At 57.0% G+C, this 56,884-nt stretch carries 58 protein-coding genes, 2 tRNA genes and 1 pseudogene (1 of these 61 cut by a window edge); 40 read left to right on the top strand and 21 right to left on the bottom strand.

Features of this window, described 5'->3' with window-relative positions:
- Positions 1-311, top strand: partial view of a hypothetical protein gene (locus tag DHN10_RS19715; protein WP_159086972.1) — the 3' portion only. The gene continues 103 nt to the left of window position 1, outside the view; only the last 311 of its 414 coding nucleotides appear in the window; its start codon lies off the left edge, out of view; the stop codon is at positions 309-311.
- Positions 312-357: 46 nt separating this feature from the next.
- Here the strand turns inward: DHN10_RS19715 and DHN10_RS10135 are convergent, their stop codons facing one another.
- A complete protein-coding gene (locus tag DHN10_RS10135; protein WP_108815226.1) occupies positions 358-1,413 on the bottom strand; it encodes a M42 family metallopeptidase in 1,056 nt (351 codons plus the stop codon).
- Positions 1,414-1,644: 231 nt separating this feature from the next.
- Between DHN10_RS10135 and DHN10_RS10130 the strand changes: the two genes are divergently transcribed.
- Entirely contained in the window at positions 1,645-2,148 is a 504-nt protein-coding gene (locus DHN10_RS10130) for a YbjN domain-containing protein (RefSeq protein WP_108815675.1), read from the top strand.
- A gap of 128 nt (positions 2,149-2,276) precedes the next feature.
- Here the strand turns inward: DHN10_RS10130 and DHN10_RS10125 are convergent, their stop codons facing one another.
- Positions 2,277-2,690: a hypothetical protein gene (locus DHN10_RS10125; protein ID WP_108815225.1), complete on the bottom strand. Its 414-nt coding sequence runs from the start codon at positions 2,688-2,690 to the stop codon at positions 2,277-2,279.
- 306 nt (positions 2,691-2,996) lie between these two features.
- Here DHN10_RS10125 and proC point away from each other — a divergent pair, with 306 nt between their 5' ends.
- The 5 genes from proC (at position 2,997) to DHN10_RS10100 (ending at position 6,062) form a co-directional block, all read left to right on the top strand.
- Complete coding sequence (gene proC / locus DHN10_RS10120; RefSeq protein WP_108815224.1) at positions 2,997-3,812, top strand: pyrroline-5-carboxylate reductase; 816 nt, start codon at positions 2,997-2,999, stop codon at positions 3,810-3,812.
- Entirely contained in the window at positions 3,805-4,143 is a 339-nt protein-coding gene (locus DHN10_RS10115; RefSeq protein WP_108815223.1) for a tRNA-binding protein, read from the top strand. The genes proC and DHN10_RS10115 overlap by 8 nt, the downstream gene beginning before the upstream one ends.
- Positions 4,140-5,087, top strand: coding sequence for a 2-hydroxyacid dehydrogenase (locus DHN10_RS10110; RefSeq protein ID WP_108815222.1), 948 nt, complete (start codon positions 4,140-4,142; stop codon positions 5,085-5,087). Before DHN10_RS10115 ends, DHN10_RS10110 begins: the two co-directional genes overlap by 4 nt.
- Positions 5,088-5,147: 60 nt before the next feature.
- Positions 5,148-5,507 carry a hypothetical protein gene (locus DHN10_RS10105; protein WP_108815221.1) on the top strand — a complete coding sequence of 120 codons (360 nt, stop codon included), beginning with the start codon at positions 5,148-5,150 and terminating at the stop codon, positions 5,505-5,507.
- A 66-nt stretch (positions 5,508-5,573) separates the two neighbouring features.
- Entirely contained in the window at positions 5,574-6,062 is a 489-nt protein-coding gene (locus tag DHN10_RS10100) for a copper chaperone PCu(A)C (RefSeq protein ID WP_108815220.1), read from the top strand.
- A 43-nt stretch (positions 6,063-6,105) separates the two neighbouring features.
- On the opposite strand, the gene DHN10_RS10095 is transcribed toward DHN10_RS10100, so the two are convergent.
- Positions 6,106-6,507, bottom strand: a complete 402-nt coding sequence (locus DHN10_RS10095) for a hypothetical protein (protein WP_108815219.1) — start codon at positions 6,505-6,507, stop codon at positions 6,106-6,108.
- Entirely contained in the window at positions 6,504-7,706 is a 1,203-nt protein-coding gene (locus tag DHN10_RS10090; RefSeq protein WP_108815218.1) for a pyridoxal phosphate-dependent aminotransferase, read from the bottom strand. Before DHN10_RS10090 ends, DHN10_RS10095 begins: the two co-directional genes overlap by 4 nt.
- Positions 7,707-7,786: 80 nt before the next feature.
- Between DHN10_RS10090 and DHN10_RS10085 the strand changes: the two genes are divergently transcribed.
- The 3 genes from DHN10_RS10085 (at position 7,787) to DHN10_RS10075 (ending at position 9,063) form a co-directional block, all read left to right on the top strand.
- Positions 7,787-8,173 (top strand): helix-turn-helix domain-containing protein, encoded by a 387-nt coding sequence (locus DHN10_RS10085; protein ID WP_108815217.1) that lies wholly within the window; start codon positions 7,787-7,789, stop codon positions 8,171-8,173.
- Position 8,174: 1 nt separating this feature from the next.
- Positions 8,175-8,447: a succinate dehydrogenase assembly factor 2 gene (locus DHN10_RS10080; RefSeq protein WP_108815216.1), complete on the top strand. Its 273-nt coding sequence runs from the start codon at positions 8,175-8,177 to the stop codon at positions 8,445-8,447.
- A gap of 79 nt (positions 8,448-8,526) precedes the next feature.
- Positions 8,527-9,063, top strand: coding sequence for a MarR family winged helix-turn-helix transcriptional regulator (locus tag DHN10_RS10075; RefSeq protein WP_199910660.1), 537 nt, complete (start codon positions 8,527-8,529; stop codon positions 9,061-9,063).
- Between the two features lie 69 nt (positions 9,064-9,132).
- Here the strand turns inward: DHN10_RS10075 and DHN10_RS10070 are convergent, their stop codons facing one another.
- The 5 genes and pseudogenes from DHN10_RS10070 to DHN10_RS10050 all read right to left on the bottom strand — a co-directional run.
- Positions 9,133-9,849 carry a DUF1194 domain-containing protein gene (locus DHN10_RS10070; protein ID WP_108815215.1) on the bottom strand — a complete coding sequence of 239 codons (717 nt, stop codon included), beginning with the start codon at positions 9,847-9,849 and terminating at the stop codon, positions 9,133-9,135.
- Entirely contained in the window at positions 9,846-10,571 is a 726-nt protein-coding gene (locus tag DHN10_RS10065; RefSeq protein ID WP_108815214.1) for a DUF1194 domain-containing protein, read from the bottom strand. Before DHN10_RS10065 ends, DHN10_RS10070 begins: the two co-directional genes overlap by 4 nt.
- Positions 10,568-11,227 (bottom strand): DUF1194 domain-containing protein, encoded by a 660-nt coding sequence (locus DHN10_RS10060; RefSeq protein WP_234417099.1) that lies wholly within the window; start codon positions 11,225-11,227, stop codon positions 10,568-10,570. The genes DHN10_RS10065 and DHN10_RS10060 overlap by 4 nt, the downstream gene beginning before the upstream one ends.
- Before the next feature lie 26 nt (positions 11,228-11,253).
- Positions 11,254-11,682 (bottom strand): VOC family protein, encoded by a 429-nt coding sequence (locus DHN10_RS10055; RefSeq protein WP_108815212.1) that lies wholly within the window; start codon positions 11,680-11,682, stop codon positions 11,254-11,256.
- A gap of 83 nt (positions 11,683-11,765) precedes the next feature.
- Positions 11,766-11,855: pseudogene (locus DHN10_RS10050) on the bottom strand (transposase); the annotation flags it as partial.
- A 139-nt stretch (positions 11,856-11,994) separates the two neighbouring features.
- On the opposite strand from DHN10_RS10050, the gene DHN10_RS10045 reads away from it, so the two are divergent.
- A tRNA-Gly gene (locus DHN10_RS10045) sits at positions 11,995-12,068 on the top strand.
- A 26-nt stretch (positions 12,069-12,094) separates the two neighbouring features.
- On the opposite strand, the gene DHN10_RS10040 is transcribed toward DHN10_RS10045, so the two are convergent.
- The 7 genes from DHN10_RS10040 to DHN10_RS10010 all read right to left on the bottom strand — a co-directional run bounded on the left by DHN10_RS10040 (position 12,095) and on the right by DHN10_RS10010 (position 20,603).
- Positions 12,095-13,495: a TRAP transporter large permease gene (locus DHN10_RS10040; protein ID WP_108815211.1), complete on the bottom strand. Its 1,401-nt coding sequence runs from the start codon at positions 13,493-13,495 to the stop codon at positions 12,095-12,097.
- On the bottom strand, positions 13,495-14,118 hold the full coding sequence (locus DHN10_RS10035; protein ID WP_108815673.1) for a TRAP transporter small permease subunit: 624 nt from the start codon (positions 14,116-14,118) through the stop codon (positions 13,495-13,497). The genes DHN10_RS10040 and DHN10_RS10035 overlap by 1 nt, the downstream gene beginning before the upstream one ends.
- Positions 14,119-14,191: 73 nt before the next feature.
- Positions 14,192-15,202, bottom strand: a complete 1,011-nt coding sequence (gene dctP, locus DHN10_RS10030) for a TRAP transporter substrate-binding protein DctP (RefSeq protein ID WP_108815210.1) — start codon at positions 15,200-15,202, stop codon at positions 14,192-14,194.
- 112 nt (positions 15,203-15,314) lie between these two features.
- On the bottom strand, positions 15,315-16,607 hold the full coding sequence (locus DHN10_RS10025) for a sigma-54-dependent transcriptional regulator (RefSeq protein WP_108815209.1): 1,293 nt from the start codon (positions 16,605-16,607) through the stop codon (positions 15,315-15,317).
- The gene (locus tag DHN10_RS10020) at positions 16,604-18,322 is read right to left on the bottom strand and encodes a sensor histidine kinase (RefSeq protein ID WP_108815208.1); all 1,719 of its coding nucleotides are present in this window, start codon (positions 18,320-18,322) and stop codon (positions 16,604-16,606) included. Before DHN10_RS10020 ends, DHN10_RS10025 begins: the two co-directional genes overlap by 4 nt.
- A 464-nt stretch (positions 18,323-18,786) precedes the next feature.
- Positions 18,787-19,569 (bottom strand): amidohydrolase family protein, encoded by a 783-nt coding sequence (locus tag DHN10_RS10015; RefSeq protein WP_234417098.1) that lies wholly within the window; start codon positions 19,567-19,569, stop codon positions 18,787-18,789.
- Positions 19,566-20,603, bottom strand: coding sequence for an ester cyclase (locus tag DHN10_RS10010; RefSeq protein WP_108815207.1), 1,038 nt, complete (start codon positions 20,601-20,603; stop codon positions 19,566-19,568). The genes DHN10_RS10015 and DHN10_RS10010 overlap by 4 nt, the downstream gene beginning before the upstream one ends.
- Positions 20,604-20,734: 131 nt before the next feature.
- On the opposite strand from DHN10_RS10010, the gene DHN10_RS10005 reads away from it, so the two are divergent.
- The 23 genes from DHN10_RS10005 to DHN10_RS09895 all read left to right on the top strand — a co-directional run bounded on the left by DHN10_RS10005 (position 20,735) and on the right by DHN10_RS09895 (position 48,015).
- Positions 20,735-21,784, top strand: a complete 1,050-nt coding sequence (locus tag DHN10_RS10005) for an ABC transporter ATP-binding protein (protein ID WP_108815206.1) — start codon at positions 20,735-20,737, stop codon at positions 21,782-21,784.
- Between the two features lie 77 nt (positions 21,785-21,861).
- Positions 21,862-23,088: an extracellular solute-binding protein gene (locus tag DHN10_RS10000; RefSeq protein ID WP_108815205.1), complete on the top strand. Its 1,227-nt coding sequence runs from the start codon at positions 21,862-21,864 to the stop codon at positions 23,086-23,088.
- 83 nt (positions 23,089-23,171) lie between these two features.
- On the top strand, positions 23,172-24,194 hold the full coding sequence (locus DHN10_RS09995; RefSeq protein WP_108815204.1) for a carbohydrate ABC transporter permease: 1,023 nt from the start codon (positions 23,172-23,174) through the stop codon (positions 24,192-24,194).
- A 9-nt stretch (positions 24,195-24,203) separates the two neighbouring features.
- Positions 24,204-25,085 (top strand): carbohydrate ABC transporter permease, encoded by an 882-nt coding sequence (locus DHN10_RS09990; RefSeq protein WP_108815203.1) that lies wholly within the window; start codon positions 24,204-24,206, stop codon positions 25,083-25,085.
- A gap of 88 nt (positions 25,086-25,173) precedes the next feature.
- The gene (locus DHN10_RS09985; protein ID WP_108815202.1) at positions 25,174-25,701 is read left to right on the top strand and encodes an ester cyclase; all 528 of its coding nucleotides are present in this window, start codon (positions 25,174-25,176) and stop codon (positions 25,699-25,701) included.
- 13 nt (positions 25,702-25,714) lie between these two features.
- Positions 25,715-27,025, top strand: a complete 1,311-nt coding sequence (gene hisD, locus DHN10_RS09980) for a histidinol dehydrogenase (RefSeq protein WP_108815201.1) — start codon at positions 25,715-25,717, stop codon at positions 27,023-27,025.
- On the top strand, positions 27,025-28,068 hold the full coding sequence (locus DHN10_RS09975) for an ester cyclase (protein ID WP_108815200.1): 1,044 nt from the start codon (positions 27,025-27,027) through the stop codon (positions 28,066-28,068). Before hisD ends, DHN10_RS09975 begins: the two co-directional genes overlap by 1 nt.
- Positions 28,068-28,832, top strand: coding sequence for an SDR family NAD(P)-dependent oxidoreductase (locus DHN10_RS09970; RefSeq protein WP_108815199.1), 765 nt, complete (start codon positions 28,068-28,070; stop codon positions 28,830-28,832). The genes DHN10_RS09975 and DHN10_RS09970 overlap by 1 nt, the downstream gene beginning before the upstream one ends.
- Complete coding sequence (locus DHN10_RS09965) at positions 28,829-29,848, top strand: LacI family DNA-binding transcriptional regulator (RefSeq protein WP_108815198.1); 1,020 nt, start codon at positions 28,829-28,831, stop codon at positions 29,846-29,848. The genes DHN10_RS09970 and DHN10_RS09965 overlap by 4 nt, the downstream gene beginning before the upstream one ends.
- Complete coding sequence (locus tag DHN10_RS09960; protein ID WP_108815672.1) at positions 29,845-30,822, top strand: nuclear transport factor 2 family protein; 978 nt, start codon at positions 29,845-29,847, stop codon at positions 30,820-30,822. The genes DHN10_RS09965 and DHN10_RS09960 overlap by 4 nt, the downstream gene beginning before the upstream one ends.
- A 144-nt stretch (positions 30,823-30,966) precedes the next feature.
- Positions 30,967-31,926, top strand: a complete 960-nt coding sequence (locus tag DHN10_RS09955; protein WP_108815197.1) for a cupin domain-containing protein — start codon at positions 30,967-30,969, stop codon at positions 31,924-31,926.
- 70 nt (positions 31,927-31,996) lie between these two features.
- Positions 31,997-33,121 carry a cobalamin-independent methionine synthase II family protein gene (locus DHN10_RS09950; RefSeq protein WP_108815196.1) on the top strand — a complete coding sequence of 375 codons (1,125 nt, stop codon included), beginning with the start codon at positions 31,997-31,999 and terminating at the stop codon, positions 33,119-33,121.
- Positions 33,118-33,810, top strand: coding sequence for an alpha/beta fold hydrolase (locus DHN10_RS09945; RefSeq protein WP_108815195.1), 693 nt, complete (start codon positions 33,118-33,120; stop codon positions 33,808-33,810). The genes DHN10_RS09950 and DHN10_RS09945 overlap by 4 nt, the downstream gene beginning before the upstream one ends.
- Positions 33,811-34,506, top strand: a complete 696-nt coding sequence (locus tag DHN10_RS09940) for an RraA family protein (RefSeq protein WP_108815194.1) — start codon at positions 33,811-33,813, stop codon at positions 34,504-34,506.
- 149 nt (positions 34,507-34,655) lie between these two features.
- Positions 34,656-36,446, top strand: coding sequence for an ABC transporter transmembrane domain-containing protein (locus DHN10_RS09935; protein WP_108815193.1), 1,791 nt, complete (start codon positions 34,656-34,658; stop codon positions 36,444-36,446).
- A 111-nt stretch (positions 36,447-36,557) separates the two neighbouring features.
- A complete protein-coding gene (locus DHN10_RS09930; RefSeq protein WP_108815192.1) occupies positions 36,558-38,444 on the top strand; it encodes an acyl-CoA synthetase in 1,887 nt (628 codons plus the stop codon).
- Between the two features lie 35 nt (positions 38,445-38,479).
- Positions 38,480-39,352: an NAD(P)-dependent oxidoreductase gene (locus DHN10_RS09925; RefSeq protein ID WP_108815671.1), complete on the top strand. Its 873-nt coding sequence runs from the start codon at positions 38,480-38,482 to the stop codon at positions 39,350-39,352.
- 266 nt (positions 39,353-39,618) lie between these two features.
- Positions 39,619-40,494: a LysR family transcriptional regulator gene (locus tag DHN10_RS09920; protein ID WP_108815191.1), complete on the top strand. Its 876-nt coding sequence runs from the start codon at positions 39,619-39,621 to the stop codon at positions 40,492-40,494.
- A gap of 86 nt (positions 40,495-40,580) precedes the next feature.
- Positions 40,581-41,393, top strand: a complete 813-nt coding sequence (locus DHN10_RS09915; RefSeq protein WP_108815190.1) for a putative hydro-lyase — start codon at positions 40,581-40,583, stop codon at positions 41,391-41,393.
- A gap of 23 nt (positions 41,394-41,416) precedes the next feature.
- Positions 41,417-42,457 (top strand): TRAP transporter substrate-binding protein, encoded by a 1,041-nt coding sequence (locus tag DHN10_RS09910; RefSeq protein WP_108815189.1) that lies wholly within the window; start codon positions 41,417-41,419, stop codon positions 42,455-42,457.
- Between the two features lie 71 nt (positions 42,458-42,528).
- The gene (locus tag DHN10_RS09905; RefSeq protein WP_108815188.1) at positions 42,529-43,092 is read left to right on the top strand and encodes a TRAP transporter small permease subunit; all 564 of its coding nucleotides are present in this window, start codon (positions 42,529-42,531) and stop codon (positions 43,090-43,092) included.
- Positions 43,092-44,375 carry a TRAP transporter large permease gene (locus tag DHN10_RS09900; protein WP_108815187.1) on the top strand — a complete coding sequence of 428 codons (1,284 nt, stop codon included), beginning with the start codon at positions 43,092-43,094 and terminating at the stop codon, positions 44,373-44,375. The genes DHN10_RS09905 and DHN10_RS09900 overlap by 1 nt, the downstream gene beginning before the upstream one ends.
- A gap of 70 nt (positions 44,376-44,445) precedes the next feature.
- Positions 44,446-48,015, top strand: coding sequence for a hydantoinase B/oxoprolinase family protein (locus DHN10_RS09895; RefSeq protein WP_108815186.1), 3,570 nt, complete (start codon positions 44,446-44,448; stop codon positions 48,013-48,015).
- Positions 48,016-48,046: 31 nt separating this feature from the next.
- Here the strand turns inward: DHN10_RS09895 and DHN10_RS09890 are convergent, their stop codons facing one another.
- Positions 48,047-49,063 (bottom strand): sulfotransferase, encoded by a 1,017-nt coding sequence (locus DHN10_RS09890; protein ID WP_108815185.1) that lies wholly within the window; start codon positions 49,061-49,063, stop codon positions 48,047-48,049.
- Between the two features lie 272 nt (positions 49,064-49,335).
- Complete coding sequence (locus DHN10_RS20095) at positions 49,336-49,458, bottom strand: hypothetical protein (RefSeq protein ID WP_267895716.1); 123 nt, start codon at positions 49,456-49,458, stop codon at positions 49,336-49,338.
- Between the two features lie 148 nt (positions 49,459-49,606).
- On the opposite strand from DHN10_RS20095, the gene infA reads away from it, so the two are divergent.
- The 6 genes from infA to DHN10_RS09860 all read left to right on the top strand — a co-directional run bounded on the left by infA (position 49,607) and on the right by DHN10_RS09860 (position 54,222).
- Complete coding sequence (gene infA, locus DHN10_RS09885) at positions 49,607-49,825, top strand: translation initiation factor IF-1 (RefSeq protein WP_007205486.1); 219 nt, start codon at positions 49,607-49,609, stop codon at positions 49,823-49,825.
- Positions 49,826-49,908: 83 nt separating this feature from the next.
- Positions 49,909-50,514, top strand: coding sequence for a Maf family protein (locus tag DHN10_RS09880; protein ID WP_108815184.1), 606 nt, complete (start codon positions 49,909-49,911; stop codon positions 50,512-50,514).
- Positions 50,511-51,545, top strand: coding sequence for a ribonuclease E/G (locus DHN10_RS09875; RefSeq protein WP_108815183.1), 1,035 nt, complete (start codon positions 50,511-50,513; stop codon positions 51,543-51,545). The genes DHN10_RS09880 and DHN10_RS09875 overlap by 4 nt, the downstream gene beginning before the upstream one ends.
- Positions 51,545-51,730, top strand: a complete 186-nt coding sequence (locus DHN10_RS09870) for a DNA gyrase inhibitor YacG (protein WP_108815182.1) — start codon at positions 51,545-51,547, stop codon at positions 51,728-51,730. Before DHN10_RS09875 ends, DHN10_RS09870 begins: the two co-directional genes overlap by 1 nt.
- A gap of 96 nt (positions 51,731-51,826) precedes the next feature.
- Positions 51,827-51,901, top strand: a tRNA-Phe gene (locus DHN10_RS09865).
- Positions 51,902-52,530: 629 nt separating this feature from the next.
- A complete protein-coding gene (locus DHN10_RS09860; RefSeq protein ID WP_159086971.1) occupies positions 52,531-54,222 on the top strand; it encodes a Hint domain-containing protein in 1,692 nt (563 codons plus the stop codon).
- On the opposite strand, the gene DHN10_RS09855 is transcribed toward DHN10_RS09860, so the two are convergent.
- The 3 genes from DHN10_RS09855 to DHN10_RS09840 all read right to left on the bottom strand — a co-directional run.
- A protein-coding gene (locus DHN10_RS09855; RefSeq protein WP_108815104.1) for an IS5 family transposase occupies positions 54,153-54,910 on the bottom strand; the annotation gives its coding sequence in 2 pieces (ribosomal slippage) (positions 54,153-54,592 and positions 54,592-54,910; 759 coding nt in all). The two genes, DHN10_RS09860 and DHN10_RS09855, sit on opposite strands and share 70 nt — an antisense overlap.
- A gap of 155 nt (positions 54,911-55,065) precedes the next feature.
- Positions 55,066-55,823, bottom strand: a protein-coding gene (locus DHN10_RS09850) for an IS5 family transposase (protein WP_108815104.1) whose coding sequence is annotated in 2 segments (ribosomal slippage) — positions 55,066-55,505 and positions 55,505-55,823 — 759 coding nt in all. Because the reading frame shifts where the segments join, the coding sequence is not laid out codon by codon here.
- 517 nt (positions 55,824-56,340) lie between these two features.
- Positions 56,341-56,884, bottom strand: a 544-nt coding sequence (locus DHN10_RS09840; protein ID WP_108815179.1) for an IS3 family transposase, incomplete at its 5' end; no start/stop codon positions are given.

Raw genomic sequence — 56,884 nt, 5'->3', positions numbered from 1 at the left:
TTGTTGGCGTTGATGACGCAGATGAAAGTAATCCAATATTCTTTTCTGGGGGAATCTCATTGCGAAACGGTGAGGTGAGCGGGAATACATTTGATTTCGAATACTCTGGTGAATTAAGCAGCGGCGCTAACATCGTTGCGCTAGAAGGTACAAATGGCTCTGGCCAAATTCGTGGCGACGGTGGCTCTGGGATCGTTGGGGACTTAAGGGTAGGGTCCGGGTTTGACGGAGCAGCGACTTTCAACGGAAATGGAATATCGCAAGGGAATATCAGCATTGTTGCCATTTGTCAGACTACTGGCTGCTCCTAGGATGTTGCACTAGGTCCCATCGACTAGTGGCGAAATACATTGCGCACTAGCTGAGTATTTGATCAGTTTCTTGAAACTCCCCCAAATACGCCACCAGAATATCCAGCGCCGCATGCAAATCATCCTTCTCAATCATCTCGGTCACCGTATGGATATACCGCGTCCCAACGGTGATACCCACTGCCCGCGCACCCGCAGCCGCTTGCTGGGCTGCCGCGCCGTCTTGCCCGCCAGAGGCCAGCATGGTGCGCTGGTAGGGGATCTTCTTCTTGATTGCCAAGGCCTCGATTTCGCCCACCAACCGTTTGTCAGCGATGAACGAACTGTCGCGCACGTGCAGACCGAACCCCTTGCCCTGAATGGTCGTGGCGTCCTTGTCGGGGATGCCCGGCGTGTCGCAGGATAGCGTCACGTCGATGCCCAACCCAATGTCCGGTTTGATCGCATAGGCAGAGGTGCGTGCGCCGCGCAGGCCCACCTCTTCTTGCGTTGTGAAGGCCACGTGGATTTCCGCGCCGCGCCCTTTATCGCCCAAGGCCCGGATCGCCTCGATCCCCAGCCAGCAGGCGATGCGGTTATCCAGTGCTTTGGACACGAATTTGTCCCCCATCTCAAGAAAGGGTTCGTCCATGACCACGTAATCGCCGACTTTGACGATATCATGCGCCGCCTTGCCCATACCAAGGTCGATGAAAAACTCACCAACTTCGGGGATTTTCTTGCGGTCTTCGGGGGATGAGATGTGCACAGGCTTGCCGCCGGGATTCATCACACCTTTGAAGTCACCCTGATCGGTGCAAACCAGAACGCGACGAGAGAAGAGGTTGCGGGGGTCAAAGCCACCAACAGGCAAGACATAGAGAAAACCATTCTTGTCGATATGGCTGACCAGAAAACCGATCTCATCCATATGGCAAAGCAACATGATCTTGGGCGCGTCCTTTTTGGTCGCATCGCGACGGCAAAGCAGCGTGCCCATGGGGTCAGTTTCGACACTTTCAAAGAGACACTCCACCTCTGACGTGATCAGGTCGCGCACGCGCTCTTCATGGCCGGGCACGCCGGGCATTTCGCACAATCGTCTGAGAAGGTCAGTGTTCATATGGGGTGCTCCTTGGTTGCGCTTAGATTGGGCTGCTTGCGGGCGGATGGCAATTATCCACATGAAATTTCTGTAGCTGCGCGGTTATCCCCAAGAAATTGCTTTACAGGTGCGCCTTGGTTGGGCCACGATATCTAGTATGGGGAACGGTGGGCAACACCGCCCCTAGAGCAGGCACCTAGCGCTTGGGCACTGCCATGACCCATGCGCCAACGCAGTGAGGCCGAGCATATGGCATTGTCCGAACATTACCTTGAGGCTGATGATCTTCATCCCATCGATCTTGTGGAACATATCGCAGAACACCATGCGTGGGAGTTCGACCGTATTCACGATGACCAGATCGCAATGGCCGTGGAAGGCCAGTGGCGCACTTATTCCATCACCCTTGCCTGGTCCGCCTATGATGAGACACTCCGCCTGATCTGCACCTACGAGATGGAGCCGCCCGAAGATCGGATGCCGGCCCTTTACGAGACGCTGAACACCATAAACGACCGTTGCTGGGCGGGTGCATTTACATGGTGGAATGAACAAAAACTGATGGTCTATCGCTATGGTCTGATGCTGACCGGTGATCAGGTCGCAGGACCGGATCAGATCGACACGATGATTGGGGCCGCGGTGGCGGCGTGCGAGCAGTATTACCCTGCGATCCAGTTGGTCACATGGGCCGAGAGGACGCCGGAAGAGGCTGTTCAGGTGGCCATTGGCGGGGCATACGGGCGCGCCTGATCTGCGCACCTAGCGGGTTTTGTGCAATGAGCAAGGGATGGAGGCGACGCAGTCCCTTGTCCTGAATGATTTGCACATTGCAGGTTGGGCCTATCACCAATTCCTTCTGCGTGGCGGGCTGATTTGCCCTAAACGGGGCGCGGGCGTCTGCGCCGCGGTGTCAGGCTCGGCCGTTTGGGGATGATGCGGAAGACGTTACCATTTTCATCAAGTTTGATGGGTTTGGCCGTCACAACGCTAGTCATGAATGCGCGGTGATCAAAGTTGCACTGGTCATTCTTGCGCTCAATCGCCTTGCGCAATGCGCGGTTTGAAAGCGTCTCTGTCATGCGATCGATCAGCTCTAGTCGCGCCTTATCTAGTTTTTCATCATAGAACCCGTCAGGGACCCGACTGGGGTTGGCTTGAAAGTCAAAACCCACATTTTCTAAAAACATCCGAATGGGCGCGGGGGCGTTCGCGGCGGCATCTGCCGTTTCCTGATAGCGGAACCGTGCCAGCGGAAGGGATCCCGACCCTTCGTGGCGAAATGGTTCGGACATAGTTTTTTCTGACGCGGGAGCGACCTCCCAAATATCAAAATCGTACAACAACGGGCACCTACTAACGGTCACTTACTAAATACCGATCTTATGTTCTTCAAATGCGGCAGGATATGGATGCCGCAACGTCAATATTGGGAAAGTGGTTAACTTTCTCCTAATGCGGCGCAATTGCCCATTGCGACGCGCCGCGGATTTCTTAACTGCGACTGCGACGCTGCGGGCGCGATCATCCGCTCGCAAATCTGGGTTTCATCCTGCTTCACCTTTGGCTAACCTCTTGAAAACTATTCAAGAGGTGCGTCGATGAACATGACTGATGTGGCAGACCGTGGGCTGGTCTTGTTGGGCTGTGGCAAGATGGGGTCGGCCATGTTGGAAGGATGGTTGCGGACAGGGCTGCCGCCGACCTCTGTATGGGTGATTGATCCTTACCCATCCGATTGGTTGAGTGAGCAAGGTGTCCATATCAACGACAATCTACCGGATGACCCTGCTATTGTTCTCATAGCGGTCAAGCCGCAGATGATGGGAGCCGCACTGCCGCAGATACGCGCCTATGGAAATGGCCGAACTCTTGTCATCTCTATTGCCGCAGGCACAGCGATCGCGACGTTTGAGGAACTGCTGGGCGCGCAGACCCCGATTGTCCGTGCCATGCCGAACACTCCTGCAGCAATTGGGCGGGGAATCACCGCCCTGATTGGCAATGATCATGCGCAAGAGGCGGACATTGATCTGACCGAAGCTCTTTTGACCACCATCGGTCAGGTTGTCCGGCTGGACAGTGAAAGCCAGATGGATGCGGTCACGGCTGTGTCGGGGTCTGGTCCGGCTTATGTGTTCCACTTGATCGAAACACTGGCCGCCGCGGGCGAAGCGGCGGGCCTTGCACCAGAATTAGCGATGCAACTGGCCAAGGCGACCGTCGGCGGTGCTGGTGAATTGGCCGAGGAAGCAGACGAAGATCCTGCACAATTGCGCGTGAATGTGACCTCTCCCAATGGCACCACGCAGGCTGCGTTGGAGGTCTTGATGGACGAAGAGAACGGCTTTCCACCACTGCTGCGCCGTGCTGTTGCTGCAGCAGCGGCCCGTTCAAAGGAGCTGGCAAATGGCTGAAATCACCTTTGATGATTTCCTGAAAGTTGACGTACGCGTGGGCACCGTTCTACGCGCTGAACCTTACCCAGAGGCGCGCAGACCGGCGATCAAGCTCTGGATCGACTTTGGTGCAGAGATCGGCGAGAAAAAGACATCGGCCCAGATCACAGCGCATTACCGGCCAGAGGCGCTGGTGGGTCGTCAGGTGATGGCTGTGGTCAATTTCCCGCCACGCCAGATTGGCAAGTTCATGTCCGAGGTTTTGGTCCTGGGCATGCCTGATGAGCATGGCGAGGTCGTTTTGGTTGGCCCTGACCAATCTGTGCCAACAGGAGGGCGTCTGCATTGAAGAAACTATTGATCACACGCGTGCTGCCTGATGCCAATCTGGATGCGGCCCGCGCACGCTATGATGTGACGGTCCGCGAAAGCGCAGACGGGTTGACCGTGCAAGAGGCCGCTGCGGCCTTGCGCGACTACGACGCGATCCTGCCCACATTGGGTGATCAGTTCACGGCAGAGGCCTTTGCAGGTGAAATCCGCTGCGGTGTGCTTGGCAATTTTGGCGTGGGGTACAATCACATTGATGTGGCAGCCGCAGCGCAGGCGGGTGTTGCTGTGTCCAACACACCTGACGTTGTCACTGATGCCACGGCAGATATTGGCATGACCTTGATACTGTCCACCTGCCGCCGCGCGGGCGAGGGTGAACGCCTCGTGCGTGCGGGCAAATGGGACGGCTGGGGCCCGACCCATATGCTGGGCAGCCATGTGACCGGCAAGACCGTGGGGATCATTGGCATGGGCCGGATCGGTCAAGCGGTGGCCCGGCGCTGTCACTATGGGTTTGATATGCCGGTGATTTACTTCAATCGCTCGCGCAAGGCGGTCGATATGCCAGCGACACAGGTTGAAACTCTGGCAAAGCTAATGGGGGCTGCGGACATCGTTGTGGTCACCGTTCCGGGCGGTGGCGGCAATACGGCGATGATTGATGCGGCAGCTTTGGCAGCGATGAAACCATCGGGAATTTTCGTCAACATTGCGCGCGGCGATGTTGTGGACGAACCGGCGTTGATCGCCGCCTTGCAAAAGGGTCAGATCGCGGGGGCGGGTCTGGATGTCTTTGCCAATGAGCCCAGCGTGCCAGATGCCTTTCGCGCAATGGAGAATGTCACCCTACTGCCCCATCTGGGCACCGCAGCACTAGAAGTGCGCGCGGCCATGGGGCAGATGGCGCTGGATAACATCATCGCTTGGGATGAAGGCCGCCCGCTTCCCCAAGCGGTTTGAAAGAATGTCGCGCCGTTTGGGCTGGCCCATTCTGCGGCACCCAATTATAGCGAAATCAAGATGCGTATTCTGACCACCACATTTGCCAAGCTCTGTCTTGTTGTCGCCTTGCTGGTCGCGCTGGCCAGTACCGGCTTTGCGCATCGGGTCATTCCCGTTGATGTGGACCGTGACCTGCTGGAATACCTCGTCGCCGGTGGCTCGCTGGACGAGGTTTGCGGCGATGCAAGCGGCGACCATGTTGGCCAATCCTGCGATGCCTGCCGCCTTGTGGATAGCGCATCCGTGCCGACGGCAGCTGCGCATGCATCGCGTGTCTCTCTTGGTGGCGCGGCTGCGATGCCTGTGCTTGGTGGCATTTGTCACCTAGGCGGTGCGGCTGACCCGTCGCGCCCCGTGCGGGCACCTCCGGTTGTTTGATCTTTAATAATCCCCTTTAGATCAAACAAATGCGGCCAATCCAACGCCGCCAATCGGAGAAATCCCATGAAAACCTATTCCTATGCCGCAATGGCTCTTCTCGCCTTGTCTGCACCTGCTACAGCCCATGAATTCAAGGTTGGTGCCCTTGTTGTTGACCATCCCATGGCGTTTGAGACGACGGCTACCGCGATGTCAGGTGCAGGCTATCTGACCGTCACAAATACGGGCAGCACCGACGACCGGCTTGTCGCTGTTGAGGCCGCGTTCCCCCGCGTCATGATCCACACAACCACCATGCAAGACGGTGTGGCCTCAATGAGCCATGTTGACGCTGTTGATATCCCCGCAGGAGAGACCGTCAAATTGGCGCCCGGTGGGTTCCATGTGATGTTCATGGGGCTGGACGGCGATCCGTTTGAAGTTGGTGAAGCCGTGCCTGCGACACTGGTTTTTGAACAGGCCGGATCGCTTGAGGTGGTCTTTAACGTTGAGGCGCGCGATGCCGCCGATATGGAACAGATGGACCATAGCACGCACGGCACTGGTAACTGATCCTTGGGATCATTCAGGTGGGGCGGGGAAATCCTGCCCCGACCTAGTCGCCTGAGCTTATCCTGTCGGCCTTCTTGCGCACCAGCACGCTGCGCAGATCATGCATGGCCAAAAGCAGATCATCGGTGACCTCTTCCAACGCGTCATCACTTGCCTTGCTCTGCGCCCAGTGTGACGTCAGGTTGAGGTGGTCAACGACGCGGTGGATATCATCCAACGTGCGCCTGGAAAGCAGTGCCATCCGCTTTTCTGTCCAATCCTCAATCGCCGCCGTTTCTTCGGGGCTGAGCATGTGGTCACCTTGCGCTTTGAAGTCACCCCGGTTGGTGTTCACAACCGCAATCTGGTCCATCTCCAGCCGCCGGTCCCGGTTTTCTGCATCCAGCCGAAACACTGCCGCCCCATTGTCGCGGATGCGGAAATAGAGCTCTGGCAGCGCGCTCATGTCAGGCCTTCGCAGAAGGTTATAACACGCTGGCATGCTTCTTTAAGCGCCTCATCCGAGGTGGCATAGCTGACCCGGAAATTAGGGCTCAGCCCGAATGCGGCGCCAAAAACAACCGCCACGCCGGTTTCTTCAAGCAGTGCCGTTGCAAAAACCTCGTCATCGGTGATTTCCGTGCCCGCCGCTGAGGTCTTGCCAATGCATCCAGCAATCGACGGGTAAACGTAGAATGCGCCCTCAGGTTTGGGGCAGACAATCCCCGGCGCCTGATTAAGCATGGACACAACCAGATCGCGCCGCCCCTCGAACAGCGTGTTGTTGGGTTTGAGGAAGTCCTGCGTGCCGTTCAGCGCCTCGACGGCCGCGTATTGGCTGACAGAGCAGGGGTTGGACGTTGATTGCGATTGTACCTTGCGTATCGCCTTGATCAAATGCTCTGGCCCTGCCGCGTAGCCGATCCGCCAACCTGTCATTGCATAGGCTTTGGAGACTCCGTTGACCGTCAATGTCCGATCATAAAGTCCGGGTTCGACCTGCGCCGGAGTGCAGAACTTGAAATTGCCGTAGGCTAGGTGTTCGTACATGTCATCCGTCATGACCCACACATGGGGATGGCGCATCAGAACGTCAGTCAGCTCTTTCAACTCTGACCAGCTATAGCCTGCGCCTGTTGGGTTGGAGGGAGAGTTGAACAAGAACCATTTGGTTTGCGGGGTGATCGCCGCCTCTAGCTGTGCGGGCGTGATCTTGAAATTCGCCTCCAGTGTCGCCTCTACGGTGACAGGCGTGCCGCCTGCCAGCAGCACCATATCGGGATAGCTGACCCAATAGGGGGCGGGGATGATCACTTCATCGCCGGGATTGAGCGTCGCCATGAACGCGTTATAGAGCACCTGTTTGCCGCCCGTACCCACGGTGACCTGCGCAGGCACGTAGTCCAGATCGTTGTCACGGGTGAATTTGGCGCAAATCGCCTCTTTCAACGTGGGGATACCATCAACAGCAGTATATTTCGTTTTACCTTCGGCAATGGCGGCGACAGCGGCGTCTTTGATATTTTGCGGGGTGTCAAAATCCGGCTCGCCCGCGCCAAGCCCAATGACGTCGCGCCCCGCCGCCTTCAGCTCTGCTGCTTTAGTCGTGACAGCAATTGTCGGAGACGGTTTGACGCGGTCGAGTGTCGCAGAGAGAAATGTCATGTCTTTATCCGGTGGTATTTGTGCACTGTCTTTGACATAGGACGTGGGCACGACCCATAGCAAGCGTGAAGGGAAACGACGTGGCAGAAGATCTCGATTGGTTCAGCGCGGAAACAGCGACTTTCGGTGACAGGCTTGCAGGTGCCCGCGAGGCAGCAGGGCTTGACCAGAAAGGGCTTGCTAGCAAGCTCGGCGTCAAACAGGCCGTGATCGTCAGCTGGGAAAATGACCTTAAAGAGCCGCGGGCGAACCGTTTGCAGATGGTGTCGGGGATCCTTGGCGTGTCGATGAGCTGGCTTTTGACTGGCGCAGGCGAAGGCCCGGAGGCGCCCGAAGATCTGGGTGGTGTCGGCCTTGATGTGCTTGATCTGCTGGCCGAACTTCGCGGCTTGCGCAGCGAAGTGGCCCAATCCGGCGAAAAGCTGGCGCGCCTTGAAAAACGCCTGCGCGCGGCACTCAAGGACTGATATGTCCGAAACACGCGAGACGATGATCAAACGCCTGCGCATGCGCGCGATGCGGCGCGGGATCAAAGAGATGGATTTGATCCTCTCAGCCTTTGCTGATGCCCATCTGGCCGATTTTTCCGATGATGGTTTGCAGCTTTTTGATCGGCTTTTGGCCGAGAATGACCATGATATTTATGGCTGGGTCGGCGGGCAGTTCCCCGTGCCAGAGGTTTATCTTGATCTGATCACGCAGATTGCCGCAGGCGCCCAAGGTGTGACCCGTCCGGCCTAAATCGCCAATTTGACCTTAACTGAATGTTGTTGGTTTCAGCTTAGCTCTGTTTGCAAGACAAAGATGGAGTATGAGCGGCATGAGCATTCACACAGAGATGATTGGCCCTGACAATGGTAATCCCGAAACTGACGGCATGGCGGACGCGCGTAGTGCGGCATTCATGAACACATATCTTGATGCGCTGACCCTTGTGGAACGTTTGCACCGTCTGCTGCTGGACGTCATTAAGGACGAGTTCGAGCGTTTGGGCCTGCTGGAAATCAACGCCGTGCAGGCGCTGTTGCTGTTCAATGTCGGCGATAACGAGGTCACAGCCGGTGAATTGAAATCGCGCGGCTATTATCAAGGTTCAAACGTGTCTTACAACCTCAAGAAATTGGTTGAGGCAGGATATATGCACCACGAACGCAGTGAGATTGACCGTCGCTCCGTGCGTGTGCGCCTGACCGAAAAGGGCAGGGGCGTGCATGCCGTGGTGGGCAAGCTGTTCCGCACCCACTCCGAAGGATTGGTCAAACGTCAGGTCGTGGACCATGACGGGCTTGAGGAAATCACCGCGGCATTGCGCCGGGTCGAGCGGTATTGGACTGACCAGATCCGCTACATCTACTAGCGCGTTTCGAATCGCACTTGGTACATCTTACCACTGGCAATCGCTGGCGCTTGCCAGTGGTAGCTTGTGTCAGCGTGTCGCTGTGGATGCATCGCCTATGGCGATGCTTGCCAGTTCGCGCAGCAACTTGCGTTCCATGGCGGCGGCGTAATTCTCAAACCCAAGGGCAACTTCGACAAAGGCACCCGGTCCGCGCAGGACGTAGCTGCTGTAGTAGGATGACAGTTCTTTGACATCGGCGAAACGTGCGTCGCCTCCGCGCAGATTGCCAGAGCCGATGACCAGACCATTCACGACAACCCCAGTTGGTGTTTGCTCTGGTCCGATGTCCTGCGGGCGCGGCCCGGTGTTGGTTTCCCCATCGCCAGATAGGTCCAATGTTCGTTTCCAACACATGGGCATCTGTTCCAGATATGCAAAACCGGCCCGCATGGCAGAGCCTATGGCCGTGGTTGGCGCTGCGGCACTGCGCGGTTGGCGACGCAGGGTTTGGGTGACAATCGACAGGTCTTGCGGCGTTGAAAGTGCTGTCCATGGCACAATGATCGTTTGATCAAGCGGGCCGCTCCATTCATAGACCAGCACATGCACCGGCGCATCGGGCTGGACGAAAAGCACCTCCTGCACGCGCGCGCTGTTTAGCGCGATGGCCAATCCATCAAGCTGCAACCGATATTCGGCAGCATCAACCGAGCCAGAGACATCAAGCCCCAGTGCCAAAGCCTGCCTGCAGGCTGCCTGCGCCAACCCCGGCAAGATCATCAGCAAGGCAATGAGGCGGATCATCCCTTTGATCCGGCGATGTCGTCGGTCTGGCCAAGGATTTGCGCGGCCAGTTCACGCAGCAATTTCCGTTCCATTGTGGCGGCGTAGTCTTTGTAGTCCAATGCAACTTCGACAAAGGCGCCGGGCCCACGAATGACGTTTTCCAGATAATAGTCGCGCAGGTCTTCGAGTGATTGCAGGCTGACTTGATCCCCAAAAAAGTTGCCTGACCCGACCACAAGACCATTCACGATGACCCCTTCGGGGCGCAGGTCATCGCCAATTTCTTCGGGTAATGGTCCGGTGTTGGTTTCTCCATCGCCAGAGATATCCAAGGTGCGCAGCCAGCAGTCAGGCTGCTGTTCGAGATAGGTAAAGCCCGCCAACATCGCCGATCCCACGGCTGTGTTTGGGGCCTTCACACCCCGTTCATGGGCGCGCAACTGCGCCGTGATGCGGGCAAGATCGGCGGGGCCGGTGATGGGGGTCCATGGGACAACAATGGTGTGATTGACTGGGCCGCTCCACTCGAACACATGCAGGATGATCGGTGTTTCAGGCTGCAAGAACAGGATTTGCTGCACCGTCGGGGCGTTAAGGGCGGCAATCACTCCTTCAATCTGCAATTGGTATTCGGAATCGTCAACCGAGCTTGAAACGTCGAGCGCCAACGATAACGCCTGCCGGCATGCAGCTTGGGTCAGACCCGGTATCAACAGCAGAAAGAGGCAAAGGCGGATCATCCGTTTGCGCCCTTCTGGATATTGAACCGCCCGATGATTTGGGCCGAAAGCTCTCTGACGAGTTTGCGTCGCATTGCATTCTCGAAGTCCGCAAAACCATCAGCGATTTCGACAAAAGCCAGCGGGCCGCGGATCACTTCTGCAAGGTAGTAGCCAGCGACCGCTGTGTCAGGCTCTGAAATCACAAGGCCATTGACCGTTACGCCGTCAAAGGGAAATGCGGCATAAGCCGAGGCCGGGGCGAAACCATCATTGTTGGTGCCATCACCAGCCATATCGATTGTGTGAAAAAGACAGGCAGGTGCGTGTTGCAATTTGATTGACGCATATCCCAGCGCATAGCCCATCGCCGTAGGCATATCGTTCGTTGCGCGTGTACTTCGGGCCAGAGCATTGGCCGCCCGACGCAAATCCGCGGGCGTCTGGATCAGCGTCCAAGCCAATAGATCTGTCTGATTTTGTTGCCCGCTCCATTCGAAAATTTGAATGGCGACCGGATCCGGACCAGAGAAAAATGCTGCTTCGACCTCTGGCGCTAGCAGGGCAGCGGCCATTCCGTGGCGCTGCAACAGGTCCTCCTCGGCGTCCACCGAGGATGAGACATCAAGCGCCAGAACCAATGCCAGGCGGCACGCCTCAACCGGGGCCGCCGCCAAGCAAAGGCATGAAAGAAGCGCGGCCTTTACCAATGACCAGTGTTTTCCATGCTGGCCCAGGGCTCTGCTGCGGGCAGGTCATCGCCTTCTTGCAGCAGTTCGATCGAGATATTATCGGGCGAACGCACAAACGCCATATGCCCATCGCGGGGTGGCCGGTTGATAGTCACACCATTGTCCATCAGATGCTGGCAGGTCTCGTAGATATTGGGCACGCGGTAGGCGAGGTGCCCGAAATGCCGCCCATCTGTCGGCAGTGCGTCGTCGCCATCCCAGTTATACGTCAGCTCGATCGGGCATTCTTCCTGTCCCGGAGGCGCCATGAAGATCAGCGAAAACCGCCCACCTTCGCTATCATGGCGGCGGGTTTCTTTGAGGCCCAGCAGTTCGTAGAAAGCGATTGATTTTTCAAGGTCTTTGACGCGGACCATCGTGTGTAAGTATCTCAGGGACATTCCGTTTCTCCGTTTTGCATCAGGCATTGGTAAGAGGTTAGCCCGCCTTGAGGCACAGTAAAATGCCCAGCTTGGAAATCTTCACGGCAGAAACAGCGATACACCAGGTTCAGATGCACCTCTTCGCAGAGCCTGCGTTCAGAGCGGATGCCAAAGCAATCACCGACAAAAAGCCACGAATGCCCCTCGACCACCCTCGCGTTTTTCAACGAAGTACGCCCATGATGTTACCTTTCACACGCATTTTCCGAGTGGGCCTGATGTGTGCATCTTGACCTCAAATCGCAGGTGGAATAAGTGCCGTCACAGGTCGCGGGCGTTGTGTAATGGTAAGACCTCAGATTTCCAATCTGATGATAGGGGTTCGATTCCCCTCGCCCGCTCCAATCTCTCTGAGAACACGATCTGAACCCTAGGCCAGGCTGGGCAACCAGAGCACGATCCACGGGAATGTCACCAGTAGTGCGATTGTGATCGCATCGGCGATAAAGAACGGTGTGACCCCTTTGAACACATCCTGCACCGACAAATCATCGCGCACTCCGGCCACCACAAAGCAATTCAGCCCGATGGGCGGTGTGATCAGGCAGAACTCGGCCATTTTTACCACCAGAATGCCAAACCAGATCGCACACATTGGCCCTGACATACCAAAGGCGCTGTCGACGGCACTTACCAGCTCTCCTCCGTTCAACGCCATGACCGCAGGGTAGACCACCGGCAGTGTTAACAAGAGCATGCCAATCGCGTCCATGAACATGCCCAGCACGGCATAGGCCAAAAGAATGCATATCAGGATCAACATGGGCGACATGGTCAGGGATGTGATCCAGTCGGAAAACGCGCTGGGCAGATCAGCGAAGCCCAAGAACCGCACGTAGATCAGCACGCCCCAGATGATCGTGAATATCAACACGCTCAGCTTGGCGGTTTCCAGCAATGCGTCGCGTAGCTGTGGCCAGCGCATCCCTTGATACAGCGCCATCAGGAACACGACAAAGGCTCCGATCGCCCCACCTTCGGTGGGCGTGCCCCAAGCATCGCCGCCGAAAGGGTTGTAGACAAAGCAGATGATTGTCACGACCACGAAGACGATCGGCAAGGCAGGCGGCAACGATGCAAAGCGTTCGCGCCATGTGTAGCCGGTAACGGGTGGGCCAAAGCCTTTGATCGTCAGGGCCATCCCGATGATGAGGGCGGCATAGATCAGCGCCGAGAAGGCGCCGGGAATGAACCCCGCCAAAAGCAGTTTGCCCACGTCTTGTTCGACAATGATCGCGTAGATCACGAGAATGGCCGAGGGCGGTATCAGCGAGGCCAGCGTGCCGCCAGCCGCCACAACACCGGCCGCGAATTGTTTGTTGTAACCGATCTTGAGCATCTCTGGGATGGCAATGCGCGCAAAGACAGCTGATGTCGCCACCGATGCCCCGGATACGGCCGCAAAGCCTGCCGTTGCGAATACTGTTGAAACGGCAAGCCCGCCCGGCACCCATGCAATCCAGCGTTTGGCGGCTTCAAAGAGCGCCTTGGTCAGCCCTGCATAATAGGCCAGATATCCGATGAGGATGAAGGTTGGGATCAACGACAGGGCCTGTGACGAGACCTTGGAGTGTGGCACTTGTCCTGCGGTGCGGACGGCGACACTAAGCGCCCAGCCAAAATCTTCGATCCCATAGTCTTTCTTGGCCCAGAAAATCCAGACCAGACCAATCATGCCTGCAAGCCCGGCGGCAAAAGCCACGCGCATTCCCAGAACGACCATCACCAACATACCGCCGGTGACCCAGAGGCCAATTTCAATCGGTTCCATCAGTTCTGTTCTTTCAGTTGATCGGCTTCCATGCGGGCCTGCGTCGCGGCATCTGCCACCAGCGGCACCGCAATGGCCTGACCCGTTATGATGGCCCGTCCATAGGCCCAGACCTGCAGGCAAAGCCGCAGGCACAGCACACCAAAGGCCAGCGGGGCCAGCAGCTTCGCCGGCCAGACGGGCAGGGCGATATCCATGGAACTGTCGCGGCTCCACAGGGGGGCGGCAAAGTCGAAGCTGCGGTCGAAATGCGCCCAACTTCCCCACACCATCAGCAGCATAAGCAAGAGAACGGCGAGCGTCGTGATCAGCTCAACCACATACAGCGTGCGGCCTTTGAGTTGCCCCACCACGATGTCCATGCGGATATGCCCGCCTTCGCGCATCACGAATGAAATGCCCATGAAGGCGATCAGGGGCATGATCTGTTCGATCCAATCGACGTAGCCCGGCAAAGGTGCGTTCATCGCATTGCGCCCGCTGACAGAGACGACCGCCAGCACCATCAAGCCAAACACCGCCAATCCGCTGATCAGAGCAAAACCGCGCTCCAGACGCAGGAATGCTTGATCTAATTTGCTGAGGTGGCTGCCGTCGGTCAGCACAAGTGAAGCAGTGGCCATCAGACCCTCGTTTGGTTGTTTGATGAAGTGAGGTTGACCACGCAGCCCTTGCGACTGCGTGGTCAACTTGGGCTTAGTTGCCCTCTGCGATCATGCCGGTGACAAGGTCATACAGCTCTTGCGCGGGCAGGCCTGCGTCTGCGTTCTGCGCGATCCATGCGGAAGCAGCAGGCGCCGCTGCCGCCTCTTTGAATGCTGTGATGTCATCGTCTGAGAAGCTGACCACTTCGATGCCACGTTCCGCAAGGGCAGGGCCCCAAGCGTCCATCGTGGCACCGTTGTAGTTGGCGATGTAGTGATCCAGCGCTTCGTCAACCGACCCTAGCAATGCATCGCGATGCGCATCCGACAACCCATCCAGCGCGTCGGTGTTCACCACAACGGGGCAGTTCACGGTGCCGGGGTTGAGGTTCTCAGTCCACCAAGTGGCGTTCTCGATGGTTCCGAAAGACATATGGGCGTGGGGGGCAAAGGCCACGGCTTTGACAACGCCCGAATCCATCGCCTGACGTACTTCGCTGGCGGACATTGATGTGGGCACAGCGCCAACCGTTTCCATCGCGGCCCCGATACCACCTGTTGCACGCACGCTGAGCCCATCAAAGTCGTCCAATGAGGATGGGGCGTCACCTACGCCAGCGATGTTGTATTGCGGCAATGGTGAAGGCATCAGCAGCGTTGCATTCCAGCGGGCGAGGTCGGCCACAGTGGCGGGGTGCTGGTAGACGGCCATGGACAATGCGACCTCCTGCTCAAGCGAGCTGACACCAAGGAACGGCAATTCAAGCACAGTAATCGATGGGTTCTTGTCGCGGTGATAACCTGCACAGAACTGCGCCATTTCAAATGCGCCGATGGAAATTCCGTCAAGGTTTTCGCGGTTGTTGGACAGGCCGCCGTAGCTGATGTTGAGGGTAAATGCGCCATCGGTTTTGTCGCTGACCAGCTCGGCCAGTTTTTCCACATGCTCGGTAAAGGCGCGTTGCTTACCCCAGAGCGATACGTTCCACTCTTCAGCGGTAGCTTGGTTCGCCAAAGTTGCCAAAAGCGCGGCAGTGGCCACGCATGTCAGGTGCGTTTTCATTTCGGTTCTCCTCCCAGAAATTTTGTGAGAGCAGCTAAGCCGAAATCGGATGATCGGACGCATGAAGAAAAACGCGCGCGGTTTTGTGGACGCCCTGCGGAATTCCGCAGGGCTACAAAAGCGCGTCTTTGTCCAACCCCAGCTTGACGATTTTTTCGTTCAGGGTGCGCCTGCCGATGCCTAGGGCTTCGGCTGCATCATCCATCCTCCCTGCGTGGGCTTGGATCGCTTTGCTGATCATCTGCCGCTCAAATGCGGCGACAGCTTCGCGTAGTCCGGGCCGGTCGGACGGATCGGCAGAGACACCCGACATCGCATCCTGTATCGACCCAAACCCTTGCCGTGCCATCATCACGCGTCGCTCGGCCACATTGCGCAACTCGCGTACATTGCCGGGCCAGTCATGAGCGATCAGGACCGACAGTTCAGCGTCACCCAAGTCAGGTATAGGCGTTTCATAGAGCGTAGAAAATTCCTGCAGGAACCGGGTGATCAGAATGGCAATATCATCACGTCGCGCGCGCAAAGGCGGCAGATGCAGTTCAAACCCGCTAAGCCGATAGAGTAGATCCTGCCGCAACCGGCCTTCGGCAACGGCGGTTGCAGTGCTTTCGTTCGTGGCGGCGATCACGCGCAGGTCCAACCGTTCGGGCGTGCCTTGTCCCGGCGCCAGTACTTCGCCTGTGTCAATCAGACGAAGCAGCATGGGTTGCAGATCAGGCGGGCAGGCGCAGATTTCATCCAAAAAGAGCGTCCCACCGGCGGCACTCTGCGCCACGTGATGCAGATGATCACTGCTCATCTGTGCTGTGTTCACCGCCGTTAGCGGCTTGTCACAGCGCGGGGACAGGTCATGAACAGCCCGCGCGACAAGGTCTTTTCCGGTCCCGGTTTCGCCTTGCACAAGGACGGAGGCATCACCAATTGCGACCATTGCGATTGTATCGCGCAGGCGGTGCATGTCAGGCGTTTGGCCCAGTAATGTGCGATCTAACCCCGAAAGCTGTTGCAAGCGCTCTTTCAGGCGCTGGTTGCTTTTGCGCATCTGGTGCTGTTCGGCGGCATGCGACAGGATCAACAACAGCCGTTTGGGATCAAACGGTTTTTCAATGAAGCTGTAAGCGCCGTGGTTCATCGCCTCAACCGCTGTTGGAATGTCACCATGGGCCGAGATCAGCACAACAGGTGGTGCGGCTTCGAGGCTTCGCAACAACTCAATCCCTGTCATTTCAGGCATCCGCACGTCTGACAAAATGACATCAGGCGCGAATTGCGTGATCCAACGCGCAGCATCGGTCGCTCGCGCCAATGGTTTGGCTGTCCAACCGGCCGCTTCAACCAGATCAACCAGTGAATTTCGCATCAGCAGGTCGTCGTCGATGATCAACACGCGGTACTGGGTCATGATGCCATGCTTTCATTGCGGGGCAGGGTCACGCGAAACACCGCACCACCCTGTGGGCTGTCTGTGGCGGTGATCGTGCCGCCATGATCGGACACAATCCCCGCCGAGATCGTCAGACCCAGACCCATGCCTTGCCCACTTTCGCGGGTTGTTGCAAAGGGTTCGCGCAGATCGTCAAAGGTCTTGTCGCCCAACCCATGGCCGCTGTCGGACACCTCAAACCAGACATCACGAGCGGTGTTCCCCATCGTGATTTCGATCTGGCGTGTCTGCGCCTCATCAACCGCATCAAGTGCGTTGCGCACAATATTGGTCATGGCCTGTTCGATCCGCAGTTTATTGGCGTTGAGCGTGAGGGGGCTAGCATGAGGTACAAAGCGCACCTGCGCGTCGCGGGCGGTGATGCTGGGTTCCAGCAGATCAAGCGCGTCTTGCATCACTGTGGCCAGATTAAAATCTTCAAAGCTGTCGCGGCCCTTGCGCGAAAAGAACTTCAACTGCCCGGTGATGTTTTCCATCCGCGCGACAAGGCCTTGCATCTTGTCGCTCAGGCTGGTCGGGCCCACGGTCATTTCGGCGGCGACCAGTTGGTTGCGCATCGCCGCAATCGGTTGGCCCAATTCATGGGTCACCGAAGAGGCCAGTTGCCCTAATGCCGCGAGCCGCCCCGCGCGTTCCAGCTCGGCTTGAGTTTTTTGCAGGCTTTGCTCTGCGGCGCGGCGTTCGTCGATCTCAACCGCCAACCGTTCGTTGGCGAGGCGGAGTTCCGTTTCTTCGCGTTCTGACGCGCGCAGGGCGCCGCGAATACGCCGGACGCGGTTCACCTGAAACGCGCTGAAACTCAGCAGGATCAGTGCAAGGAAAGTACCCGTGGTCAACCAGGCCCGCGTTAGCGCCTGATCATTGGGTACAAAGAAATGCAACGACCAGCTATTGGGCAGATCAGCCGTGCTGAGATACAACAACCGTTCATCGCCGATGGTCGCGGTTTCACGGCTTTGGTTGAAAGACCAATCCAGCGGGCCGAGCGGCTCGGTGCCAAACTGACGTGATGCCACGATCCGGTTACGTTGTTCGAGGGTCAACGGGGCGAGCGTCTTGTAACGCCAGCTGGGATCAGAGGCGAGCAGGACAACGCCATCTGCATTGGCAAGAATGATCCGTTCGCCGGATGCCTGCCAACTGTCTTGCAAGGCGGATAGGTCAATCTTGATCGCAATCACGCCTTCCGCGTCAGATTGCGCAGGGCGCACGGCCATGGCGTAGAAATACCCCGGAACGCCCGTTGTGGCGCCGATCCCATAGAATTCACCCAGTTCACCGTTCCGCGCTGCCTGAAAATATGGGCGAAAGGCGTAGTTCTGTCCTTTGAAACTGTTGCTGCCACGCGCGTTGGAGGCGGCAATGGTCAGACCGTCCTTGTTCATCAGATACATGGCCTCAAGCCCCGCACTTTGTGCAAAGCGCGCCAACCTGTAGTCCAGTTCATCCCCCGGTGCTCCGGCCAATGTGCGGGCAACAACCGGATCGAGCGACAGCAGAAACGGTAAATGCGCAAAATGGCGCAATTCAGTCTCGAGTGCGCTGCGATACAACGTAAGCCGCGCCGCCGCTTTCTCGGTCTCTTGCGCCTTGAAGTAGGAAAAAGAGACCGCCTGCAGCCCCGCCGCAAGCGCCAGAACGAGCGCCAGAAAGATGAAATGTATCGCACGCATCGATCTGACTTGACCTGTGCTGCGCCAAAAATCAACCTTCGCGTGGTTTTGTCGGAAACGGACGGTTCTTGCACGACTGTGCCCTCACCATGCCACTCGCAACTGGGCGATAGTTTCATCATCACCGTAGACGGGTGGGAGGCTGTCGCCGATCACCCGAAATCCTTGGATGATGTGATTTTGTAATGGTAAGCAATTTGACTAACTTTTTCGCAATGCAAGTTGGCGCGAACGCTTTGCCTGAATGTCCTTTGTAATCAACACGGCATGCGGCGTTGGCTGCTGTTTGACGTGGATTTCCATGCACTCGTAGACCGCGACTAGCTGGCCTGCGTTCAACATCTGCCCAAAACAGAAAGGTCATGATCAGTCGTCGTGGTTATGGATCCCATAGAATTGCGCCGCCGTTCGTTCGAAAACGGCGGCGTGCATGTCTCGTGGCACAAGGTCGCGGTAGGCGCGGGTCAGTGTGGCATAGTCAGACGTGAGCTTGTCGACCGGGAAATTTGACCCGACATCACACGCGTTGTGCCAAATTGTTCAATGCAGGTCTCTACAATGGGGCGGATGCCCTCGGGCCGCCAATTGTGATCAAACATGCCCAAGCCTGACAATTTGCATGTCACATGGGCAAGGTCCGACAGACGGTGAAGTTGTTTTGCCCACTCGGTCAAACCTTCACTGGACCGGTCATGGGGTGACCCCGCATGGCAAAGCGCCACGGGCGTATTTGGCACCTGCTCCAGCAGCCCCGCTGTTTTTGCCATCAGTTCCGGGATCAGCTGCAAATCAAAGCGCAGGCCCCGCTGGCCTGCCATTTTCAGGCCAGCAACAAACGCTGGATTATCAAGCAGATCGTTTGTTCCGGTCACGGCATCTTCGTCGGGTGCGCGCCCGACGATCTGGCGTACACCAACCACAGAAGGCAGGGTCTGAAACGCGTCCAGCTGCACCGCAAGGTCAGGTGCAGTGAGGTCGCAAAACACCACCTGTCGCAGTGGCCAATCAGGATTGGCATCAGCCACCGATTGCACCCAACGCGCTTCGGCCATGGCGTCCTCTGCGCCGACCTGAATATGGACAGATGCGGTCACGCCCTGAGCGGCAGCTTCAGCGCGGAACTCTGCCATCAAATAGTCGCGCTGGATCGGGGTGGGGTCACCAAAGAACCGCGTCACACCGGGGGCCATCAGCCATGGGTAGTTGACTGCCGACAAATCCCAAAGGTGATGATGGGCATCGATCATTTCACACCTCCCTGCGCACCGCTCTCACCGCCTGCACCAAATCCGGTGGTGCGGGCCAGTACATCGACGCCCTGCATTTTCCAGAAGTGCAGCAGATCAATGAAGACCCAGTTTTCCACCAGTTTGTCGCCATCGCGTCGATAAATGTCGATCACGCGGAACTCTCCGGGGGTGTTGCTGGCCGACATGCCCATGAAGCCGCCCGATGGTGTTGCCGTGAAATTTGGCCATCCGAAGAACCCGCCAAAATTGCCTTCTGCAAGGCGGGCTACGTGTTTGGTTTTGGACCGATCAGTCAAGCTCGCGCGGAATGGCCCGGAGTGCTGTTTGGCATAGCGTTCGATGGTGTAGGTCGCACCAATCCCCTCGGGCCCCCACCAGATCATGTCTTCCGCCCAGGTGCGCCGCAACTCTTCGACAAGGCTAAGGCCGCTGTTCCATTGCCCCAGATCGCCGATCATTTTTTCAATCACATCCAGCGTTTTTTGGCCTTTGGCAGGGTCTTGGGCGGCGAACATCAAACCGTCATGCGTCATCGGTCCGGGTTGGACCAGATGTGCGGCTGTCTGCGAAGGGAAGGGGTGCAGCCCTGCCTGTGTCATGAGATGCGGAATATCAAAATACATCGCGGTTTTTGAAATCTTGCCGTTGTCAACGCAGTGGAATTCGCAATAGCGCAACATGGCCATCTTGCCAGTCGGAGGGATGCCCAGCCATGGCTGGTCGAAAAGACCCATCAGATGCCCCATCGAGACAACCCAGACGCCGCCTTCGTCGGCAATTGTGTTCTGGCCGGCCATGAACACATCCATGCGCCGCTGCAGCGATGTTAGCGCGCCACGCAGAGGCTGCCAGAACGATTCGGCGACGTCATGGGCAGCGGTCATTTCATTGAACGGATGATACCCGCGCCAAATGTAATCGGCGGACGTGAAGGCCTCTAGTACCGATGCAATGGCGCCCGGTGTCGCGCTGTCAAGTTGAGCATAATACTCTGCAACTATCTGCTTTTCCTTGTGAAAATCGGAAGTCATCTATGCGCTTTCTCTCTCTGACGTGCAATTATTGCATGCGATTGCAAAAACAAGTTGCCAAACAAAAAGCCTATTGTCTATGCTCTTTGCAAACGAATGCAAAAATTGCCTGCATTCCGTCAGGGGGAAATATGGCCGAAATTCAGCTGCGCAATTTGTCCAAGCGTTGGGGGTCGTTTGTAGGGGTCGATAACTTTGACCTGACCATTGCCGACAAGGAATTTCTTGTTCTGCTTGGCCCGTCCGGCTGCGGCAAAACAACCACGATGCGCATGATTGCCGGGCTTGAGGACGCAACCGAAGGCGACATTCTGGTCGATGGGGAGCGGGTCAATGACCTTGAACCCAAGGACCGCGATGTGGCCATGGTGTTCCAAAGCTATGCGCTTTACCCCAACATGAACGTCTATGAAAACATCCGCTTTCCGCTCCGGGTGCGCGGGATTGATCAGGCGGTACATGATGAAAAGGTCCGCCGGGCAAGTGCCATGGTGGAACTGGATGATTTCCTGCATCGCAAACCGGCTGAACTATCTGGTGGTCAGCGCCAGCGTGTTGCCTTGGCCCGCGCGATTGTGCGTGAACCCAATGTGTTCTTGATGGATGAGCCGCTGTCGAACCTTGACGCAAAACTGCGCGTGTCGACCCGTGCGCAGATTAAGAACCTTAGCCATGAGCTGTCGGTGACAACGATCTACGTCACCCACGACCAGATCGAGGCCATGACCCTCGCAGACCGGGTTGTGGTGATGAAAAACGGTGTTGTGCAGCAGGTGGGCAGCCCAACAGAGATTTATGACAGACCTGCCAATGCCTTTGTTGCCAGCTTTATCGGCAACCCGGCCATGAACCTGATGGAAGGCGAGATTACTGGCGGCACATTCCGGGCGCCCAATGTCGAGATTACGGGGCTAAGCGCGCCTGACGGACATGTGACTTTGGGCTTCCGCGCGGAAGATGCCTCTGTCGCCGAAGGCAACGGACACATCAACGCCCCGATTTATACGATGGAGCTTTTGGGCGATGCCACCATGGTGTCAGTCCGGATCGGCGGCGCACTTGTCAGCGTGAAGGCTGACAAAGCCTATCGCGCTGAGATCGCCGACACTGTGTCGATTTCAGTGTCAAACGAGCACTGCCATCTGTTCGATTCCGCAACAGGTGCGCGCATCGGGGGGTAACCCCCTATTTTCCCGCGACTGCGGGGGCAATGGGTGCAGACTTCGAAGATGCACCGGACAACAGGGAGAGAGACGATATGTTTCTAAAGAAGGTTGCGCTGACTAGCGCTATGTCAATCATCGCCGGGGCTGCATTCGCGGAATGCGAAATTCCGGGCAATGTCAGCATTGTCGGGAATGAATTTCCCGCCATTCACACAGTTGCCGAAGGTGCTGCTGCTTGCACCGGTGGCGAGGTCAAGGCGAACCTGACCGCCGATCACCAGAAGATCAATCTGGCCGGTATGCAGGGCAACCCTGCCGAGTACAGCAGTGCGATCATTGCAAATTCCTCCATCGTGGCTCTGATGAACGAAGACGTCATTCGCCCGCTGGACGATCTGGTCGCTGAATACGGTCAGGACATCCCCAAGAACCAGCTGATCACCATTGATGGTAACATCATGGCGGTGGCCTTTATGGCGAACGCCCAGACATTGGCCTATCGCAAGGACGTGCTGGAAGAGATCGGCGTCGGCGTGCCAACCACCTATGAGGAAGTGCTGGAAGCGGCTGAAATGATCCGCGAAGCTGACATCAGCGAGTATCCTGTGGGCGGCGCATATGCTGCGGGTTGGAACCTCGCCGAAGAATTCGTGAACATGTATTTGGGTCATGGTGGCGAATTCTATGTGCCCGGCACTGCCGAGGCTTCGATCAACAACGAACAGGGTGTTGCGGCGCTGAATATGATGAAGGCGCTGACGGAATATATGAACCCTGACTTCCTGACCCACGATTCCAACGCAACAAGCGCTGAGATGGAAGCGGGCAACGTGATGTTGATGAACATGTGGGGCTCTCGCATGGGGGTTCTGATGGATGATGAAGGCGCTGAAGAGCAGGTCTACACAAACATCACTGTTGCCGGTCCGCTGACTGTTGGTGGTGGCTCAACCCCTGCGTCAACACTGTGGTGGGACGGCTGGACTGTTGCCAAAAACATCTCGGACGAAGACGCAGCGGCGACATTCTTGGCCCTTAAGCACGGCACAAGCCCTGCGATCCTGAATGACGAAACCATGAGTCAGGCCGTCTGGATGATCGAAGGCTACACACCTGCACCGGTCAATGATGGCGTCTTTGCAGCCATCGCAGCAGGCACACAATCTTACCCGATGCTGCCTTATCAGGGCCTTTTGCACACTGCGCTGGGCGATAACCTGTCCGACTTCTTGTTGGGCAAAGAATCCGCAGAGCAGGCACTGGCCGACACCGAAGCAGCCTACACCGCTGCGGCAACCGAAAAAGGCTTCCTTCAGTAAGGAACCCAACGGATGTGGGGCAGAGATCTCTGCCTCACATCACCTTTCTCACTATCGCGCAATGCCACGGGGGCAATTGAACAATGAAACATAGATCGTTCTTTTGGTTTGTTCTTCCATCGGCCATCGCGATGATGCTGTTTATCTTTTTCCCCATCATCTCGGTCATCATTCAGTCGTTCCATGTTGAGCATGAACAGGTGATCCGTGCGGTTGAAACCTGTGACCTGTTTGGCTGCAAGGAATCCACAACCATTGACCAAGAGGCGACTGCCGAACTGCGTGCAGAACGGCCCTTGGGGCAGTTTGCTGGTCTGAAGACCTATCTGGACCGCAACCACATTGCGGCAACGGAAGTTGCCGAAACGTGGAACGGCACCAATAGCTGGCGCGATTTTGGCGCGCAGATGCTTAACTTGCCATTCTACAAGGCGATGGGTTTTACCCTGACTTACACTTTTGTGGTCACGCCTTTGGTGATCATTCTGGGCTTTATCATTGCCGTGGCTGTAAATAGCGCGACCAAGGCGCTGCGCGGGCCGCTGATCTTTTTCTCGCTGTTGCCGATGATGATCACACCGCTTGTCGGCGCGCTGATCTTGTTCTGGATGGTTGATGCCCGCGGGATAATCGGGACACTGCTGCAACAATTGGCAGGCGATCCTGATCTTTCGGTCAAAGCGTCAACCCCACTGATGTGGATCATGCTGATGGTTTACGGCGTCTGGCACTCTGCGCCTTTTGCCTTCATCGTCTACTATGCCGGTCTTCAGACCGTCAGCCAGGACACATTGGAAGCCGCGCGCGTGGATGGTGCCAACCGCTGGCTGCAAATCCGGCATGTAATCATTCCGCATCTGCTGCCGCTGACGACATTCATTGCGCTGATGCAGTTGATGGATAACTTCCGGGTGTTTGAACCCATCGTCAGCTTTGCCGCCAACGCTCACGCCACGTCGCTCAGTTGGGCCATCTTCAACGACCTTGGCGGAGAGACCCGCCAGCTTTCATCGGCGGCCGCGACCTCGGTGCTGACAATCATCGGTGTGGCGATCCTTCTGTCGCCCGTCCTTGTGCGCACATGGCGCGATTTTGATCGGAAATAGGTGAAAACGATGTCCAGCACACTCAAGCGACAACCCCCAGCCGTCACCTTTCTGGTCGTCTCTATTCTGGCGATCTGGATGCTTCTTGCGGCGTTTCCGTTCCTTTGGACGCTTTGGGGATCGTTCAAGGTTGAAGGTGATTTCTTTTCCAAGGCGGATTGGGCGAATGCGCTGCGGGGAACATTGACGCAGGCCGAGACCGGCGGTCGCATAACCGGTGATGGATATTACGGGGCTTGGGTACAGGAAGAGTTCTGGCGCGCGGCCTGGAACTCGATCATCGTGTGCTTTTTTGTCGTGACGATTTCTCTGACACTGGGCACTTTGGGCGGCTATGCGCTGGCGCGATCTACCTATCGCTATGCGTTCTGGTTCTTGTTGGCGGCGCTGATTTTCCGGGCGATGCCACCGATCACGTTGGTGTCCGGCTATCTGCCCGTGTTCTTCCAGTGGAACCTGTGGGGGCATACGGCGACCACAATCATCGTGCTTGTTGCGATCAATCAGCCTTTCACGCTGTGGATGCTGCATTCATTCTTCAAGAACATCCCGGCGGAACTAGATGAAAGTGCCATGGTCGACGGCTGCACCCGCTTTCAGGCGTTCCGTAATGTGATCATTCCGGTGATGTGGCCGGGTGTGATTACCACCGGGCTGTTCTCATTCCTGCTGGCTTATAACGACTTTGCGGTCACGACGATGCTGCTGTCCAAGGAAAACCAAACGATGATCCCCAAAGTGGCCAGCTTCCTTGGCACCACGCAGACCAAGGGCAACGTGATGTTTGCCGTGTCGTCGGTCGTCTCGGTGACGGCACCACTGTTCCTGATGATCATGTTCTTCCAACGACAGATTGTCGGCGGCCTGACCGCAGGTGCGGTCAAAGGGTGAGGCGGATGCTTCAGCGCAAAGAATGTGGCGTTCAGCTTGCGCAAGGCACCTGCGCCTTGGTCAATAAAGTATTGGAGGAAGACAGCGCATGATAGGTACACGTCCCGAACAGGCGGTTCTGACACGCGACACGGATATGTCAAAGACCGATGATACGCGCGCTGTGATCGAAAGCATGGTTGATGGCCTGAATGATCACAGGATCGCTGATATTGGCGAATTCTTTGCCGAGAATTTCCGCTGGATGGGCAATCAAGGCTGTGGCACCAAAACCGGCCTGCGGGAATTTCAGGACAATTGGCAGCGCCCGTTTCAGGCGGCGTTCTCTGACAAAACCTGTATTGATGAGGCCCGCCTTTACATGGGCGAATGGGCTGCGGCCTTTGGCCGGCAGGAGGCCACGCATTCCGGTGAGTTTCTGGGCATCGCCCCGACAGGTAAGCGTGTCGAAATTCGCTATATGGATTTCTGGAAGGTGGTCGATGGCAAGATTGTCGACAATTGGGTGAATGTCGATTTCGCCCATGTTGCTGCGCAGCTGGGCGTTGATCTGTTCAGGGGTGAAGGCTGGGAAGCATATGATCGAGGCACGCGTGACGCGCCTCGACCGGACTAAGTGAGGAAAAGCAATGACAATCACACACCTCAAAAGCGGAAAAACCGAAGCCGATCGCGCCGAGGATGACGCCAAGACTGCTGCCGTCGTGGCGGCAACGCTCAAGGATATTGAGACGCGTGGCGACGCAGCCGTGCGCGAGCTTGCCAACAAATTCGACGGCTATGATCGCGACAGCTATCGCCTGACCCAAGATGAGATTGACGCGCTCATCGCCAAGGTCAGCCCGCGCGATCTGGAGGATATCAAGTTCGCGCAGACACAAGTCGTCAACTTTGCACAGGCCCAGCGTGACAGCATGTTGGATATCGAGGTTGAGACGATGCCCGGCGTGATCCTTGGGCACAAGAATATCCCTGTGCAATCCGTGGGCTGCTATGTGCCAGGTGGCAAGTTCCCGATGGTTGCCTCTGCTCATATGTCAGTGGCCACCGCCAAGGTCGCAGGCGTGCCCCGCATCATCGCCTGCACCCCGCCTTTCAACGGCGAACCAAACCCCGCCGTGATTGCCGCGATGCATCTGGGCGGCGCGCATGAGATCTATGTATTGGGCGGCATTCAGGCCGTGGGGGCCATGGCCCTTGGCACCGAAACCATCGACCCGGTTCATCTGTTGGTTGGGCCGGGCAATGCCTTTGTAGCCGAAGCCAAACGGCAACTTTTTGGCCGCGTGGGTATCGACCTGTTTGCCGGTCCAACAGAAACGATGGTGATCGCAGATGAAACCGTCGATGCAGAGATGTGCGCGACTGACCTTCTGGGGCAGGCCGAGCATGGCTACAATTCTCCGGCTGTTCTGGTCACCAATTCGCGCAAGCTGGCCGAAGGGACACTATCCGAGATTGACCGTATCCTGGATATCCTGCCCACCGCAGGGACCGCCAAGGTCAGTTGGGACGACTACGGTGAAGTTATCCTGTGTGACACCTATGACGAAATGCTGGCGGTCGCTGATGATATCGCGTCCGAGCATGTGCAGGTGATGACGGACCGCGACGATTGGTTCCTAGAGAACATGACCTGCTATGGCGCGCTGTTCCTAGGTGCACGGACCAACGTGGCCAATGGTGACAAGGTCATAGGGACCAATCATACGCTGCCCACCAAGAAAGCGGGGCGATATACGGGTGGTCTTTGGGTTGGAAAATACCTCAAGACCCACAGCTATCAGAAGGTGACGACGGATGAGGCCGCCGCAAAGATCGGCGCTTATGGGTCTCGGCTGTGCCTGCTTGAAGGCTTCGTCGGTCATGCCGAACAATGTAACCTGCGTGTCCGCCGCTACGGTGGGCAGAACGTTCCCTACGGTGAGGCCGCAGAGTAATGCCAGACGCCCTTGGGATTAAGCGTCATCTGACCCCGCTCCGCCGGGCGATGATGGATTTTTCCGAAATGGGCGTACGCAGTGCATTTGCTGACCTTCTGACACCAGAGGCAGCGGTGCGCCTGTTCCATCCTTTGGGGCAGATATCGGGGCAAGCCTTTTATGACACCGCCTATGCGCCCTTGCTGGCGGCGATGCCTGATCTTGAGCGGCGCGACCTAATCGTCGTTGAAGGCTCCGATAGCGATGGCGCGCAATGGGTGGGGTGCATGGGGCAATATGTAGGCAGCTTCGTTGCACCCTTCATGGATATCCCGCCAACCGGGCATCTGGCTTATATGCGGTTTCACGAATTTTACCGTTTCGAAGACGCTAAAGTTGTTGAGGTTCAGGGGATTTGGGACCTACCCGAATTGATGATGCAGGCAGAGGCCTGGCCGATGGTGCCCAGCCTGGGGCGCGAGTTCTGTGTGCCTGGACCGATGACACAGGATGGTTTGGTAGATCACACCGCAGCCGACAGCCAAGCGAGCCACGATCATGTGATCGCAATGTTGACGCAGCTTTCGCGGCATCCCTCCGAAGGCGGGCCGGAAATCATGCAGGCTGAGGCGTTCTGGCACCCGCGCGTCAACTGGTACGGCCCCGCCGGGATCGGCTCAGCGCGCGGGCTTGCAGGTTTTCGCCACTGGCATCAAATCCCGTTTCTTAACGCTCTGCCAGATCGCAGGGGCGGGACAAGCGGCACGCTGACGTCGCATTTCTTTGCGGATGGGGCCTATGTCGCTGTGACGGGCTGGCCAAATATGCAGATGACTGTCACCGGCGACGGCTGGCTGGGGATCGCACCTGCGGGGCAAGAGATCACAATGCGTAGCCTTGATTTCTGGCGGGTCGAAGACGGTCTGATCCGCGAAAACTGGGTTTTGGTCGATCTGTTGGACGTCTATGCGCAATTGGGCGTAGATGTATTTGCGCGGTTACGCGCGTTCAACAAGGCACGGGTTCCGGGCCGCATTCCTTCACCGATTGGAGCTATCTGATGACCCTGCCGAAAACCCCTTCATTTCGTCTGGATGGCAAGCGCGCATTGGTCGCCGGGGCCGGGTCAGGCATCGGGCTGGCCTGTGCGGCAGCATTGGGCGAGGCGGGAGCAGAAGTGACGCTGGCCGGGCGACGTGCGGACGTATTGGAGGCCGTCGCCAATGACATGCGCGTTGCAGGCATGTCCGCGCAGGTTCTGCCCATCGACGTGGCCGACGTCGCGGCGGCAAAACAGGCAATCACGAAGAGTGGCCCGTTTGATGTGCTTGTGAACTCTGCCGGGATCGCGCGGCATAGTGCTGCTGCAGATACCATCGAAGATGATTTTGACGCGGTCGCCGATCTTAACATCAAAGGCGCATACTTTCTGACACAGGCGGTGGCCAAAGGGCTGCTGGAGGCTGGCAAACCGGGCAGTCTGATCAATATTTCATCGCAGATGGCCCATGTGGGCGGCATCGAACGCGCGGTTTATTGCGCCAGCAAACACGCCGTCGAGGGCTTTACCAAGGCAATGGCGATTGAATGGGGCAAGACGGGCATTCGTGTTAACACGATCTGCCCCACGTTCATCCTGACCGAATTAAGCCGACCAACCTTTGAACAACCCGACAAGCGGGCGTGGATTGAAGACAAAATCAAGCTGGGCCGCGTGGGCGAGGTTGAGGATATCATGGGCGCTGTGGCCTTTTTGGCCTCAGACGCGTCAGCGCTGGTCACAGGCACAGCCCTGATGATCGATGGCGGGTGGACAGCAGAATGAGCAAGAACCGTGTGACATCCGCAGAAGTGGCCGAACGCGCAGGTGTCAGTCAATCTGCCGTGTCGCGAACCTTTACGCCGGGCGCCTCTGCGTCCAAGAAAACAGTCGAGAAAGTACGCAAGGCCGCAGAAGAACTTGGCTATCGGCCGAATGTTCTGGCCCGCGCGATGGTCTCGGGCAAAAGCCGAATTATAGGCTTGGTGGTGGCCTATCTTGAGAACCAGTTCTATCCTGAAGCGCTGGAAAAACTGTCAAACGAGCTGCAAAAGCGCGGCTATCATGTGTTGATCTTTCTGGCGGAACAGACGGCAGACAACATCGATGCCGTGGTCGAAGAAATCCTTGATTATCAGGTGGATGGGATCATCGCCGCATCTGTTTCGATGTCGTCGGATCTGTCGGAACGCTGCCGAGCGGCGGGCGTGCCAATGGTCCTATTCAACCGCTCGCAAGATGATCCGAACATGTCGGCGGTGACCTCGGACAATTATGCTGGCGGGCGCAAAGTGGCAGAGTTTCTGCTAGCTGCTGGGCATCGCAAGATCGGGCATATCGCCGGGTGGGACGGGGCCTCGACCCAGCGCGACCGCGAAGCGGGGTTCATTGCTGCGTTGGCGCAAGCCGGTGTCGCGCTGCATTCGCGTGCTGAAGGTGACTTTAAGATGCAAAAGGCGGCGGAAGCGACCCGCAAGATGTTTGCCTCTGACCCACCTGAGGCAGTCTTTGTCGCCAATGACCACATGGCGCTGGCGGTTATGGACACCCTGCGGTTTGAACTGGGATTGCGGGTGCCTGATGACGTCTCTGTGGTAGGGTTTGACGATGTGCCAGCAGCCAGTTGGCCAGCCTATAACCTGACAACTGTGCGTCAGCCTGCCAACCGTATGATTGCCAATACAGTCGAGATCCTTCTTGACCAGATCGAAAATGATACGCGCGAAACACGGCGCATCGCCATTGACGGACCGCTGATCCTGCGCGGATCGGCCCGCATTCCAAAAGGATGGACCGCATGAAGGGATTTGATCCCAAGTTCACCGATTTTCCGGACTACATCCTGAAAATCACCCGCGAGATATGGGAAGACCGGGGCATAGCCACGCTGAACCACTACTATTCCGAAAACATCCCCATGCGCTTCCCTGAAGGCGTTTCGATGGGCAACCAACGCACGATGAATGGCACACTGGCCACCTTGGCAGAGTTTCCAGACCGCGAGTTGACCGGCGAAGACGTGATCTGGTCGGGCAATGAAGACGAAGGTTTCCTGTCGTCGCACCGCCTGCTGACGATGGGCACGCATACCGGTGATGGCTACTTCGGCCCTGCCACCGGCAAGCGTTTTGTGATCCGTGCCATTGCCGATTGTGCCGCAATCAACGGCCAGATCAACGATGAATGGCTCATCCGTGACACGGCCGGTATCGTCAAGCAACTGGGCATGAAGCCCAAGAAATTCGCACGCAATTTGATCGCGCGCGAAGGCGGACCAGAGGCCTGCGTCAAACCCTTCAGCCCCGCCATAGACGTTGATGGCCCTTACAAGAGCCGTGGCAATGACAATGAATGGGGCCAGCGGTTGGCAGATATCCTGACACGGATGATGGATAAGGATTTCGCTGTAGTTCGCGCCGAATATGACCGCGCCGTCCAGACCGAGCACCCAGCATCAACCACGGTGCATTCCTGGGCGGATACGGAAAAGCTCTGGATGGGTCTGCGTGCGTCTTTCCCCAATGCGAAGTTCAGCATTGAACATCAGATCGGACGCGACGACCCGATGCTGTCACCACGTGCTGCTGTCCGTTGGGGCCTGCATGGTAAACACGGCGGCTGGGGCATGTTTGGACAGCCGACCGGTGCGGACGTCTATGTGATGGGCTTTACCCATGCCGAGTTTGGCCCCGATGGGTTGCGCCGCGAATGGACGCTTTTTGATCATGTCTCGATCTGGAAACAGATCCTGCTCCAAACTGGCGGGCAGTCATGACAACCGGTTTTCCCCATCTTGACGCAAGCCGGGTCACGCAAAGGTTCCACACCTATCGCGCTTCCCTGCGGGCAAAGCGTCTCAACAACCGCCCGCCATGCAGTTGAGTTTTTTGATGCAAATTCAACAGCAAAGGAAAACAAGATGACCAATATCCAAGACCGCATTGTCCGCTACGGCGACCTGAAACCCTGCAAGACCGCCTTTATTGACGCCCACACGCCGGGGTCGGATCAAAAAGAGAACTTTACCATCATTGGTGGCGGTGTCTCTGAATCCCCTGATCAACATGTCCACATCAGCACTCCGCATGGCTTTAACATCGGCGCTGCGGGACAGCCGCCCAAATGCCGCAACTCGCTGCATGACCATCGCACAGCCGAGGCGTTTTTTGTCTTGTCGGGGCGTTGGCGCTTTTTCTGGGGGCGTTGGGGTGATGCGGGCGAGGTTGTGCTGGAAAAGGGCGATATCTTTAACATTCCCACCGGCATCTTCCGCGGGTTTGAAAACATCGGCACCGACTATGGGATGATCATGGCAATCCTTGGTGGTGATGACGCTGGTGGCGGTGTGATGTGGGCCCCGCAGGTGATTGAAGACGCTGCCGATCATGGTCTGATCCTTGCTGAAACCGGCAAGCTTTATGACACCAAGAAGGGTGCGAAACTGCCCGATGGCGTCCAACCAATGCCTGTGATGTCTGATGCCGAACTGGCCCAACGGCCAGAGCCCACCACAGCAGAGGTGCTGCCCAACCACGTCGCCCGCTATTGGGATTTGGTCGCACTGGCCGATCACAAACCGGCCACGGTGATTGGCGAATACGGCGTGCTGCGCGACAAACCGGGGTTCGAGGTGGATTTCATCACCCGCGCCAGCGCCACCGAAGACATGCACAGCCATGACCGCCCTTCGGTCCTGATGCCGGTCACCGGCCATTGGCGCGTCACTTGGGAGGGCGGCAGCACCACGCTGGCTCCGGGTGACACCATGTCAGTGCCTGAAAACATGGCCCATAACGCTGTTCCATCGATGACCGGCGAGGCTGCACTTTATCATATCATCGGCACTGGCGATCCTGCTGGGCTGACCTGGAAGGGCTGACCATCAGCAAATGAACAACACGGCGGCACCTCATGTGATGCCGCCGCTGTCGACACCAAGGAGATACCAAATGTCCAAAGTCTTGACCACGCATGTAGGTTCATTGCCCCGTACCCAAGACGTCGTAGATTTCATCTTTGCCCGCGAAAATGAAAAGCCTTTCGATCAGGCGGCATTTGACGCCTGCATGGCGGCAGCGGTGTCAGACACTGTGCGTAAGCAGGTGGAGGCAGGGGTTGATATCGTGTCGGATGGCGAGACCTCCAAGATTTCTTATGCCACCTACGTCAAGGACCGCTACACCGGCTTTGGGGGTGACAGCCCGCGCAATGCGCCGGCTGACCTCAAGATGTTTCCTGGCTTTCTCAAACGCCTCGCTGATGATGGCGGCACACCGCAATACGCACGGCCCATGTGCGTGGGCGAGGTCCGCTCAAAGGGGCAGGGCGAACTGGAAAAGGATATCGCCAACCTCAAGGCGGCAATGGCGGCACATGGCGCGACACGCGGATTCATGAACGCCGCAAGCCCCGGTGTGATCTCGCTGTTCCTGCAAAATGACTACTATGCATCGCGCGAGGCTTATCTGGCGGCCTTGGCTGACGCGATGAAGACAGAATATGAAACCATCGTTGCCTCAGGGCTGGATTTGCAACTGGATTGCCCCGACCTTGCTCTGTCGCGGCATATGCTTTTCACCGACCTGAGCGATGACGAATTCATCAAAGTGGCGCAGATGCATGTTGAGGCGCTTAACCACGCGCTGTCGGATGTGCCAGCCGAGAAGGTGCGCGTGCATATCTGCTGGGGCAACTATGAAGGGCCGCATTGCTGCGATATCCCAGTGGCCAAGATGTTCGACACGCTGATGGCGACGGATTCGCGCTATGTGCTGTTTGAAACTTCCAACCCACGCCATGGCCACGAATGGACAACCTTCCGGGATCGCAAGGCGGATATTCCAGATGACAAGGTGCTGGTACCCGGCGTCGTGGATACGACCACGAATTTTGTGGAGCATCCCGAGCTGGTTGCCCAGCGGATCGCGCGTTTTGTCGATATCGCGGGCGCAGAGCGTGTCATTGCGGGTTCTGACTGCGGCTTTGGTACCTTTGCCGGGTTTGGGGCTGTTGATCCTGACATCGCCTATGCCAAGCTATCGGCGATGTCGGAGGGTGCAGCGCTGATCACATGACACCGCTTGTCTTGCTTCCCGGCATGATGTGCGATGCGCGTCTGTTCATGCCGCAAATTGCTGCCTTCTCTGGGCGCAGGACGGTGGTCTGCGCGCCGATCTGTGATCGCTCTAGTGTGGCAGAGCTGGCGGCGGATGTCTTGATCAATGCGCCGTCGCGCTTTGCGCTGGCGGGGCTGTCGATGGGCGGGATCGTGGCAATGGAAATCCTGAGACAAGCGCCAGAGCGGGTTGAGCGGATTGCCCTTCTGGATACCAATCCATTGGCCGAGAATGAGGACATCAAAGCACGCAGGTTGCCGCAGATGATGGCCGTTAAAGAGGGCAAGCTGGCCACGATAATGCGAGACGAGATGAAGCCGAACTACCTGAGCGATGGCCCGCAGCGCGATGAAATCCTCGCACTATGCATGACCATGTTACTGGATTTGGGGCCGCATGTGTTTCTGACCCAGTCCCGCGCACTGATGGACCGCCCCGATCAGACAGAAACTCTGCGCCGCGCAAATCTGCCCGCCTTGGTGCTGTGTGGACGCGATGACACGTTGTGCCCCATCCACCGCCATGAACTGATGGCCGATCTGATCCCGCAAGCACGGCTTGAGATCATTGATGGGGCTGGGCATTTGCCCACACTTGAAAAACCAGAACTGACGAACGCGACGCTGGCGCGCTGGCTGGAGGACTAAATGAACGACACGCTTTTGACCCTGTTGCGGCAGGTTGATACACCCACGGTTTGTAACGCGATTGAAGTCGCTCAAGGCAAGCGCGGGTTTGATGCCTTTACCCGTGGCACGATGCTGGCCTCACACCCCGATGCGCCTGCAATGGTGGGCTATGCGCGCACAGCGCGGATTGCTGCGGTTGCCCCACCCAAAGAGCCGCCAGAGGTGATCAAGGCGCGTCGCATGGACTATTACCGGCATATGGCCGAAGGGCCACGCCCGGCGATTGCTGTGGTCGAAGATCGCGATTTTCCGCATTGCATCGGCGCCTATTGGGGCGAGATCAACACCAGTGTTCACAAAGGGTTCGGTCTTTCAGGGGCTTTGACTAATGGGGTGATGCGCGATTTGGGCGATCTGCCCGACGGTTTTCCGGTTGTGGCTGGCTCCATTGGCCCCAGCCACGGTTTTGTGCATGTCAAAGAAGTTGCCACAACTGTTACCGTCTTTGGCCTGCAAATTTTCGACGGTGATCTGGTGCATGCGGATCGGCATGGGGCGCTGGTGATACCACCAGAGGTCATCCCCGATCTGGAAAAGGCCATCACCAAGCTGCTGGAAACTGAAAAACTGGTGCTTGAGCCAGCAAATGCTGAAGGGTTTGACTTTGCTGCATTTGAGGCTGCATGGACGGCCTTTGAAAAAGCGCGCACATGACGCGCTGATCGCAGGGTCGGAACACAACAAAACCGGCATTCCAACAAGTGCCGCGACGATACATTGGCGCATAGCGCCCATGCGGCCATCTGCCTTGTGAAACGGTTGTTTCAGTTTTATGTGCTCTACGACGCAGCAAAGGATCACCCATGGCCGACCCGCAGCTCCAAAGCCCAGAAGATCGCCCCGCCGGAAAAAAGGTCGGGGCACTACGTGCGCTTTGGCCCTTTGTAAGACCCTATAAGCTCAACATCATTGGCGCCGGGGTTGCTTTGGTCTTTACCGCCACGGTGGCACTGACGTTCCCTATTGCTGCGCGCCTTGTGGTGGACAGCTTTGGGTTGAACAGTCAGGAGATAAGCCAGCATTTCGCGACGCTGCTGACGATTGCGGTACTTCTCGCGTTTGGGACGGCAGCGCGCTATTATCTGGTGACACGGCTGGGCGAACGGGTTGTTGCCGACATTCGTAAGGCCGTCTTCAACCGCATGATCAGCATGAGCCCGGCGTTCTATGAACGGATCATGACTGGCGAGGTGCTGAGCCGGATCACCACTGATACAACGCTGATCCTGTCGGTCATCGGCAGCTCTGCTTCGATCGCTTTGCGCAACATCCTGATTTTTGTGGGTGGTGTCATCCTGATGCTGCTCACCTCGGTCAAAATGAGCGCGATGGTGCTTTGGCCGATCCCGGTTGTTCTGTTTCCGATCCTGTTTCTGGGGCGCCGGGTGCGTAGTTTGTCCAAGGAAAATCAGGACCTTATCGCCGAATCGAGCGGTGATGCGTCCGAACAGTTGTTGGCCGCACAGACAGTGCAGGCCTTCACACATGAGGAACTAAGCCGCGCAAAGTTTGATGAAGTCACAGAGCAAAGCTACCGGTCTGCACGCCGCCGGATCCTCACACGGTCCTTGCTGACGGCGATTGTGATTTTCATGGTTTTTGCTGCCATCGTGCTGTTCTTGCAGATGGGTTCGCAAGACGTCAGCCAAGGCGAGATTACCGAAGGCGGGCTAGTGCAATTCATGATCTACACGATCATGGTCGGCGGCGCCGTGGCGGCCCTATCCGAAGTTTGGGGCGAATTGCAGCGTGCGGCAGGCGCGACAGAGCGTTTGGTTGAGCTGCTCACAGTAGAGGACTCAGTGCTTGACCCTGCTCAACCGGGCACCTTGCCGGCCCCTGTGCAAGGTAAACTGAGTTTCGAAAAGGTTGCCTTTCAATATCCATCACGGCCGCAAATCTCGGCTCTTGATGAAATTGATCTGAGCATTGCGCCGGGTGAAACAGTGGCACTTGTTGGTCCATCAGGGGCTGGCAAAAGCACGATCATTCAGATGGTGCAGCGGTTCTACGACCCGCAGGGTGGGTCGGTCAAAATCGACGACATCGATCTGCGTGATCTTGAGAGGTCGGAATTCCGCCAGCACATCGCGCTGGTGCCACAGGACCCGGTCATTTTTGCTGATACAGCGCGCGAGAACATTCGTTTTGGTAGGCCCACCGCAAGTGATGCCGAGGTCGAAGAAGCGGCAAAGGCCGCAGTTGCCCATGATTTCCTGACCGCACTGCCAGACGGCTATGACAGTTATGTCGGTGAACGCGGTGTGATGTTGTCCGGTGGACAAAAGCAGCGGATTGCCATCGCGCGGGCCATTCTGCGCGACGCCCCTATCCTGCTGCTGGATGAGGCGACAAGCGCGTTGGATGCTGAAAGTGAGTTTGCCGTACAGCGCGCGGTAGAAGAACTGGCGCGAACCCGAACTACCTTGATCGTCGCCCACCGCCTTGCGACGGTGAAAAAGGCGGATCGGATCATCGTGTTGGAGGACGGTAAGATCGCGGCACAGGGCACCCATGACAGCCTTGTGGCACAAGGCGGGCTTTATGCTCGGCTGGCCAGATTGCAGTTCACGGAAGGTGTCGCCGCCGCATAACGCGGTTTTTCGTAGCGTCATACTTGTGATTGTGCGCAAACTTCCCCACCTTGCTTTGTCAGGGAGGCCGCTAGTTCAATAGTGGTGATGAAAACATAGGGAGGAGACGGCATGGCTTTTGCAAGTGTCGCAGATCGGGACGCCATCGAAAACGAAATGCTGTGGGACAAGCGGGATGTACCGACGACCACTTACGCGTTGCTCAGCCAGACGGCTGGGAAATTTCCGAACCGCAAAGCCGTCAGCTTTAGTCTGCTCTCTGACCCAAACGCACCTTGCGAAACCCTTGATTGGACGACGCTGCGCGACAAGACCGGCCAAACCGCAAACATGTTCCGCAGCATGGGGGTGGGAGAAACCGACGTTGTCGCTTACCTCATGCCCAATGCCACCGAGACGATCCTGACTTATCTGGGTGGGCAAGTCGCCGGGATCGTCAATCCGATTAACCCGCTGCTTGAGGCAGAACAGATTGCTGCGATCCTGCGTGAAACCAATGCTAAGGTGCTGGTCACGCTCAAGGCATTCCCCAAGACCGATGTGGCCCAGAAAGCGGCCGAGGCTGTGCGTCTGGCCCCCAATGTGACCCATGTGGTTGAGGTTGATCTGTTGCGCTACCTCACGGGGCTCAAGAAATTCATCGTACCCCTGATCCGTCCCAAGAACCCTGTTGCACACAAGGCAACCGTGGTCGATTTCAACACAGAGATGGCAAAACAGCCCAAAGAGTTGACCTTTGAAGACAGCAAGGTGGACCGGGTTGCCGCCTATTTCCACACTGGCGGCACCACGGGCATGCCCAAGGTGGTGCAGCATCGCTATTCCGGCATTGTCTATAATGCCTGGCTGGGCGATCGCCTGCTCTTTACTGAAAACGACGTGCAAATCTGCCCACTGCCGTTGTTCCACGTCTTCGCGACTATCGTGTCGCTGGGTGCTTCGCTTGGCTCTGGGGCGCAGATCGTATTCCCGACCCCGCAAGGGTATCGCGGTGAAGGGGTGTTTGATAACTTCTGGAAGCTGATCGAGAAGCACAAAGTGACCTTCATGATTACCGTGCCCACGGCGATGTCGGCGCTGATGCAGCGCAAGGTGGATGCAGATATCTCATCCCTGCGGCTGGCCTTCTGCGGCTCTGCACCTTTGCCGCTAGAGCTTTACCGCCGGTTTGAAGAGGCGGCAGGCGTCACAATCTGCGAAGGTTACGGCCTGACCGAGGCAACCTGCCTTGTGTCCATCAACCCTCCAACGGGGGAAAAGCGCGTCGGCTCTATCGGTATTCCGTTTCCCTATACGGACGTCAAAATCATGGACCCTGCATCGGGCGAAGAGCGTGGCGTGGACGAAATTGGTGAAATCTGCGTCTCAAACCCCGGCGTGTACGACGGCATGACCTATACGGAAGTCGAGAAGAACGCTGATTTGTTCTACGCGGGTGCTTTGTCGAATGCGCAGTACCTGCGGACGGGCGATCTGGGGCGCAAGGACGGTGACGGCTATCTTTGGATCACAGGGCGCGCCAAAGACCTCATTATTCGGGGCGGACACAACATTGACCCTGCCGAAATCGAAGAAGCGCTTGCCGGGCACGAGGCCGTGGCATTTGCCGGGGCGATCGGCCAGCCGGACGAACACGCAGGCGAAGTGCCTTGCGCATTTGTGGAACTTGTCGAAGGTGCAGAGGTCACAAGCGAAGAGCTGATGACCTACGCCAAGGAGCATATTCACGAGCGGGCTGCACACCCTAAGCATCTGGAAATACTGGCAGAACTTCCCAAAACAGCCGTTGGAAAAATCTTTAAACCTGACCTGCGCAAGCAGGCGATCACGCGGATTTATAATGCTGCGTTGGGTGATCTGGCCGCCGAAGTGCGCGAAGTCAGCGAGGACAAGCGCCGTGGTCTGGTGGCCCATGTCGGCAAGACAGGTGACGTCTCAGCCGAGGATATTGGTGGCGCGCTGAATAACTACACTATCCCTTGGGAAATGGCGGACTAAGTTACCTCCCAAATCGAATCAACGGGAGAGTGATGATGGCGAATCTGGCATTCCTTGGCCTTGGCGTGATGGGCTATCCGATGGCCGGGCACCTACAGGCGGCAGGCCACACGGTGACGGTCTACAACCGGACCAAGGCCAAGGCCGACAAATGGGTCACCGAACACGGTGGCGCGATGGCGACGACACCCGCCGCCGCGGCGGCGGGGGCGGATATGGTTATGGCCTGCGTTGGCAACGACGATGATCTGCGCGCCGTTTGTACCGGGGATGATGGCGCCTTTCGTGCAATGCAGTCTGGTGCCATTTTCGTCGATCACACCACGGTGTCTGCCGCGGTAACCCGCGAATTGCATGATGCGGCGGCAGCGCTGGGATTGGGTTATGTCGATGCCCCAATCTCTGGTGGGCAGGCGGGGGCCGAAAATGCCGCACTGTCGGTGATGTGTGGCGGGGCCGAAGACACCTACGCCAAGGCCGAGGCGATCATTAATGTTTATGCCAAGATGTGCCGCCGGATCGGCGAAAGCGGTGCCGGTCAAATGACAAAGATGTGCAACCAGATTGCCATTGCTGGGCTGGTGCAGGGTTTGTCAGAGGCGCTGCATTTCGCGCAAAAGGCGGGCCTTGACGGGCGCGCTGTGGTCGAGGTGATCAGTCAGGGTGCGGCGGGCAGCTGGCAAATGTCTAACCGTTACGAAACTATGCTGGATGATCACTTTGATCACGGATTTGCCGTCGATTGGATGCGCAAGGATTTGGGGATTTGCCTGAATACCGCCGATGAAAACGGGGCCAGCCTGCCTGTCACCGCGTTGGTGGATCAGTTCTATAAAGACGTGCAGAAACTGGGCGGTGGGCGTTGGGATACCTCATCGCTCCTGAAGCGTTTGCAGGCTCTGGACTAAGCTGTCCGTCAGGCAAGTATCTCTAATACAGTGTAATGGTGCCGGCCGGGGCCGGCACCTTTGGTGTCACGATGACGTCCGGATCTGGGCCTGCGATCCGCGTTTGCCGGGCAGTACCCGTGCCGGGAGGGCGTTCGACGCGACTGGCCAAGGTACAAGCAAAGCTGTGTGATAGCGCCTGAACGCCCGCCAAAACTGTTGGCAAGCCTGCCTGTTGCGGCCTAACCTGACCTAATCGCGCCATTCAAAGGCTCCTGTTTTCCGCTGTGTCACGCCTCAAACTTGAACACCTTCGCACCTTCCTGACCGTCGCGCATTTCAATAGCGTCAGCCGGGCGGCGGACGTGTTGAACCTGACCCAGCCAGCGGTCACCTCACGGATCAAGTCGCTTGAAGATGCGTTGAATACCGCGCTCTTTGATCGCTCTACCGGTGGCATGCGGTTGACTAAACGTGGCGATATGCTGTTGCAATATGCCACGCAGTTTCAGCAACTCTCAGAGTTGGTCGAGCGCAATATCGTCGACAGCAGCGGCGTTGACCGGCTGATGCGGCTGGGCGTGTCAGAGACAATTGCGCAAAGCTGGCTGCCCGATTTCGTCGGCGCGCTGCGCGCGGCCTATCCTGTGCTCAAGATCGAGATTAGCGTCGATATCTCGATCAATCTGCGCGAGCAGTTGTTGGGACGTGAAATTGATCTGGCGATCCTTCTGGGGCCGATCTCGGACTTCACGGTGGATAACGTCATTCTGCCCGATGTGCCGCTGGGCTGGTTCAGTGCGCCGGGCATCGCAGCACCCACCGATCTGGCAAGCATCCCCATCGCGACATATGCCCGAAACACCCGCCCGTTCAGAGAGCTGCGCGCGGCCCTGTTTGAACGCTTCGGGCCGGATATCTCGATGTTTCCGTCTTCTTCGCTGTCATCATGTTTTCGTATGGTCGAGGCCGGATTGGCCGTCGGTGCCTTGCCGGTATCGCTTGGCACGGCCTTGGTGAAAGAGGGTAAACTGGCGCGGTTCGATCCCGGATGGACGCCAGAACCACTCAAGTTTTCAGCATCTTACCTCGGAGAGCCGCGCAGCCAGCTGATCGAACGTGCAGCGAAAATCGCAGAGAGCACGGCGGCGGCAAGGGTATAAAAATGTTTTATTGAATTGGTCAAAATTTTTGGATTTGATTTTATAACCACTTCACCGGATCGTTGGCGCAAGCAAAGGATTCGACCGTGAACCAACAGTTCGACCAACTGAAATTGCAAAGCACTGCCGCAGTGCGCGCCCAGATCAGGGCCTGTGCCTATGCCGGACATACGGCCGGTTTGGGCAAGCATAACCTGCAAGCGAATCTGGCGATTTTGCCTGCATCCCACGCATTGGATTTCATGCGGTTTTGCCAGCGCAATCCCAAACCATGCCCTCTTGTTGGGGTCACTGACACGGGCAATCCGCAGATGGTCACACTGGGGCATGATATCGACATCCGCAGTGATATCCCCGCTTATTATGTCTATCGAAACGGTGAATTGGCCGAAACTGTCACGGATATCACAGCCCTTTGGCAGGATGATTTCGTAGGTTTCGCGCTGGGTTGTTCGTTCACGTTTGAACATGCACTGGCACAAGCAGGCATTCCGGTCTGGCATATAGAGAACAACACCACGGTGCCGATGTTCGCCTCCAGCATCCCAACGGTGCCTGCGGGACCATTTGGAGGGGCAACAGTTGTCAGCATGCGCGCGATCCCGGATCGGCAACTGGACGCGGTCATCGCGATCTCAAAGAGGTTTCCGATGGCCCATGGCGCGCCAGTACATCTGGGCGATCCGGCGGCGATCGGCATTGCGGATATGAACACACCGGACTGGGGTGATCCGGCACCTGTGCCTGCGGGCCATACCCCGGTTTTTTGGGCCTGTGGGGTGACGCCGCAAGTGGCGATCATGCAAGCCAAGCTGCCGATCTGCATTACCCATAAGCCGGGGCATATGCTGATCACTGACGTGGCTGACGACGCAGAAACAACAATTCTACAACCATAATCAATCCCAACAGGAGACGAAAAATGAAGAAATTAGCAACAGCACTTGGGGCGCTCGCCCTCACTGCCTCAACCGCCATGGCGCAGGACACAGTTGTGCTTAACGCCGTGGGCACATGGTCCAGTCTGACCAATTTCCAAAAGCATGAAGAGCCGTTCTTTAACGAACATCTGGCCGAAGCGTCGGGCGGTGAAATCATCGGTAAAATTCAATCTCAGTCCGGCCTTGGTCTGAAAGGTTTTGAAATCATGCGCCTTGTCAAAAACGGTGTCTTCGACTTCGCCTTTGGCCTGCCCGGTTACGTCGCCGCCGAGAACGCGATTTTTGAGGGGGCGGACCTGTCGACGCTGACCCAAGACATCGAAACACAGCGCGAAGTGTCCGAGGCTTACTTTGACACGCTGGAAACGGCGTTTGAAGAAATCTACAACGCCAAATTGCTGATGCTTTACCCGTTCCCCAGCCAGACACTGTGGTGCAATGGCGAAGTAAACGGCATCGGCGATCTGGAAGGCAAGAAGATCCGCGTCTACTCCACTACCCTTGGTGATTTCGTCGAAGGCGTTGGCGGCACATCCGTCACCGTGGCTTTCTCCGAAGTGATCCCGGCGCTGGAAAAGGGCGTTGTCGATTGTGCCATTACCGGCACGATGTCGGCCTACACAGCCAACTGGAACCAAGTGGCCACACATGCCTACACCTTGCGTGTCGGCTGGGGCCTCGCCTTTGGTGCGATGAACCTCGACAAATGGAACAGCCTGACCGCTGCACAGCAGACATTCATGACTGATGAAATCGCGGCCTTGAACGAAGCGATGTGGGCCGAGACAGCAACCGAAGACGAAGTTGCGATTTCCTGCATCACAGGTGGCGCCTGCGAAGTCGGTGAACCGGGTAACATGACGCTTGTGGAACCTTCTGCCGAAGATCTCGCCCTGCGTGACACCATTGCGACGGATGTCGTGCTTGCCCGCTGGGCAGAGCGTTGCGGCGCCGATTGTGCGGCGAACTGGAACGAAACGGTTGGCCCGATCCTTGGCCTGACCGCCGCCGCTGCTGAATAAACGATACCACCCGTGTGGGGCGGCAATTCTCCCGTCGCCCCACCGATCAATTCCACCGATAGGGTTCTCCCATGCTTGACCGTCTGCTCAACTCCACCCGCACCGCAAGCCTTTGGCTGACGTGGCTTGGCGGCACCCTGATCGTGCTTTCGGCCTTACTGGTCACGTTGGAGGTTTTCCTGCGCAAAGTCTTCAACATCTCACTGGGCGGCGCGGATGAAATCTCTGGCTATGCCTTTGGGGTCGCCACGACGTTGGCATTTTCCTACGCCTTGTTTGAACGGTCGCACATCCGGGTTGATGCTTTGCTGGGGACATTCCCCAAAGGACTGCGCCCCATCATTAACTTCTTCGGTCATGTCATGCTGATCGGCTTTGCGCTGGTGGTGGTGTTGATGGTCTGGGGCATGGTGGGTGACACGCTTGAAAACGGGTCACGGTCGATCACGCCGATGCGCGTGCCTTTGGCGATCCCGCAAATTCCCTGGCTGATCGGTTGGATGTTCTTTGTCTTCTCTGGGGTGTTGATCGGTCTGGTCGCCATCCAACGCTATCTGCGTGGAGATGAGGCGGGCGTGCAGGAACTAGTCGGCGTGAAATCCCTTGACGAACAAATCCAAGACGAGACTGTCTGATGCTGATCAAAACTCTCCTTATCCTGTTGGCCCTGATCGGACTGGCGGTCCCTATCGCAGCCTCGCTGGGGTGGCTGGGCCTGATCCTGCAATGGACCGACAGCCCGATGCCACTACACCGCGCCATCTCAGACATGGCATGGCAGACCAGCACAGATTTCCTTCTGGTCGCCATCCCAATGTTCGTGATGATGGGTGAAATCCTGCTGCGGGCCGGGATCACCGAACGCATGTATGACGGTATCGTCAAATGGCTGGGTTGGTTGCCGGGGGGGCTGATGCATTCCAATATCGGCTCTTCGGCACTGTTCGCTGCAACCTCTGGGTCGTCTGTGGCTACGGCTGCCACCATTGGCACGGTCGCCGTGCCACAGATCAAAAAGCGCGGCTACAACGAAAGCCTATTTCTGGGAACGGTCGCTGCGGGTGGCACATTGGGCATCCTGATCCCTCCTTCAATCAACCTCATCCTCTACGGACTTCTCACCAACACTTCCGTGCCAGAGCTATACCTCGCAGGTTTCCTTCCTGGTTTCCTACTGGCCTTGCTTTTTATGGCCACAGTGGTTGTCGCATGCATGATCAAACCCGAATGGGGTGGTGAAAAGCTGCTTTATACATGGGGCGAGCGTTTGCGGGCCTTGCCATCCTTGATCCCACCTTTGGGCATCTTTGTTGTGGTCGTCGGGTCAATCTATGCGGGACTTGCTACCCCAACAGAAGCTGCGGCATTGGGCGTTGTCGCCTCCATGCTGTTGGCCACGCTGAATGGCAAAATGTCCATCGATATGATGCGGCAGGCGATCGAAGGCACGATGCGCACCACCGCGATGATTATGCTGATCATCATCGCGGCCGTATTCCTGAACTTCGTGCTGTCGATCATCGGGCTGACGCAGGCACTGACCGATTTCGTGACCGGGTTGGGCTGGAGCCCGATGCAAACGATGTTGATGATCGTGGCCGTCCTGATCCTGATCGGTTGCTTCATGGAGACGCTGTCGATGCTGCTGACCATGGCGCCGCTGATCACACCGATTGTGGTGGCGCTGGGCTTTGACCCTGTCTGGTTTGGCATCCTGCTGATGGTCTTGCTGGAAACCGCGCTGATCACGCCACCCATCGGGATTAACCTATATGTGGTGCAGGGCATCCGTAAATCCGGGCCGATGATCGATGTGATCAAAGGGGCGCTACCCTTCGTTGTTACGATGTTCGTGATGCTTGGGTTACTGCTCATCTTCCCGCAACTGGCACTTTGGCTGCCGTCGCTGGTTTACTAGACCGCGGCATCGTCTCACTTTTATCTTTCAAATCAATGCAGGCCTGCCTGCAAACAGAGGAACTAAATCCATGTGGCAGTTTTGGGTCGATCGCGGCGGTACTTTCACCGATATCGTGGCGCGCAAACCGGACGGCAGCCTTGAGACGCATAAACTGCTGTCAGAGAACCCCGAACGCTATCCTGATGCCGCCGTGCAAGGGGTGCGCGACCTTATGGGGCTTGGGGGCGATAGTCCGATCCCCGCAGGTTCCATCAAAGCCGTCAAAATGGGCACCACAGTGGCGACAAATGCGCTGCTGGAACGTAAAGGCGAGCGCACGGTGCTGTTCATTACCAAGGGCCTGCGGGATTTGCTGCGCATCGGCTACCAAAACCGTCCGCGACTGTTTGATCTCAACATTGAACTGCCAGAATTGCTTTATGCAGATGCCGTCGAAGTTGACGAGCGTTTGGGTGCGGATGGCAACGTTGTGACGGTGCTGGACAAGTCGCAGGCACGTGCGGCACTACAGGCGGCCTACGACAAAGGCTACCGTTCCGTTGCAATAGCGCTGATGCACAGCTACCGGTTCCCTGACCACGAAGTTGCCGTCGGCAAGATGGCGCAGGATATCGGCTTTACCCAAATCTCACTCAGCCATGAGGTGAGCCCGCTGATCAAACTGGTCGGGCGCGGTGATACTGCGGTCGTCGATGCTTATCTTTCGCCCATCCTGCGGCGATATGTCGATCAGGTGGCCGATGCGCTGGGCGCGGGGCGGGGAGGATGCGAACGTTTGATGTTCATGCAGTCGAATGGCGGGCTGACCGACGCGAGCCTGTTTCATGGGCGCGACGCCATTCTGTCAGGCCCGGCGGGTGGTGTCGTGGGCATGGTGCGCACGGCGGCAGAGCTTGGGTACGACAAGCTGATCGGCTTTGACATGGGGGGGACTTCAACAGATGTCTGCCACTATGCCGGCGAATTTGAGCGATCCTTTGAAACCGAAGTTGCAGGCGTGCGCATGCGCGCCCCCATGATGTCCATCCACACAGTTGCGGCAGGTGGCGGTTCGATCCTGTCCTACCGCGACGGACGGATGCAGGTGGGGCCGGAAAGTGCGGGGGCCAATCCAGGGCCAGCCGCCTACAGGCGTGGTGGACCGCTGACGGTCACTGATTGCAACGTCCTGTTGGGAAAATTGCAACCTGACCAATTCCCGGCGGTTTTTGGGCCGGACGGCGATCTGCCGCTGGATGCGGAAGTGGTGCGCCAAGAATTCAAGACCCTCGCAGCCAAGATCGGCAGCGACAAATCGGTTGAGGAACTGGCCGAAGGTTTTCTGCGTATCGCTGTGGAAAACATGGCCAATGCGATCAAAAAGATCAGTGTGCAACGTGGCTATGACGTGACCCAATACACCATGAACTGTTTTGGCGGGGCAGGGGGGCAGCACGCTTGTCTGGTGGCGGATGCATTGGGGATGAAACGTATCTTTATCCATCCTTATGCCGGCGTATTGTCCGCTTTTGGCATGGGGCTGGCCGATATCAGAGCAATGCGCGAACACCAGTTCCAACGTCAATTGGGGGATGCAGAGATCGGCGCGGTGCTGGGTCGTCTCGTAACGGAAGCCACCCGAGAAGTGGTCGAACAAGGCGTGCCGGAGAGTGACATCAGCACGACCAGAACTGTTCACATTCGCCCTGCGGATGCGCAACGCAGCCTCGAAGTGCCCTTTGGCAGTACAGAGGCCATGCAAGAGGCCTTTCTGACGGCGCATAAACAGCGTTTTGGCTTTCTGCCGCAGACCGACGATTTGCTGATCGACATGCTGGTGGTTGAAGCCGCAGGAAAAACCGGAGAGGCGGTGAGCCTGCCGGACCCTACAGCGGGCATCACAGAAGGCGGCACAGCGACACTCTACACCCAAGGGGCATGGCGCGACGTGCCACTGGTGGATCGGACCAAGATGCAGGTGGGGCAGACCGTGTCAGGGCCAGCCATCCTGACCGAACCAACAGGCACCAATATCCTAGAGGCCGGATGGGAAGCGACCTGCAAAACAGGTGGCAACCTCGTGTTGGCCCGCGTCGAAACATTGCAACGGGCAGAGGCCATCGGGACATCCGTGGATCCGGTCATGCTGGAGGTCTTCAATAACCTGTTCATGTCCATCGCCGAACAGATGGGCGCGACCCTGGCAAACACCGCCTATTCGGTGAACATCAAGGAACGTTACGATTTTTCCTGTGCGATCTTTGATCAGAACGGCGATCTAGTGGCCAACGCGCCGCATGTGCCCGTCCACCTTGGGTCGATGTCGGAAAGCGTGCGGGTAATCCTGCGCCAGAACGCAGGCAAGATCCGCCCCGGCGATGTGTTCATGATGAACAACCCTTTCAACGGCGGCACGCATTTGCCGGATGTGACCGTCATCACTCCGGTATTCGATGCGGCTGGTAAGACCATCATCTACACCGTCGCGTCGCGCGGGCATCACGCCGATATCGGGGGCAAGACGCCCGGCTCTGCCCCGCCCGACAGCAAGACCATCGACGAAGAAGGCGTGCTGATCGAGAACTTCCTGTTGGTGGAACAAGGCACCCTGCGCGATGCCGCCGCCCGCGCTCTTTTGGGGTCCGGGCCTTACCCATGTCGGAACGTCAACCAAAATATGGCCGATCTGGCGGCGCAGATTGCGGCAAATGAAACCGGCGCAAATGAACTGCGCAAGATCACACAGCAATTCGGTGTGGACACGATCCACGCCTACATGGGTCACGTGCAGGACAACGCTGAAGAAAGCGTGCGTCGCGTGCTCGACGTGCTGCACGATTGCGCCTTCACTTATCCGCTGGATGATGGATCGAAAATCAACGTCGCAATCACGGTGGATCACCCATCGCGCAGTGCGACGATTGATTTCACCGGGACGTCTGATCAATCGCCGCTTAACTACAATGCACCTTTGGCGATCTGCCGCGCGGTTGTGCTTTATGTCTTCCGCACGCTGGTGGGCAGCGACATTCCGATGAACGAAGGCTGTATGAAACCGCTCAACCTGATCGTGCCGGATGGATCGATGATTAACCCGGCTGCCCCTGCGGCCGTCATATCGGGCAATACGGAGGTCAGTCAGGCCATTGCCGATACGCTTTATGGCGCATTGGGGGTGATTGCGGGCAGTCAGGGGACGATGAATAACTTTGTCTATGGCAATGACACCTATCAGAACTACGAAACCATCTGTGGCGGCACCGGCGCGGGTGATGGGTTTGACGGCACCAGCGCCGTTCACAGCCACATGACCAATACGCGCATGACAGACCCTGAAGTGCTTGAAACCCGCTTCCCTGTTCGCGTCGAAGAATTTGCAATCCGTCAAGGGTCCGGCGGGGCAGGGCGGCATCAAGGGGGCGATGGCATCCTGCGGCGTTTGCGTTTTGATGAAGCGATGACCGTGACGGTCCTGTCATCGCACCGCGAGGTTCCACCGCATGGTGTCGCAGGTGGTAGAACAGGCGCGACTGGGCAGAACAGTATTGTGCGCACAGATGGCCGCATTGAGGCGCTCAAAGGCAATGATCAGGCTGCACTGCTGCCCGGCGACGTCTTTGTGATGAAAACACCCGGCGGGGGTGGGTATGGTTCATGAGTTGATCGGCGCTTGCATGGTCCCGGATCAATCAAGTTGATGCAGAGAGCTTTCGGACATCAGCCGTCAACGCGCTGAGCCTGTCCTGCTGATCCGTCGGCAGCGACAGGTGGCGCGGCGGAAAGGCACGGGGGATGCCAACGCCGAATGCGAACCAAGCATCGTTTTTGGGCAAATCAAGGAAGGTGGCAAGACGGGCGAGTTCTGCGTGCGGCTGCGCCACGACGTTCTCATAGTGAACGACTAAACGACGGGCTTCGGGCAGGTTCTGGAATTGCCTGATTCCGCTTGTCATCAGGGCCGAACAGCAAGCGGCAGTGTCTTCGATGGCGGGTGGTGTGTTCAGAATGCGCTGTATGGGTAGCAGCGGTGCTGTGATGCGCTCTATCAGGGCGATCCATCTGGCGCTACCGATTTGGGTGCCGGGATCGAATACATCGATGCCCAGCCGCCTTGCGCGCTTCCAGAACCAGACCAGAAACCGGGCGGGTTTGTAGTTTTGCATTGATAAGGTCACATCGCGCGCGTCACGCAGGATGACGGCGAACTTTGCCTGAGGAAATGCCTTTGCCAGCGCTGCGGTGGCCAAAAGGGTGCCGCCCGATCGTTCGACCCAATAACGACGCTGCATTTGGGCGCCTAGAGTTTCGATCAGCGCGCGATAGTGATCTGGCCGCGGTTGCGTGGGAAACTGTGGAACGGTCTGCGCCAGCCGGTCAAACGCGGCATCTGGGTGATCAAACAGATGCGGCAGGGTTACGGCAAGAATGGGTGGGCAGCGGTAAGGATCAAAACGTCCGTCGGACACTGTGTGATAAAGAAATTCGCGCGGCGCGCTGTCTGGATTGGCCAAATGGCGCATAAGCGTGGTGGGCGTGGCAAGTTGCTGCCAAAAGGTCTCACCGCTGATCGCCCCGGGCAGAAGGGCGCGCGACCCTTGCGTTGTCATCAATTCCGACAGGCTAAGGACATCAGGATGTTCACGTAGGATAGTCGACATCATGGTGGACCCACTGCGCGACGCACTGACGAGGAATGCCCCTTTCATCCGGTCACACCGTTGTTTCGGGACCGTGTCATTCTGCCGCTGCAAAGCCCACGGTCAACTGGCGCTGCCCCAAGGCGGCTCCGGCAATATTCGCATGTCCCCATGCGTCAAGCATCGGTGGTCCCTCCCTAAATGTGGTCAGCGCGTTGAACGGGTGTTGGCGAACCTCAATCCGTTTTGTAGAACAACGCGTAAACCAGACCAATGATCTTGCGGGATTTGTCATCCGTCAAGCGGTCGTAGATCGTTTTTGCCATCGCGACGAGGACGTATCACCCCCCAAGGCCCAACCCACTAGCTGTTGGGATACCGCCGCCTGACGGGCCGACAACAGCGCCGCCAACGCGGCCACTGATTTCTCGCTCAAGGTCAGAATGCGCATATCCACCAGCCATCACGCTTGATTCACACCGTGAATCCCTCAATGCATTTAACAACCGAGCCCCAAAACGCCGCAAGAGCCGATTAACTCTTGAAAAACCGACCTATCAGGCGCATGTAAGCGCCGTCCACAACAGGTGGATGAAAAACATAGGAGATCACATGGCCAAGGAAGAACTGCTCGAATTCCCAGGTGTCGTGAAAGAACTTCTGCCAAACGCGACGTTTCGGGTCGAGCTGGAAAACGGCCATGAGATCATCGCGCATACGGCAGGCAAGATGCGCAAGAACCGCATCCGGGTTCTGGCTGGCGACAAGGTGCAGGTTGAAATGACACCTTACGATCTGACCAAAGGTCGGATTAACTATCGGTTCAAGTAAAGCGATGCGCAGCATTGCGCCGCGCGGGACAGCGATTGCCGCAGGCGATGGCGGCCGCGCCCGGTTGCCATTAAGGCGCTGACATGACCACGCTATCCCCCGATCCCGCGCTGAAACTCGTCCTCGGCTCTGGCTCGCCTCGGCGGTTAGAGCTTTTGGCGCAATTGGGCATCACCCCTAGCGACATTCGCCCGCCAGACATCAATGAAGACGTTCGCAAGGGCGAGCTGCCGCGCGACTATGTCAATCGCATCGCGGCCGAAAAGGTTGCCGCCGTTGATGCCGCCACGGATGAGGTTGTGCTTTGCGCTGACACTACCGTCGCCCTTGGTCGCCGGATCATGGGCAAGCCCGCTGACGCGGGCGAGGCCGCGCAGTTCCTCTATGCCCTTTCAGGCCGCCGCCACAAGGTAATCACAGCACTCGCCGTGAAGCGTGGCGCGCAGGTCTGGCACAGGGACGTGCAAAGCACGGTAGCCTTCAAACAGCTCTCCGATACAGAGGTGAACGCCTACCTTGCCTCGGATGATTGGCAGGGCAAGGCGGGCGGTTATGCCATTCAAGGCCCAGCGGGCGCCTTTATTCCATGGATCAACGGCTCTTACACCGGCATCGTTGGTCTGCCCTTGTCTGAAACTGCGGGGCTGCTGACCGCTGCGGGCGTCGCTTTATACGGAGATAGCCAATGAAAGGCCGCACAATCGTTCTGGATCACATTGGCGCGGTTGAAGCCGCGGCCTATCTGGTGGATGGCAAACTGGACGACATCCTGATTGACCACGCTGATGCGGCCCGTCCCGGTGCCATTTATCGCGGCATTTGTGACCGACCCATCAAAGGTCAGGGTGGCATGATGCTGCGCCTGCCCGAAGGCGAGACAGCATTTCTGCGCCACAGCAAAGGGCTGCGTCCCGGTCAGCCGATGTTGGTGCAGGTGACAGGGTTTTCCGAGGTGGGCAAAGCCGTGCCCGTCACCGACCGGGTGCTGTTCAAAAGCCGCTATGCAATAGTAACCCCCGGCAAGCCGGGTCTGAACATCTCGCGTCAGATCACTGATGAGGATGTACGCGACAACCTGTTGGCGGTTGCGCATGGGGTGTTTGATGCAGAACACGGGCTGATCCTGCGGTCGTCCTGCGAAGGGGCGGATGAAGTTGAGATTGCGGATGACATTCTGGCGATGACAGCACTGGCCGACGCGGTTCTGGCTGATGCCGAAGGGTCCGCGCCAGAGGCATTGACCGAGGGCGATGGCCCGCATGCGCTGGCCTGGCGCGAATGGGCAGGTGTCGCAGATGTCGTGACGCAGGCTGGCGCCTTTGCTGAGCACGGTGTGCTGGATCAGCTTGCTGGGTTGGCGGACCCCTTGGTCAGCTTGGGCGAAGGCACAATGTATGTGGAACCCACACGCGCCCTTGTCGCCGTGGATGTGAATACCGGCAATGACACAACGCCTGCGGCGGCTCTCAAGGCCAATCTGGCGGCGGCCCGCGCACTGCCCCGCGCCCTGCGCCTGCGGGGATTGGCAGGGCAGATCACGGTAGATTTCGTGTCGATGTCCAAAGCGCATCGCAAACAGGTGGAACAGTCGCTGCGCGCGTCCTTCAAAGCCGATCCGATTGAAACCTCGCTGGTGGGCTGGACGCCTATGGGATTGTTCGAGCTGCAGCGCAAACGCGAACGCCCGCCTTTTCCAACTGCCATACTGAGGGACATCTGATGGCCTGCCCCATCTGCGATAAACCTACTGAGGCAGCGTTCCGCCCTTTCTGTTCGAAACGCTGCGCGGACCTTGATCTGGCGAAATGGTTTACTGGTGGCTATGCCATTCCTGCGGATGATCCAGAGGATGCTGTGGACCTCGAAAACCAGCTGCGGCAGGCCGAGAGCCAGAAACCGCACTAGGCGTTTGTTTTTCGCACAGTTCCCTCTGGACACCCCCCCGCCTCACGTCTAAAACGCCGCTACCCAACGACGCGAGCCCAGCTTGATCGTTCCGATGCCCGGGTAGCTCAGGGGTAGAGCAGTGGATTGAAAATCCTCGTGTCGGTGGTTCGATTCCGCCCCCGGGCACCATTCTACAATACTATATTCTATAAAATCATTACTTTATGGTTCCTCTTGAAAATTCAATCCCCCAATTTATCCCCTTTCCTTCAGCTGCCATCAGCGTTCGCCTCCGTCCAAGGTTTGCGGCGAATGCTTCTGCCGATACCAATGCTAGCTCCAAATGTGGCTATTAAGGCATAGCTGGGCTCGGTAACGCGCAGAGCCTGGCGGCGGCGCAACCCTCGGTCAAAGTCCGCTATGGGCCGTCCCTGAGAGGGGTGGGGGCGTGTTAGAGTAAACTTGCTGCGACCGATCTAATGGCGGTAGAGAGCCCAAAGCGGAAGCGAAAACTTCTGCTGCGCGCACTCGCGGCAGGAGATGCTGCAGATGCGCTCGCTCTTGCGCTACTTCGCAGTGTGAGAACCAATCAGCGATGTCTGGCATTGTTATTTAGGATCAGTTCACAAACGGCGCACGGTGCTCGTACAATTTGTGTCGAATTCGGCAAGCAATTGAAAGGGGCTGACCCTCAAGTGCTTGCTTGATGGGCCCAGCCTGATTTCGACCTATTTTGGTTTACAGCAGCATCAATATGCGCAATTGGACAATCACAAAGATGGTAAAGCAATTAATTTGTGAACAGGTGCGATAAGTAAGTGGCAATACTCGACAATGCGATATGGCTAACAGGCCCTGGGAGCACCGCCGTTGGTGGGACCACAAGCGTCTCTGAAGATGGCAACACCACCACGATCTCTACGACGTTTACTCCAAATGCTTGGGACGGAACCGCCTCTGGAACCGGGGTGTCAGAATTCGGTGCGTTTGGGGTCAGTTCACCCATCACAGCGACCTTTGACTTTTCAACACCGGTCGAGGACCTCACTTTTGACCTTCAACATGTCAATTCAGGTACTGGCAATGACGACCAGTTCACGATTTACGCTCTCGATGAGAATGGCGATCTTATCGATGCTGATGTCGTCATTGCCGGCATTTCGGGCCTGGTGGATGAACTGGTCTACGTCAACGCTGATGGCTCGGTCACGGTCGAAGCTGAAGGAGGCACCGCCAACGATGTCACTGTCTCAATTCCATGGATGGTTTCCCAGCTAGAGGTTGTCTACGACAATGGTCCTGATGCCGCTGTTTCCGGCGGTGCCGGGATTGGCGATCTGTCCTTCACGGTGCTTGCCGATACCGATCAAGACGGTGTTGCTGACAAGATTGACATTGATGATGACAATGACGGTTTGCTGGATGTCGACGAAGGTTTGACCACAAACACAAGTACGATCAGAGTAACGTTCGATGCTGATCAGTTTACCGAGGTCGACGACACGCGTTGGGAAATACGGGATGCCGATGGCAATCTCATCGCCAGCGACACTACCATTTCCAATAATGTCGTAGAGATCACAGATGTACCGGTGGATGCCGGGAACTTTACCTTCACAATTTTCGACGGTTTCGGCGACGGCCTTAGCGGAGGTGATCCGGCCAGCTATCAGATCGAAGTTGACGGTGTCGTGGTCGTGGATTCCGGGGCCAATCCAAATTTTGGCGACTCTGTTACAGAGGTCTTTACGGTCAATCCGAACGAAACCACGACAAACTCAGATGGTGATGCGGTCGCGAACCATCTGGATCTTGACAGCGACAATGATGGGATCACGGACAACGTCGAAGGCCAGTCCACAGATGGTTACGTCCCACCAACAGGCAACGATGCGGATGGTGATGGTCTCGATGATGCCTATGACGCCACGCCAACAACGGGTGCGCCCGGATCGTTGGGGATAGCGCCAGTTGATACAGACAACGACGGCACGTTTGACGTTCTTGATACAGACTCTGATAACGATGGCATCAGCGATGTTGACGAAGCGGGCCATGGCGCCACCCAGGCGGATATCGACGCATCAGGGGACGCCGACGGTGACGGGATTGCCGACGTAGTTGATGACGTCACGGGAAGGGACGTTAACGATAATGACGTTGATGGGGGTGGTGATTTCACTCTGGCCGATACTGACAACGACACAGCAGCCGACGGTTCTGGTGCGGAACCACTTACAGCCGACCTCGATTTCCGCGATGCGGTACCCTGTTTCACACCTGGTACGATGCTCACAGGTGCATCTGGCGTAGTTGAAGCTGGGAATATTCGGCCTGGCGATTTGCTGATGACCGTTGATCATGGGCTACAGCCGGTCCGTTGGGTTGGAACGAGAACGATTTCAACTGCCGAGCTTGTCGGCAAGCCTAGGTTCCAGACTCATAACCAGAATATGACGGTTGCGGCGAGAGCGATAGCTGAGAGGAAGACTTTGGGGCACCTGTCATAGCGCGTTGAGATGCGTCTCCAATCTTTGAGGCGACCGAACATTCTCTCAATCCGATTGCGGCGTTTGTAGCGGCGCTTGTCGTATTTGATGGTCTTGCTGCGTGACTTACGGCCAGGGATACATGGAGTGATACCCCTGTCGATTAAGGCTTCTCTGAACCAGTCTGCGTCATAGCCTCGATCCGCGAGCAGCCATTCAGCATCTGGCAGACTGCTCAACAAGGCCGCGGCACCAGTATAGTCGCTGACCTGACCGGCGGTGACAAAGAACTGAATTGGGCGCCCACTTGTATCCGTGACGGCATGCAACTTGGTGTTCATACCACCCTTGGTCTGCCCTATCAGACGTCCGCGCCCCCCTTTTTGAGCCCCAGGCTTGAGGCTGTGCGGTGTGCTTTGAGATAAGTCGCGTCAATTGAGATGGTCTTATGGTCGGGCGCCTCTGCCGCCAATCCCGTCATGATCCGCGCGAATACTCCCATATCGCTCCACCGCTTCCAACGGTTGTACAATGTCTTGGGTGGACCATACTCCGGAGGCGCATCACACCAGCGTAAACCATTGCGATTAATGAAGATAATTCCACTCAATACACGCCTGTCATCTACGCGTGGTCGACCTCGGCTTTTGGGAAAATACGGTCGCAATCGCTTCATGTGTTCTTCAGTTAGCCAGTAGAGATTGCTCATCGTTCCCCCCAATATTTGGGGAACCTGAATCACAGCAATGATTCAGCATCAAGCCAATTAATGGGTCCTGACCCTAAAGGCGATATTCATCGCACTTCTTTTGTCTGCACTCGGTCTGTCTGGAATTGTAAACGGGGTGATCTTAGGTTCCAGACTCATAACCAGAATATGACGGTTGCGGCGAGAGCGATAGCTGAGAGGAAGACTTTGGGGCACCTGTCATAGCGCGTTGAGATGCGTCTCCAATCTTTGAGGCGACCGAACATTCTCTCAATCCGATTGCGGCGTTTGTAGCGGCGCTTGTCGTATTTGATGGTCTTGCTGCGTGACTTACGGCCAGGGATACATGGAGTGATACCCCTGTCGATTAAGGCTTCTCTGAACCAGTCTGCGTCATAGCCTCGATCCGCGAGCAGCCATTCAGCATCTGGCAGACTGCTCAACAAGGCCGCGGCACCAGTATAGTCGCTGACCTGACCGGCGGTGACAAAGAACTGAATTGGGCGCCCACTTGTATCCGTGACGGCATGCAACTTGGTGTTCATACCACCCTTGGTCTGCCCTATCAGACGTCCGCGCCCCCCTTTTTGAGCCCCAGGCTTGAGGCTGTGCGGTGTGCTTTGAGATAAGTCGCGTCAATTGAGATGGTCTTATGGTCGGGCGCCTCTGCCGCCAATCCCGTCATGATCCGCGCGAATACTCCCATATCGCTCCACCGCTTCCAACGGTTGTACAATGTCTTGGGTGGACCATACTCCGGAGGCGCATCACACCAGCGTAAACCATTGCGATTAATGAAGATAATTCCACTCAATACACGCCTGTCATCTACGCGTGGTCGACCTCGGCTTTTGGGAAAATACGGTCGCAATCGCTTCATGTGTTCTTCAGTTAGCCAGTAGAGATTGCTCATCGTTCCCCCCAATATTTGGGGAACCTGAATCACAGCAATGATTCAGCATCAAGCCAATTAATGGGTCCTGACCCTAAGCCACTGTTTTCGTGGTGGCAATCCATGCGACAAACTCGAATAACAGCAAATCGGCAGTTTTTCCCTGTATTTTCCCTTCTAACAGGGTATTGGGACGCAGACTGGCTAGCTCAAGACTACCTGCACAGCCAGCTTTCTTCTCTTGTTGTACCGTCCGGTGTGAATCGCAACTTGTCCGGCGAGAAACGCAACTTTTGTCGGGTAAGAACGCGACTTTGTGCATTTTCTGCCGATTTTCGGACTTTTTTGGCCTGGCGAATGTGTTCCGCATTTCCGAAAGACACCCCGAGTAATGGCCCCTTGCTAGCCATTGCAGAAGTAGCCTGATTGCTGCGGTTGCTGCCCGCATTGCAGACATTGACAGTATGGGCAAGCAGGGGTGATCTACTTAGGGACAGAAATTCTTAGTCGTTGCCTGCACGGCTGTCCAGCCCCATTTCTATGGGCCACTTTTGAGCAATGTTTCTGGAATTGGCGGACGCATGTTTAAAGCCTGATGGGGTCGAACACGATTGTACTGTCTGAGCCATGTATTGATGACGATCTGTGCCTGTTTCGTGGTGTGGAACCATTCAGCATTCAGGACTTCTCGGCGCAGCGTGCCATTGAAGCGCTCGTTGTATCCGTTCTCCCAGGGTGACCCCGGGTATATCTGGATCGGCTTAATCCCGACCTTTCTCAGCCAGTCTTGTAGTGCTGTTGCGATGAACTCTGAGCCATTGTCCGAACGAATGTATACGGGTTTCCCGCGCCGCAAAAGCAGTGGGTAGAGCGCATCCAGCACATCCGCGCTGTTCATCTTTGGTTTGACCGCGACACACAGTGCCTCACGGGTATATTCATCCAGCACCGTGAGCATCTTGTAGGGCCGCCCGTTGCTCAGTTTGTCGTGCACAAAATCGACGCTCCAGATGTGATTGGGATGTTGCGGCCGCAGCCGGATGATTGAGCTGTCCTTGTGGTACAGTCGCCTGCGTTTCTTG

The organism is Loktanella sp. Alg231-35, from assembly GCF_900143545.1.
Classification (GTDB): domain Bacteria; phylum Pseudomonadota; class Alphaproteobacteria; order Rhodobacterales; family Rhodobacteraceae; genus Yoonia.
This window is presented reverse-complemented; position numbering and strand designations above follow the sequence as displayed.

Coding starts and splice junctions, on each gene's coding strand:
- DHN10_RS10135 (WP_108815226.1), bottom strand. CDS start 1,413: ATGAACACTGACCTTCTCAGACGATTGTGCGAAATGCCCGGCGTGCCC.
- DHN10_RS10130 (WP_108815675.1), top strand. CDS start 1,645: ATGGCATTGTCCGAACATTACCTTGAGGCTGATGATCTTCATCCCATC.
- DHN10_RS10125 (WP_108815225.1), bottom strand. CDS start 2,690: ATGTCCGAACCATTTCGCCACGAAGGGTCGGGATCCCTTCCGCTGGCA.
- proC (WP_108815224.1), top strand. CDS start 2,997: ATGAACATGACTGATGTGGCAGACCGTGGGCTGGTCTTGTTGGGCTGT.
- DHN10_RS10115 (WP_108815223.1), top strand. CDS start 3,805: ATGGCTGAAATCACCTTTGATGATTTCCTGAAAGTTGACGTACGCGTG.
- DHN10_RS10105 (WP_108815221.1), top strand. CDS start 5,148: ATGCGTATTCTGACCACCACATTTGCCAAGCTCTGTCTTGTTGTCGCC.
- DHN10_RS10100 (WP_108815220.1), top strand. CDS start 5,574: ATGAAAACCTATTCCTATGCCGCAATGGCTCTTCTCGCCTTGTCTGCA.
- DHN10_RS10095 (WP_108815219.1), bottom strand. CDS start 6,507: ATGAGCGCGCTGCCAGAGCTCTATTTCCGCATCCGCGACAATGGGGCG.
- DHN10_RS10090 (WP_108815218.1), bottom strand. CDS start 7,706: ATGACATTTCTCTCTGCGACACTCGACCGCGTCAAACCGTCTCCGACA.
- DHN10_RS10080 (WP_108815216.1), top strand. CDS start 8,175: ATGTCCGAAACACGCGAGACGATGATCAAACGCCTGCGCATGCGCGCG.
- DHN10_RS10075 (WP_199910660.1), top strand. CDS start 8,527: ATGAGCATTCACACAGAGATGATTGGCCCTGACAATGGTAATCCCGAA.
- DHN10_RS10070 (WP_108815215.1), bottom strand. CDS start 9,849: ATGATCCGCCTCATTGCCTTGCTGATGATCTTGCCGGGGTTGGCGCAG.
- DHN10_RS10065 (WP_108815214.1), bottom strand. CDS start 10,571: ATGATCCGCCTTTGCCTCTTTCTGCTGTTGATACCGGGTCTGACCCAA.
- DHN10_RS10055 (WP_108815212.1), bottom strand. CDS start 11,682: ATGTCCCTGAGATACTTACACACGATGGTCCGCGTCAAAGACCTTGAA.
- DHN10_RS10040 (WP_108815211.1), bottom strand. CDS start 13,495: ATGGAACCGATTGAAATTGGCCTCTGGGTCACCGGCGGTATGTTGGTG.
- DHN10_RS10035 (WP_108815673.1), bottom strand. CDS start 14,118: ATGGCCACTGCTTCACTTGTGCTGACCGACGGCAGCCACCTCAGCAAA.
- dctP (WP_108815210.1), bottom strand. CDS start 15,202: ATGAAAACGCACCTGACATGCGTGGCCACTGCCGCGCTTTTGGCAACT.
- DHN10_RS10025 (WP_108815209.1), bottom strand. CDS start 16,607: ATGACCCAGTACCGCGTGTTGATCATCGACGACGACCTGCTGATGCGA.
- DHN10_RS10020 (WP_108815208.1), bottom strand. CDS start 18,322: ATGCGTGCGATACATTTCATCTTTCTGGCGCTCGTTCTGGCGCTTGCG.
- DHN10_RS10015 (WP_234417098.1), bottom strand. CDS start 19,569: ATGATCGATGCCCATCATCACCTTTGGGATTTGTCGGCAGTCAACTAC.
- DHN10_RS10010 (WP_108815207.1), bottom strand. CDS start 20,603: ATGACTTCCGATTTTCACAAGGAAAAGCAGATAGTTGCAGAGTATTAT.
- DHN10_RS10005 (WP_108815206.1), top strand. CDS start 20,735: ATGGCCGAAATTCAGCTGCGCAATTTGTCCAAGCGTTGGGGGTCGTTT.
- DHN10_RS10000 (WP_108815205.1), top strand. CDS start 21,862: ATGTTTCTAAAGAAGGTTGCGCTGACTAGCGCTATGTCAATCATCGCC.
- DHN10_RS09995 (WP_108815204.1), top strand. CDS start 23,172: ATGAAACATAGATCGTTCTTTTGGTTTGTTCTTCCATCGGCCATCGCG.
- DHN10_RS09990 (WP_108815203.1), top strand. CDS start 24,204: ATGTCCAGCACACTCAAGCGACAACCCCCAGCCGTCACCTTTCTGGTC.
- DHN10_RS09985 (WP_108815202.1), top strand. CDS start 25,174: ATGATAGGTACACGTCCCGAACAGGCGGTTCTGACACGCGACACGGAT.
- hisD (WP_108815201.1), top strand. CDS start 25,715: ATGACAATCACACACCTCAAAAGCGGAAAAACCGAAGCCGATCGCGCC.
- DHN10_RS09975 (WP_108815200.1), top strand. CDS start 27,025: ATGCCAGACGCCCTTGGGATTAAGCGTCATCTGACCCCGCTCCGCCGG.
- DHN10_RS09970 (WP_108815199.1), top strand. CDS start 28,068: ATGACCCTGCCGAAAACCCCTTCATTTCGTCTGGATGGCAAGCGCGCA.
- DHN10_RS09965 (WP_108815198.1), top strand. CDS start 28,829: ATGAGCAAGAACCGTGTGACATCCGCAGAAGTGGCCGAACGCGCAGGT.
- DHN10_RS09960 (WP_108815672.1), top strand. CDS start 29,845: ATGAAGGGATTTGATCCCAAGTTCACCGATTTTCCGGACTACATCCTG.
- DHN10_RS09955 (WP_108815197.1), top strand. CDS start 30,967: ATGACCAATATCCAAGACCGCATTGTCCGCTACGGCGACCTGAAACCC.
- DHN10_RS09950 (WP_108815196.1), top strand. CDS start 31,997: ATGTCCAAAGTCTTGACCACGCATGTAGGTTCATTGCCCCGTACCCAA.
- DHN10_RS09945 (WP_108815195.1), top strand. CDS start 33,118: ATGACACCGCTTGTCTTGCTTCCCGGCATGATGTGCGATGCGCGTCTG.
- DHN10_RS09940 (WP_108815194.1), top strand. CDS start 33,811: ATGAACGACACGCTTTTGACCCTGTTGCGGCAGGTTGATACACCCACG.
- DHN10_RS09935 (WP_108815193.1), top strand. CDS start 34,656: ATGGCCGACCCGCAGCTCCAAAGCCCAGAAGATCGCCCCGCCGGAAAA.
- DHN10_RS09930 (WP_108815192.1), top strand. CDS start 36,558: ATGGCTTTTGCAAGTGTCGCAGATCGGGACGCCATCGAAAACGAAATG.
- DHN10_RS09925 (WP_108815671.1), top strand. CDS start 38,480: ATGGCGAATCTGGCATTCCTTGGCCTTGGCGTGATGGGCTATCCGATG.
- DHN10_RS09910 (WP_108815189.1), top strand. CDS start 41,417: ATGAAGAAATTAGCAACAGCACTTGGGGCGCTCGCCCTCACTGCCTCA.
- DHN10_RS09905 (WP_108815188.1), top strand. CDS start 42,529: ATGCTTGACCGTCTGCTCAACTCCACCCGCACCGCAAGCCTTTGGCTG.
- DHN10_RS09900 (WP_108815187.1), top strand. CDS start 43,092: ATGCTGATCAAAACTCTCCTTATCCTGTTGGCCCTGATCGGACTGGCG.
- DHN10_RS09895 (WP_108815186.1), top strand. CDS start 44,446: ATGTGGCAGTTTTGGGTCGATCGCGGCGGTACTTTCACCGATATCGTG.
- DHN10_RS09890 (WP_108815185.1), bottom strand. CDS start 49,063: ATGAAAGGGGCATTCCTCGTCAGTGCGTCGCGCAGTGGGTCCACCATG.
- DHN10_RS20095 (WP_267895716.1), bottom strand. CDS start 49,458: ATGGCTGGTGGATATGCGCATTCTGACCTTGAGCGAGAAATCAGTGGC.
- infA (WP_007205486.1), top strand. CDS start 49,607: ATGGCCAAGGAAGAACTGCTCGAATTCCCAGGTGTCGTGAAAGAACTT.
- DHN10_RS09880 (WP_108815184.1), top strand. CDS start 49,909: ATGACCACGCTATCCCCCGATCCCGCGCTGAAACTCGTCCTCGGCTCT.
- DHN10_RS09875 (WP_108815183.1), top strand. CDS start 50,511: ATGAAAGGCCGCACAATCGTTCTGGATCACATTGGCGCGGTTGAAGCC.
- DHN10_RS09870 (WP_108815182.1), top strand. CDS start 51,545: ATGGCCTGCCCCATCTGCGATAAACCTACTGAGGCAGCGTTCCGCCCT.